Here is a 57,245-nt window from a genome sequence, read left to right as displayed (position 1 = left end):
GTGGACAACAACACCAGCTCATTCGGCACCGGTTTTACCGTGACCATCGAAGCCGCACAGGGTGTGACGACGGGTGTTTCCGCCAAAGACCGTATCACCACCATCCGTACTGCTATCGCTGATAATGCGAAACCGAGCGACCTGAACCGTCCTGGCCATGTTTTCCCGCTGCGCGCCCGTGAAGGCGGCGTGCTGGCACGCGGTGGTCACACTGAAGCGACCATCGATCTGGTCACCCTGGCGGGTTTCAAACCTGCCGGCGTACTGTGCGAACTGACTAATGATGACGGCAGCATGGCGCATGCGCCGGAAGCGATTGTGTTTGCTAAACAGCATGATATGCCTGTGGTGACGATTGAAGATCTGGTGGCGTATCGCCGTCAGCATGAAACACGTCACGCCAGCTAAGCTGCGTGGACTGAGAAAAAGGCTGGATCGATGATCCGGCCTTTTTTTTCATTCAAATTCTCTGATAAAGATCATCATGGTTATCAGCGTTAATCCTGACGTAAATCAGCGTATCGTAATGATTAATAAATCGGCACTTTTGTCAGAGGATTAATCATGAGCAACACCCGCATGCCAGCCCTGTTTCTTGGTCACGGCAGCCCGATGAACGTACTGGAAGATAACCGCTATACCCAAGCCTGGCAGAAACTGGGGGCGACTTTGCCGCGCCCACGCGCCATCCTGGCGGTTTCGGCGCATTGGTACACCCGCGGCACTGCGGTGACGGCGATGAGCAATCCACGCACCATCCACGATTTCGGTGGCTTTCCGCAGGCGCTGTTTGATGTGCGTTACCCGGCCCCCGGGTCACCAGAGCTGGCACAGGAAGTCGCGGAACTGCTGTCACCAGTGATGGTGCATCTCGATAAGGAATGGGGATTTGATCACGGGTCCTGGGGTGTGCTGGCAAAAATGTACCCGGAGGCGGATATCCCGGTGGTACAGCTGAGTGTCGATGGGACTAAACCTCCCGCCTGGCATTTTGAGTTGGGCCGCAAGTTGGCCGCATTGCGTGAGAGTGGCGTGATGATTGTTGCCAGCGGTAACGTGGTACATAACCTGCGTATGTTGCGTTGGGAAGGCGCTACCGAAGCCTACCCGTGGGCGGAAAGTTTCAACCAATATGTGCTGGATAACCTGAATTATCAGGGTGATATTACGTCACATCCGCTGGTTAATTACCTGCAACACGAAGGCGCGAAACTATCGAACCCAACACCGGATCATTATCTGCCGCTGTTGTATGTGCTGGGCGCACGTCACGAAGATGAAAGCGTTTCTATTCCGGTGGAAGGAATGGAGATGGGTGCCATCAGCATGTTATCGGTGCAGGTGGGATAAAAGTCGTGTTGCATCGCGGCGCGAGACATGGCGCCGCGATGAAGTTACTCAATAAAGGTATGCGGATAGAAGCGTGACAGATCCTGGGTGATCAGCGCGCGATCCTCGCGGATACCGATCCCGGCGGGTTGATCGTCAATCAACCAGCTACCAATCAACGTGTAGCTATCACCAAATTTCGGTAACGGGTGGAACTGCTGCACAATCATACCCTCTTCACCGTAAGGCCCATCAGCTCGCGCGATTTCCTGTCCGTGCTCGATGATACGGATATTAGCCCCTTCGCGTGAAAACAGCGGTTTCACCACATATTTATCCATCTGCGGCACATTGTCGGCATCGGCGAAATAGGCAGGCAACAAATTAGGATGGTTAGGGAACATCTCCCACAGCAAAGGCAGCAACGCTTTGTTGGATATGATGCTTTTCCATGCCGGTTCCAGCCAGCGCACACCGGCATCTGCCAGTTTGGTGGAGAACATCTCGCGCAGCATAAATTCCCACGGGTACAGCTTGAACAGGTTGCTGATCACCTGATCATTGACGTCAGTAAACTGCCCCTTTTCACCCAGGCCAATCTCGTCGATGTAGAGGAATTCACTCGGCAGCCCGGCTTCGGTCGCACAATCCTGCAAATATTGCACGGTGGCGCGATCCTCTTCGGTATCACGACAGCAGGCAAAGTGCAGCCAGTTAAAACCATGCTGTTGATGCAGCGCGGCAAAGCGCTCAATCAACTTCTCTTGCAGGCTATTAAACTGATCGCTACCTTGCGGCAGGTTGCCTGCATTGAGCTGATCTTCCAGCCAGATCCATTGGAAAAAAGCGGCTTCATACAGCGAGGTTGGCGTATCGGCATTATTTTCCAACAGCTTGGCATCACCTTTGCCATCCCAGGCAAGATCGAGACGTGAATAGAGCGACGGCTGGCGTAATTTCCACGAATCACGCACAAAATCCCAGGTGTGTTTAGGAATGCAGAAGCGGGTGAGCAGCGCTTCGCTGTTCACCACTTTTTCTACCACTTGCAGGCACATTTGATGCAGTTCTGCGGTGGTGTCTTCCAGTTGCTCAACCTGCGCCAGCGTGAACTGGTAATACGCTTCTTCACACCAGTATGGCTCGCCGTGCATGGTATGAAACTGAAAACCATACTCGGTGGCTTTTGCGCGCCAGTCCGGGCGTTCGGTAATGGCAATACGTTGCATGGTGCGGCTTAGCCTCCCAGCGAGCGAGAGCTGGTACCGGTGGCACTGCTACGCTGCATGGTATTTTGCTTCGCTACGGTTTCACCAAAGCCGCCACGGGTGATGGTCGAAGTCGTCGCGGGTTTGGGAGCCAGGGCGGTTTTCGGCACGGTCATGGTGCGGCCAGAGGTGGCGGAACCGTAGTTTTTGCCAGACGCATCAACAAACTGGCCGTTAGCCGGGCTATTGGGGGTTTTGGGCGAGAACAGCGGCTGTTGCGCAAATCCGGCACCACCACCCATCATACGGCCCATCATATAACCTGCCATCAGCGGCATCCAGAAGCTGCCACTTTGTTGGGCCTCGGCATTGGTGCCTGCCTGCGCCGGGGTTTGCTGACATTGGTTTTCACCAAACTCCGCCACACAATCTTCACGCGTCGCATATTTTGGCGCGGTGCGTTCCGCTTCTTTCAATGCGTTGTTGTAGGCAGTGGTACATTGCGCGCTCTGGCTCGGATTAGCCTTGCTGCAATCATCCGCATTCTGGTACAGCGAAACTGTTTCATCGCTCTGTTCGCAGCCAGCCAGCATAAACACTGCGGTTACCGCGAGTGCAACGGGCGTCAAATGGCGCGCCTGCCAGCTTTTGCGAAAAGCGGCATGTCTAATGTTTTTAGTCCGTTTCATTTGTTTTCATCCTGTGCCCAAAGGTGACGCTTAGGATAGGGGATGAGTGGTGGAAATTGAAGCGACAGGCCGGGCAGTAAGGGGATCTTTACGTAGCTATACGTTTGAATGAGAAAGGGGCCGCTTGCGGCCCCGGAATGGCTTAGTTACTGAAAGGATTGCTGGTGCTACGTGCCGCTGCCGGACGCGCTTTAGCGGCGGCAGATGCAGAAGACGCTTTAGGACCATTATCCACGCTGGCTGCTTGCTGCGAGTTTTCCGGTGCTACCGTTTCCGGCGAGGTGGATGTCTCTTTACCAAGCTGGCCGTTCAGCAGTTGCAGATCCTGTTCGTTGAGCGTGCCCAGCGCATATTTAATATTGAGCTGGTTGATCATGTAGTTATAACGCGCATCCGCTAACTGCTGCTTCGCGTTATACAGCGTCGTGGTGGCATCTAACACATCAACAATGGTACGCGTACCCACCTGATAACCGGCTTCCATCGCATCCAGAGAACTTTGTGAAGACACGACAGCCTGTTTGTAGGCATCGATGCTACTGATCGAAGCGTTCACGTTGTTAAAGGAGGAACGCACGGTCTGAATGGCGCTGCGATGGGCGCTTTCCAGCTGCTCGCTGGCGCTGACAAAACTGTACTGCGCCTGTTTCACCTGCGAAGTCACCGAACCACCGCTATACAGCGGCAGGGAGAAGCTCAGACCCACCTGGTTAGAACCGGTGATGGAGTCAGAGGTGCTGGAGCTTTGATTCGCACGGCTACCGCCGTATTTGCTGTTCGACATACCGGTCGAGGCAGTCAGATCCAGTGTCGGCATATGGCCGGTTTCCGCAGAGCGGATTTGCTCACGCGCCAGATCCTGACTCAGGCGTGCAGACAACAGGCTGAGGTTGCGGCTTTCAGCCTCTTTTAACAGCGAACTAACGGCATCCGGACGTTTTGTTTTGAAGCGGTCAATATTCAGCTCCGCCAGCGACAGGTAATCCATGCCGGTGATCTGGCGCAACGCTTCGACAGCGTTATCGAGGGTGTTACGGGCGGTCACTTCGCTCGCCAGTACGCTGTCGTACTGTGCGCGGGCGTTCTGCACGTCGGTGATAGCAACCAGACCGACATTAAAGCGTTGTGTTGTCTGATCCAGTTCACGATAAATCGACTGTTTCTGCGCTTCGGTATAAGAAAGGGTATCAATGGCGTTCAGCACATTAAAGTAGGCGGTAGCGGTGTTCAGAATCAGATCCTGTTGGGCGATCTGATAAGTGACATCCTGAATACCGGCAGTTTTTTCCTGCAACGTCAGAGCACGCCATTTCGACATATCGAAAATCGTTTGCGTTAATTGCAGTGATGCGCTGGTCGTGTTGGAATGAAGGCCGCTGCTGTCGCGGAAACCATTGTTATAGGTATAATCTGCACCCAAGCCTAATTGCGGCAGTAACGGGCTGCGCGCTTCATTAATTTTCTCAAAAGCTGCATCGCGATCGGCGGCAGCAGAACGCAGTGTCGGGTTACTTAAACGCGCCTGCTGATAAACCTGCAGCAGGTTCTCTGCCTGGCTGGCAAGGCTGAAACCGCCCAGGCTCAGTCCAATAAAAAGTGGGAGCAGTTTTTTCATTTGCATTCCTTTTGTTGCAGCAAATTGCACTGGTAGCGCTGCAGGTAAGCCAAAAAATAATCGCCGATTCTAGCAGAGACGGCGCGACAGATAAGTTGGCTGAACGTGCCTTCTTCCTCTAATTTACGTAAATAATTCAGAAAGAACCACTCGGACGGAGCACAAGGGTTGGCTTTTCTTCGCTCCATCCCAATCTGCATAAGGAGCCAGAAGATGGCGGATAAAAAAAAATCCCCTGTGACTTTCACAAAAAACGATGTAGAAATTATTGCACGCGAAACACTTTACGACGGTTTTTTTTCCATTGTTCGCTATCGTTTCCGTCACCGTCTTTTTAATGGCGAAATGAGTGGTGAAGTGCAACGCGAAGTTTTTGAGCGCGGCCATGCTGCCGTACTGCTACCCTATGATCCCCTGCGTGATGAAGTTGTGCTGATCGAACAGATCCGCATCCCGGCGCTTGACTCCAGTGCAACGCCCTGGCTGCTGGAGATGGTGGCTGGCATCATTGAACCGGGTGAAACCACGGAGCAGGTGGCGCGTCGCGAAGCCGTTGAAGAAGCGGGCCTCAAGGTTGGGCGCACCAAACCGATAGTGAGTTACCTTGCCAGTCCGGGCGGCACTTCAGAACGCCTGTCGATCCTGGTGGGAGAAGTGGATGCCAGCCAGGCAGAGGGAAATCACGGGCTGGAGGAAGAGAATGAGGATATTCTTGTCCATGTGGTGAGCCGCGAACAGGCTTATCGCTGGGTGGAAGAGGGGATTATCGATAACGCAGCGTCTGTCATCGCCTTGCAATGGCTGGCGTTGCACCATGAAAAACTAAGAGAAGAGTGGAAGCCAAAATGAGACAGCGCTATACCCCTGACTTTCCCGAAATGATGCGCCTGTGCGAAACCAATTTCGCCCAGTTACGCCGCCTGCTGCCAAAAAGCGATGAGGCAGGTGCTTCGGTGACCTATCAGGTGAATGGCGCCAGTTATCAGCTGACCATCGAGGAATCCACCCGTTACACTACGTTGGTGGAAATCCGCCAGGTCGCACCGGCGGTGAGTTACTGGAGTCTGCCGTCGATGTCGGTACGGCTCTACCATGATGCGATGGTCGCTGAAGTGTGTTCCACTCAGCAGATCTATCGTTTTAAAGCGCGCTATGATTACCCTAATAAAAAACTGCATCAGCGCGATGAAAAACATCAGATAAACCAGTTCCTTGCGGATTGGTTACGCTATTGTCTGGCGCACGGTGCTGTGGCACTGCCCGTTTGCTGATAGCGTATAATGCGCGCAATGGCGTGGAGATTAAGGAAACGCTTTGGATAGCCTGCTAACTCTTTCTGCGGCGAGTGGGGCCGATATCAGGATTTTACAAATCACGGATACCCATCTTTTCGCGGGAAAACACCAATCGCTGCTTGGGGTGAACACCTGGTCGAGTTTTGATGCGGTGCTGGATGCCATAGAGGCCCAGCAACGCGATTACGACCTGATTATCGCCACGGGTGATCTTGCTCAGGACCATTCGGTCGAAGCTTATCAGCATTTCGTGGCGGGCATTGCGCGCCTGCCTAAACCCTGCGTCTGGTTGCCGGGCAACCACGATTTCCAACCTGCGATGGTCAACACGCTGGCCGATGCAGGAATTGCAGCAGATAAACATGTACTGCTGGGGGATCACTGGCAACTGGTGCTGCTGGATAGTCAGGTGTTTGGGGTGCCGCATGGCATGTTGAGCGAATATCAGCTGGAATGGCTGGAAAAAACGCTGGCAAAATTCCCGGAACGGCATACGTTGGTGTTGTTGCACCACCATCCATTGGCCTCAGGATGTACCTGGTTGGATCAACACAGCCTGCGCAATCCTCACCAACTGGAAGCGGTGCTACAGAACTTTCCGCGCGCGCGGAATCTGGTGTGTGGTCACATTCATCAGGAGCTGGATCTCGACTGGCATGGCCGCCGGGTGCTGGCGACACCTTCTACTTGCGTGCAGTTCAAACCGCATTGTACTAACTTCACCATAGATACCGTGGCGCCAGGCTGGCGTTGGTTTACGCTCAAGTCGGATGGCACTTTGCACACCGAAGTGAACCGTTTGCAAAGTGAGGAATTCCGGCCTGATCTTGACTCTGAGGGCTACTAAACGATGGCGGCACTGATTTATCTGCACGGATTCAACAGTTCACCGCTCTCAGCAAAAGCCACGCAGCTACAGCTTTGGATGCAGCAACACCATCCGGCGGTTGAGGTGATTGTGCCGCAACTGCCACCGTTCCCGGCAGATGCCGCCCTGATGCTTGAAGATATGGTTTTACAGCACTCGGGTGAAACGCTGGGTCTGGTCGGATCTTCGCTTGGCGGTTATCTCGCCACCTGGTTATCACAATGTTTTATGCTGCCAGCGGTGGTGGTCAATCCCGCCGTTCGGCCCTTTGAACTGCTGGTGGATTATCTCGGTGAGAACCGGAATCCCTACACCGGTCAGCAATATGTGTTAGAGTCACGCCACATTTACGATCTGAAAGTAATGCAGATTGACCCTCTGGAAGCGCCCGATCTAATCTGGCTGCTGCAACAGACCGGCGATGAAGTGCTCGACTACCGTCAGGCGCTGGATTATTACAGCGCGTGCCGTCAGACGGTCGAAGAGGGCGGCAATCATGCTTTTATCGGATTCGAACGCCATTTTGCGCAGATTGTTGATTTTCTTGGGCTAAACCACCCTTGAGAACTGCGTAGTGTGCCAATATTCATATTGCTAATCAGACAGTTACGATGAGCCAATCAAGTTATAATGCCGATGCCATTGAGGTCCTGACCGGCCTTGAACCTGTACGTCGTCGTCCTGGCATGTACACCGACACCACGCGCCCAAACCATCTGGGCCAGGAAGTGATCGATAACAGCGTCGATGAAGCGCTGGCTGGCCACGCCAAACGGGTTGAAGTGATTTTGCATGCTGACCAGTCACTGGAAGTCATTGATGACGGCCGTGGTATGCCGGTTGATATCCACCCGGAAGAAGGGGTGCCGGCGGTTGAGCTGATCCTTTGCCGTCTGCATGCGGGCGGTAAATTCTCCAACAAAAACTACCAGTTCTCCGGTGGCCTGCATGGCGTGGGGATCTCAGTGGTTAACGCCCTGTCAAAACGTGTTGAAGTCACGGTGCGCCGCAACGGCGAAATCTACAACATCGCGTTTGAGAATGGTGACAAAGTACAGGATTTGCACGTTACCGGTACGGTAGCGAAGCGCAACACCGGGACCAGCGTACATTTCTGGCCGGATGAAAGTTTCTTCGACAGCCCCCGCTTTTCCGTTTCCCGCCTGAGCCATCTGCTGAAAGCCAAAGCAGTGCTTTGCCCGGGCGTGGAGATTGTGTTTAAAGATCAGGTCAACAACACTGAGCAGAGCTGGTGCTATCAGGATGGTCTGACCGACTACCTGTGTGAGGCGGTAAACGGCCTGCCGACGCTGCCGGAAAAACCCTTTGTCGGCAGCTTTGCCGGTGATGTGGAAGCGGTTGACTGGGCGCTGCTGTGGCTGCCGGAAGGCGGTGAGCTGCTGACGGAAAGCTACGTAAACCTGATCCCGACCATGCAGGGCGGTACGCATGTCAACGGCCTGCGTCAGGGGCTGCTGGATGCAATGCGTGAATTCTGCGAATTTCGCAATATCCTGCCGCGCGGCGTGAAACTCTCAGCGGAAGATATCTGGGATCGCTGTGCCTATGTGTTGTCGGTGAAAATGCAGGACCCGCAATTCGCCGGGCAGACCAAAGAACGTTTGTCTTCGCGCCAGTGTGCGGCCTTTGTGTCGGCGGTGGTGAAAGATGCCTTCAGCCTGTGGCTGAACCAGAACGTGCAGGCCGCAGAACAGCTGGCGGAGCTGGCGATCTCCAGCGCCCAGCGTCGTATGCGTGCGGCGAAAAAAGTGGTGCGTAAAAAACTCACCAGCGGTCCGGCACTGCCGGGTAAGCTGGCAGACTGTACCGCCCAGGATCTGAATAAAACCGAACTGTTCCTGGTCGAAGGTGACTCCGCAGGCGGATCGGCCAAGCAGGCGCGCGATCGTGAATATCAGGCGATCATGCCGCTGAAAGGTAAGATCCTGAACACCTGGGAAGTGTCTTCTGATGAAGTGCTGGCCTCGCAGGAAGTGCATGATATCTCGGTGGCGATCGGTATCGATCCTGACAGCGACGATCTCAGCCAACTGCGTTACGGCAAGATCTGTATCCTCGCCGATGCGGATTCCGATGGTTTGCACATCGCCACCCTGCTGTGTGCGCTGTTTGTGAAGCATTTCCGCACTCTGGTCCAGAATGGCCACGTCTATGTCGCGATGCCGCCGCTGTACCGTATCGATCTCGGCAAAGAAGTGTATTACGCACTGGATGAAGACGAGAAAGAAGGTGTGCTGGAGCAGCTGAAGCGCAAGAAAGGCAAGCCAAACGTTCAGCGCTTTAAAGGTCTGGGTGAGATGAACCCGCTGCAACTGCGCGAAACCACGCTTGATCCTAACACCCGCCGTCTGGTACAGCTCACCGTCAGCGATGACGATGTGGAGCAGACGCTGCGCGTGATGGACATGTTGCTGGCGAAGAAACGTTCCGAGGACCGCCGTAACTGGCTGCAAGAAAAAGGCGATTTAGCCGACATCGAAGTTTAAGAAATCAGGGCGCTGCGGCGCCCTTTTTTATCGGCAACGCTGAAAGGAAGTAACGTGTGAAGATCACGCTGGAAGAACTACGCGCCTGGGTTACGGTGGTGGATACCGGGTCAATTACCAGCGCCGCTGAGCAACTGCAACAGACCAGTTCCGGTATCAGCCGGGCACTGAGTCGTCTTGAGAGCAAGCTCGAAACCACGCTGCTGCATCGTACCACGCGTCGTCTGGCGTTGACGGAAGAGGGGCAAATCTTCCTCGAACATGCGCGCCAGATCCTCGCCTCCGTGGAGCTGGCGGAGGAACAAATCGCCCAACGACGTGATGTTCCCGCCGGGCGTTTGCGCGTCAACGCGGCCGCTCCCTTTATGTTGCATGTGATTGTGCCGCTGGTGGACGCCTTTCGTCAGCGTTTCCCGCAGATTCAGCTGGAACTGAATACCGACGATATCGTGATTGATCTGCTGGAGCAGCAAACCGATATCGCGATTCGTGTCGGCGAATTACGTGATTCCTCGCTACGTGCGCGGGTACTGGGCAGCAGCGCGATCCGCCTGCTGGCCAGCCCGGCTTATCTGGCAAAACACGGCATGCCGGAGACGGTAGCCAGTCTGCACGATCATCAACTGCTGGGGTTCAGCCAGTTGGAGGCGCACAACGTCTGGCCGGTGTGGCAACATGAAGGCGAATTTCTGCGCGTCAAACCCACGCTGTCGGCATCGAGCGGTGAAACCCTGCGTCAACTGGCGCTCGCCGGTCAGGGCATCGTGCGATTATCCGATTTTGTCAGTCGCGGCGACCGCGTCAGTGGCAGGCTGGTACAGGTGCTGGAAGCGGAAACGCGTGAACTGCGGCTACCGATTCACGCGGTGTACTATCGCAATCAGTCGCTGGCTTCACGGATTAGCTGTTTTCTGGATTTTTTGCGCGAACAAATCGAAGAGAAAGGCTTACTGTAGCGGCGCGATTTATCGCGCGGGGTTGGTGCGGTTTGACTCCCTCATCCCGGCCTTCTCCCGCAAGCGGGAGAAGGAGATGCTCAGCACCGGATGCTGTTACTTTTTTGCCGCTTCCAGCACCAAAATCTTCACATCCACCACATCATCTTTGATGGTGGCGCGGTGCGCATCCATGTGCGGCATCTGTTGATGTTGCTCCAGATGACGCAGCGAATCCCACTGCTCCAGCATAAAGATCGAATCGGGTGAATTGTGCTTCCACGGTACCTGCGCCTGATGATCCACCAGCGCGTCATATTGGTGGCAACCCTCTTCCTGCAACACGGTGGGGATCAGGCGATGAATCGCCTCCAGTACCGTGGCACGACGTCCTGGCTTGATACAAATTTCTGCAACGACAGTCAGCATGAGATGTCCTTTTTTCCTGTGGTGTTTACAGTTAAGCAAAAATTTGGCTGAGATGAGTCCGATAACGTGCGATGTCGCGTGGCACATCTGGTTGTTTAATCACGTCATTACAAATAAAGGTCGGCAGCCCGGTCATACCGAGGAACTGATTGGCCTTATGGAAATGCAGATACACACCATCAACGCCAACCCCTTCGAAGAACTGCTCAGGATCGGTAAAGGCTTCCAGTGGCGCATTCCAGGTCAGCGACAGCATATATTTTTTACCCTGGATCAAACCGCCGGAGCCGTATTTTTTGCTGTCGTCTGAGCGGCTACGGCCATCGCTGGCGTAGAGTGAGCCATGACCTTCGGTAAACACGTCATCGATATATTTTTTCACCGTCCAGGGTTCACCCATCCACCAGCCCGGCATTTGATAAATCACCACATCGCTGGCGAGATATTTTTGGACTTCATCGGCCACTACGTAGTGGCTATCCGCTACCGTGATATCGACCTCATGGCCCAAATCGCGCAGCAGGCTGGCTGCCACCTCGGTTAGCGTATGGTTCAGTTCCCCTTTCGAATGGGCGAAGGTTTTACCACCGTCGATAATCAAAATTTTGCTCATGCTGCATGCGCTCCTTATGAGAAATTAACGCTCACTCTACGCGCGCGGACCAGGCAGAAAAATGCGTGTCAGATCACAAGACTTTTGCTTTTAACGCAATAATGCGCCAGCGTGTGGAACAATTGGAATGCAAACACAAAACAGAGAAGAAAAATGAAAACCATGTTATTCAGTGCGTTACTTCTGGTCAGTGGCGTCGCTCAGGCGCAATCTCACCTTGATCAGGTACGCGAAAGCAAAACGCTCAAAGTCTGTACCACCGGGGATTACAAACCGTATAGCTATTTGCGCAGTGACGGGCAGTATGAAGGGTTGGATATCAGCATGGCGCAGTCGCTGGCGGAAAGTCTCGGTGCCAAAGTGCAATGGGTACCCACTACATGGAAAACCCTCAGCGAAGATTTTGTCGCGCAGCATTGCGATATCGCGCTGGGTGGCGTGTCAGTCACTCTGAAGCGCCAGCAAATTGCCTGGTTCGCTCAACCGTTGGGGGTGGATGGCAAAATCCCGTTGGTGCGTTGCGCTGATAAAGCGAAGTATCAAACCATTGAACAAATCAACCAGCCGCAGGTGCGGGTGATTGAACCGGCAGGTGGCACTAACGAAGCCTTTGTGCACAGTCATCTGCCGAACGCTTCGCTGACGCTGTTCCACGATAACGTCACCATTTTTCAGCAACTGGTGGATAACAAAGCGGATGTAATGATCACTGATGCGTCGGAAGCCTTATTCCAGCAGAAACACTATCCGCAGCTCTGTGCACTTAATCCGGATCAACCGATGCAGTATGGCGAGAAGGCGTACATGATCCCGCGTGATGATATGAGCTGGAAACAGTACGTTGATCAGTGGCTGCATCTCAGTACCGCCACCGGTGATTATGCGCGTATCGCGGAGCAGTGGTTGGGTGTGATCAAATAACCAAACCGCACGATAAATCGCGCCGCTACCATACCCTGCAAAATCCGTAGCGGCGCAATTTATTGCGCAATTAACGATACAAACTGGCTTTACCCAATCCGCCAAAAAGGTTCATTTTGTAGCGAATCACCTCTTTTGCCGCCGCAATCGCATCCGGGTAGATCACATTCGGATCCCACCAGGTTTCGCGCGCCAGAATTTCGCGTACTTTCTGGAAGTAGGCGAACTTCATATCGCTGGAGATATTGATTTTGCCTACCCCCAGCGTCACTGCTTCGGCAATTTCCGCATCCGGGTTGGCGGAGCCGCCATGCAGCACCAGCGGAATGCTCAGACGCTGTGAAATGTCGCGCAGAATATGCATCTGCAACTCCGGCTTCATATCCTTCGGATAGATGCCGTGCGCGGTGCCAATCGCGACCGCCAGGGTATCGACACCGGTACGCTGGACAAAATCCTCGGCCTGGGCTGGTTCGGTGTAGATCACCTTACTCACGCCGCCTTCTACCGTAGTGCCGGTATCGCCAATGGTGCCCAGTTCGCCCTCAACGGAAACGCCCACGGCATGCGCCAGTTTCACTACCTCTTTGGTCAGCGCCACGTTCTCTTCATAGGGTAACAGCGAGCCGTCGATCATCACTGAGGTAAAGCCGCACTGGATAGCGCGCAGCACCTGAGCGATGGAAGCCCCGTGGTCAAGGTGCAGGGTGAAGGGGACGGTGCTTTTCAGCGTGCGCTCACGGACGTAGCCAAAAAATGCATCAGTAACGAATTCCAGTTCGCTGGGATGGATGGAGATGATCGCCGGGGTTTGAGTCGCCTCAGCTTCCTCGACCACAGCGCGAATAAAGCAGCTATCCGCCACATTAAATGCGCCAATGGCGAAACGATTTTCACGGGTAGGTGCCAACATCTCTTTCATAGAAATCAACATGTTATGTTTTCCTTAAGGTGATGTTTAGTCAGGGCCGACGGCAACGCCGACCCGATGATGAATAAAATTGGGAAGAAATCTGTCTTCCGTAAACCTGCGCGATAAATCGCGCCGCTACGATGCTGTGCCCGGTAATCAGACCTTACCGGCCGACCCCGACCAGCTCAGATACTCGGCCACCACTTCGCGGCAGGCGGATTCCATCAGCCCGAGCAAATCTGCCAGCTCGGCGTGGGGATGTTGTTTAAGTGCCTGTTGCAAGGCGTTCTTACCGGCATCAAATACCGCTGCGCCAACATTGATCTTGGCGACGCCAAACTGGCTGACGCGGCGCAGATCCTCAGCCGGCGTGCCCGATCCGCCATGCAACGCCAGTGGCAAGGGCGACACGGCGTTCAACTCCTGCAAACGCTGGAAGTCAATCTTCGGTTTGACGCCAGCCGGGTATAGCCCATGTGCCGTACCTACCGACACCGCCAGCAGGTCAATGTGCGTCTGCTCCACGAACGGCAGCACGTCGGCCACCTGGGTCATCTTCACCGCGGCATCCGCCAGTTCATAGGTTGGGGCATCGGCGATATGGCCCAGCTCACCCTCGACGCACACCCCAGCGGTATGCGCCATCTTCACCACCTGGCTGGTCTGCCGAATGTTCTCCGCCAGCGGTTCAGATGAGGCATCGATCATCAGGCCGGTAAACCCGGCACGAAACGCCTGGCCAATCAGCGGGAAGGCTTTACCGTGGTCGAGTGCTAACGCCACCGGCACCGTGGCGTTTTCCGCCAAAGCCCGCACCAGCGGCACCGCAATCGGAGGGGGGAAATGCGTGCTATGCCCCTGATAAACATTGAGGATCAGCGGTGCGCGCTGTTGTTCGGCGGCCTGAATCGCCGCCCGTGTGGTTTCCAGGTTGAAGCAGTTAATCGCCAGCACCGCGTATTGCTGTTTCGCTGCTGCCTGAATCAGGTCATTCATCATGGCAAACATGGTGGCTCCTTATTCCAGTGTGAATTTGATCTCTTCATCGCGGACGCCGGGGGCTTCCACATCGTCGAACTCTTCATCCGCCTGGGTCACGGTTTTCTTCATCAGCGACAGCATCACGCCACACACCACGGTGCCAATGCCGAGCGCCAGACAGAACAGCCAGGGTTTGGTAAACAGCGGCACCACAAACATCCCGCCATGCGGCACCGGCGCTTCCACGCCCCACACCATAATCAGCCCGCCAGCAATCGCCGAGGCGACAACACAGCTGGCAACCACGCGCAACAGGTCACGGGCCGCAATCGGGATCACCCCTTCGGTAATCATGCAGATACCCATCGGGAAAGCGGCTTTCAGCGCCTCTTTCTCCGCTTTGGTGTACTTATGCCGTGTCAGCAGGAAGGAGAGGGTGATGCCGAAGGGAGGGATGATGGAGCCGACAAATTTCACCGCCTCTGGACCGTAAATGCCATCCACCAGCATGCCGTCGGCAAACAGCGACATGGTTTTATTGATCGGACCGCCAAAGTCGAAGGTCGCCATCGCACCGAGAATCGCCCCCATGACAAACTTCGAGCCACCCTGCATCGATTCCAGCAGATGAATCAGCGCCTTCTGCAACCAGACAATCGGCTGGCCGATAAAGGTCATCATCAGCAGCCCGGCGATGATGGTACTCAGCAACGGCAGCACCATGATCGGCATCAGTCCCTGCATTGATTGCGGCAGTTTGATGGTGCGGCGCAGCAGCAACACGGTATAACCGACGAGGAAGCCACCGAGAATGCCACCAATAAATCCGGTGCCGATCTGGCCGCAAATAAACCCGACGATCAAACCTGGGGCAAAACCGGGACGATCGGCAATCGAGTAAGCGATAGCCGCGCTGATCAGCGGCACGATCAGCCCCATCCCCCAGCCACCGATCTGGTTCAACATCCAGGCGATGGTGCCGGTTTGCTTACCGACATCCGGCCCGCCGATCACCTGGCCCAGGGCGATACAGATCCCGGCAGCGACGATCAGCGGGATCATCCAGGAGATACCGGTAAGCAGATGGCCTTTGATCTCCTGACCGTACTGACGTTTGTTGTCACTCATGATGGATCTCCTCAGGCACGCGCCAGCGAATCCGCCACTTTTTCGAGGAATTTCACCGGTGACTTGATCACCACTTCGGTTTTGACCCTCACGATAGGTTTGCCCTGAAAGCGCTCTTCGCCTTTGATCTTGACGTCAACGGCGAGGATCACCACATCGGCTGCGGCGATCGCTTCACGCGTCAGTTCCGTCTCGGTGCCGATGGTGCCCTGAGTTTCGACGTGGATGGTGTGGCCCAGTGCATGGGCGCCCTTAATCAGTTTTTCGCGCGCGATATAGGTATGCGCGATGCCTGCCGTGCAGGCCGCTACACAGACAATATTCATGTGTCACCTCAGAGGAGTTGGGTTAACAGAGGTCGGTTTCGGCGTACTGACTAAACAGCCGGATGATATTGCTGGGGTCGTTTTCCGCCAGCAGTTGGGCAATCACCTCATCATCGGCCAGCGCGCTGGCCACCTGCGACAACAGGCGAATGTGGGTGGTGTTCTGATCTTCCAGTCGCACCGCGAACAGGATGATGCAGCGCACCTGGCTGCCATCGAGCGTTTCCCAGGGAATATCCTGCTGGGTGCGGCCAATGGCTAAGGTGGTTTGCCGCACGGCGGCAGACTTGCCGTGCGGGATGGCGATATGGTTTTCAAATCCGGTCGAGCCTTCCGTTTCGCGCAGCCAGACATCGGCGATAAACGCTTCGCGATCGCTGATGGCGCCGTCCTGATACAGCAGCTCGGTCAGCTCGTTGATCACTTCTTCTTTGCTGGTGGCAGTCAGGGCCAGATTGACGCGGCGCGGCGTCAGAATGCGAGAAATATCCATCAGTCAGACCTCATTCAATTAATGTTCAGCCAGGACGCAGCGCGTCCCCTGTGGCAGCTGGCTGCCAATCATGGCGTCGGTAACCCGCCGGATATCGTCATCGTTAAAAAATGCACTGACATACACGCTGGGGATGGCACCGCTGTTGAGGTGAATCGTGGTAATCACCAAATCCACCATTTCGCGCTGACAAAATGCCGCGTGGTTGCTGGCTGATACCACGCCTGCGATTTCCCAGTCCGGGAAGGCGCGCAGGATGCGACTTTTCAGCAAATGCGACGTACCCACTCCGCTGGAGCACACCACCAGAATGCGTTTATGGGCAATTTGCCGTTCCAGCGCGGCCTGAAAATGGACGCAAAGGTAACCAATTTCGTCATCGGCGACTGGCGAGAGATCGAACGTGCGCGCGGTCAGTTGCATGGCCTGTTGTGTCAGTGAAAATATTTCTTTCATTTCCTGCTGAATATCATCCAGCAATGGATTACGAATATGGATGTGATATTTAAGGCGATTTAATAAAGGCTTAATATGCACCAGTAACCCGTCAAATAATAAACGGTCCTGAGATAAATCCTGCTGAATAAAGGCCGAGAAGCGATCAATTAATTCACAGGTTATTTTAACCGACTCCGCCGTGGAAAATTGGTTATGCATTGGCGCATGGTCGCCACGTTCCTCCACCACAATGCCGGATGAGACGATATATTGATAAATAAAACCGACTTCATCGGCGGGTAGCGCACAACCGATACGTGCCTCAATCTGCGTAACCATCTGTCGGGCGATGGTCAGGATACGCTTATCGAGATCCTGCGCCGCCAGCATGGTCTGCAACGCCAGTACGTTCCCCTGCGCCATACGGTGCATCATGATCAAAATGTGGGTGCACAGATTGAGATACCAGGCATCGCCCAGCGGGTAACTCAGTTGCTGCTCCATCTGTTGCAGCAGCGCCTGGACAAAGGCCACATCCTCATCGCCAAAATAATGGACCAGTGCCTGCTGGCTGCCGGGATCAAGCCGTGGCAGCAAGGGCGTCCCGGCGACGTTTTGCTGCATCACATCATTAATCAGCGACACCATCGCCTGACGCAGCGTCTGTTCGTTGCCCTCGATATGGGTGCCGCCTGGGCCGCGCGCCAGCGTCAATCCCAACGGTTGCAGCCACTCTTCAATCACCTTCAGGTCATTAACAATGGAGGCATGGCTGATAAAATAACGTTCGGACAACTTACTGATTGAGGTTTCGCGTGGTGCATCACTCAGCAACTGGGAGGCAATTTTTACCCGACGGCTGTTGTGGCTCAGCGCTTCGCTGTTGTCATCGCCATTCAGTTGTTGTTCCAGTTGCAGGCGCTGCTGAACATCATCAACCCGCAAGCGTACGCCGCGGCCAGGGGTTTTCTCCAACACCATCGCCCAGTTGTTCAGCCAGTTTTCCAGCCATTGCAGGTCACGGTAGATGGTTTTTTCGGATACGCCGAGCTGTTGCGCCAGTTGCTTCAGGGGTTGCGGCGCGGCCTGCTGCAACAGCAGTTTCACTAATCGGTGTTGTCGCGAAGTCAGTATTTGCATTCGTTCACCTTTATTTTGGCAAAACAGTTTCCCGTCAGGTTGTTTTTTATATTTTCCAGATGCCAGAAATCAGGAGCGCAAAAAATCTTTCTTATGGAGTATGAATTTAGAAAAGGACGGGGAAAGCAACAATACTAAATGTTGTCCTCCGAAGAGGACAGGATTAATACGAATTGGATTATCTGAAAATTAATTGAGATCGTGATCACAGCGCGTTGGAATTATTCATTGTGATCCTGATCGCATTCTATTTTGTTTTTTTAATCTGCCTCACATTTATTTTCCAACCATGATTCCTGATGTCAGAGATGGCTTCCCCTGTGACTAAGCCACGGGAATAAGGTACTATCCTCGCCAAACGACCGCCGGATGTCCCGCCGCCGTGGGCCACGAAGTGAGGATGCAAGCTTAATGAGTGAATTGACGCAGGATGGTGCAGAGCGTCTTGCCCTGCACAAATTTACAGAGAACGCGTACCTGAACTATTCCATGTACGTGATCATGGACCGTGCGCTGCCCTATATCGGTGACGGCCTCAAGCCGGTACAGCGCCGTATTGTGTACGCGATGTCTGAGCTGGGTCTGAACGCCAGCGCCAAATTTAAGAAATCAGCACGTACCGTGGGTGACGTGTTGGGTAAATACCATCCGCACGGTGACAGCGCCTGTTATGAAGCGATGGTGCTGATGGCACAGCCGTTCTCTTACCGCTATCCGCTGGTGGACGGTCAGGGCAACTGGGGTGCGCCGGATGATCCGAAATCGTTCGCCGCGATGCGTTATACCGAATCGCGCCTGTCCAAATATGCCGAAATCCTGCTGAGTGAGCTGGGCCAGGGCACGTCGGATTTTATCCCCAACTTTGACGGCACCTTGCAGGAACCGAAGATGTTACCGGCGCGTCTGCCGAACATCCTGCTGAACGGCACCACCGGCATCGCCGTAGGTATGGCGACCGATATCCCGCCGCATAACATTCGCGAAGTGGCGCAGGCCGCGATCACCTTGATCGAGAAGCCAAACACCACGCTGGATGAACTGCTGGATATCGTGCACGGACCGGATTTCCCGACCGAAGCCGAGATCATCACCCCGCGTGATGAGATTCGTAAGATTTACCAGAACGGTCGCGGTTCCATCCGCCAGCGCGCGGTGTGGAAAAAAGAAGAGGGTGAAGTGGTCATCACCGCGCTGCCGCATCAGGTTTCGGGGGCGCGCGTGCTGGAGCAGATTGCTGCACAGATGCGCAATAAAAAGCTGCCAATGGTGGAGGATCTGCGTGACGAGTCCGATCACGAGAACCCGACCCGTCTGGTGATTGTGCCACGCTCTAACCGTGTCGATCTGGATCAGGTGATGAACCACCTGTTTGCCACCACCGATCTGGAAAAAAGCTACCGCGTTAACCTGAACATGATCGGGCTGGATAACCGTCCGGCGGTGAAAAACCTGCTGGAAATTATCTCGGAATGGCTGGTGTATCGTCGTGATACCGTCACCCGTCGTCTGAACTACCGCCTGGAACGCGTGTTGCGTCGCCTGCATATCCTTGAAGGTTTGTTGGTGGCGTTCCTCAATATTGATGAAGTGATCCACATCATCCGTACCGAGGACGAGCCGAAAGCGGTGCTGATGTCGCGCTTTGATATCAGCGAGACGCAGGCCGAAGCGATTCTGGAATTAAAACTGCGCCACCTCGCTAAACTCGAAGAGATGAAGATTCGCGGTGAGCAGGCAGAGCTGGAAAAAGAGCGCGATCAGTTGCAGGCGATCCTCGCCTCTGAGCGCAAGATGAGCAACCTGCTGAAGAAAGAGTTGCAGGCTGACAGCCAGACCTACGGCGACGATCGTCGTTCACCGCTGCGTGAGCGTGAAGAAGCCAAAGCGCTGAGCGAAACTGAGCTGGTGAGCGCCGAGCCGGTCACCATTGTGCTGTCGCAGATGGGGTGGGTACGTAGCGCCAAGGGCCACGATATCGACCCTGCCGGTCTGAGCTACAAAGCGGGGGACAGTTATCTGGCTGCCGCGCGAGGTAAGAGCAATCAACCGGTGGCGTTTATCGATTCCACCGGCCGCAGTTATACCCTTGATCCGACATCGCTGCCGTCGGCGCGTGGTCAGGGCGAGCCGTTAACCGGCAAACTGACGCCGCCACCGGGTGCGGTGATGGAGCAGGTGCTGATGGAGCCGGATGAGCAGAAACTGCTGATGGCTTCGGATGCGGGTTATGGCTTTATCTGTACCTTTGCCGATCTGGTGTCGCGCAACCGTTCGGGTAAAGCGCTGCTGACGCTGCCGGAAAACGCCAAAGTGATGACGCCGATGGCGGTGAATCACGAAGATGACATGCTGCTGGCGATCACTCAGGCCGGCCGCATGCTGATGTTCCCGGTGGGCGAGCTGCCACAAATGTCGAAAGGCAAGGGCAACAAAATCATCTCTATCCCATCCGCAGAAGCCGCAGCGGGTAGTGACAAGCTGGTGTGGTTGCTGATTCTGCCGACCGGCAGCGCGATTACCTTACATGTAGGCAAGCGCAAGCTGGTGCTGCGCAGCGAAGAGTTGCAGAAGTTCCGCGCCGATCGTGGTCGTCGTGGTACGTTGTTACCACGCGGTTTGCAACGTATCGACCGTGTTGAGCTGGATGCCCCAACGCGCCACAGCGAAGCGAGTGAAGAATAACCCTGCAAAATAATAAAGCAGGCAAGGGTATGCCATTATTGAGGAAGCTATGTTACTAATTTTACGGGCTATTTTTGTAATCATCTATTCGATTCTGGTCTGTGTGTTTGGTTGTATTTGGTGCCTGTTTTCACCGCGTAACCCGCGCCATGTGGCCACTTTTGGCCACATGTTTGGTCGCTTATCATCGGTGTTTGGTGTCAAAGTGGAACTGCGTAAACCGGCCGATGCCGCGAGCTATGGCAACGCCATTTATATCGCAAACCACCAGAACAACTTCGACATGATCACGGCAGCCAAAATTGTGCAGCCCACCACGGTGACCGTTGGCAAAAAAAGCCTGTTGTGGATCCCGTTTTTTGGTCAGTTGTACTGGCTGGCGGGCAACCTGTTGATTGACCGTGATAATCGAGCCAAGGCACATGGCACCATTGGTGAATTGATCGATCAGTTTAAAAAGAAACGCATTTCGTTCTGGATGTTCCCGGAAGGGACGCGCAGCCGCGGGCGTGGCCTGCTGCCGTTTAAAACAGGTGCGTTTCATGCCGCGATGGCAGCAGGGGTGCCCATCATCCCGGTGGTGGTGTCCAACACCCATGACAAAATCAAACTCAATCGCTGGAACAACGGTCTGGTGATTGTTGAGATGTTACCCCCGGTGGACACTGCCGCGTTTGCCGACAGTTCAGTACGTAAGCTGGCGACCCACTGCCGCGAATTAATGTCGGCAAAGCTGGAAGAATTGAACGCCGAAGTCGCCGAGCGTGAAAAAAACGGTAAAATCTGACCGTTCCCACGGGGCAGGCAATCTGCCCCGTGCCATCTCCCCGCTTGGGGGACAGCACAGCAATAGCAATTAGAAAAAATGGACGGCGTCCTCACGCCACGCTCAAAGGGTCTGAAGTTTTATGTCTTGCAGCAGACGTCAGTTTATTCAGCTTTCTGCCGGTGTTGCGCTTGCTACCAGCGCTATGCCATACACCGCGCGTGCCGCTTCCGCACCCGCTGGTGATACACCTCTTCCGGTCCCGCCGTTGATTGAATCACGCCGCGGTCAGCCACTCTTTCTCACGCTCCAGCGTAGCCACTGGTCATTCAATGGCGACAGCAACAAAGTGCCGGTTTGGGGCATCAATGGCATGTATCTTGGCCCGACGGTACGTGTGTACAGCGGCGACGACGTAAAACTGATTTACAGCAATCGTCTCAACGAGCCGGTGGCGATGACGGTGAGCGGTCTTCAGGTGCCAGGAGCCCTGATGGGCGGCGCGCCGCGTATGATGTCGGCGGGTGTTGACTGGGCACCTGTGCTGCCAATTCGTCAGGGAGCAGCGACCCTGTGGTACCACGCCAACACCCCCAACCGTATGGCCCCGCATGTCTACAACGGGCTGGCGGGAATGTGGCTGATTGAAGATGACATCAGCAAGACGCTGCCGCTGCCAAAGCATTACGGTGTGGATGATTTCCCGCTGGTGATTCAGGACAAGCGTCTCGACAACTTTGCCACCCCGGTGTACGACCCGCCGCAGGATGGCGGCTTTCTCGGCGACACCTTACTGGTCAATGGCGTGCAAAATCCCTATGTGGAGGTTTCACGCGGTTGGGTGCGTTTGCGCCTGTTGAACGCGTCTAACTCACGCCGTTACGATCTGGCTTTCTCCGATAATCGTCCGTTTACGGTGATCGCCAGCGATCAGGGCTTTTTGCCTGCGCCGGTCGCGGTGCAGCGTCTGTCGCTGGCTCCGGGTGAACGACGTGAAGTGCTGGTGGATATGTCGCAGGGCGATGTCGTGTCGATCACCGCAGGCACTGCGGCGGGTCTGATGGATCGCTTGCGCGGGCTGTTTGAACCTTCATCGATTCTTGCCAACACCCTGGTGTTGACGCTGCGGCCGACCGGTTTGCTGCCTTTGGTGACGGATAATCTGCCGATGCGTCTGCTGGCGGATCAGATTCTGGATGGTGCGGCGGTACGTACCCGTGAATTCCGCATTGGCGATGGCATGCCGGGCATCAATGGTGCGCTGTGGAATATGGGGCGTATTGATACCACCGCGCAGCAGGGCAGCTTTGAACGCTGGATCCTGCATGCCGACCGCCCGCAGTCACTGCATATTCAGGGCGTGATGTTCCTGATTAAAAGCGTCAATGGCGCGCAGCCGATGGGTGAAGATCGCGGCTGGAAGGATACGGTGTGGGTTGATGGTGATGTCGAATTGCTGGTGAGCTTTACGCAGAGTTCGTCGGATCACTTCCCGTTTGTTTATTACAGCCAAACGCTGGAGCTGGCGGATCGCGGTACAGCGGGGCAGTTATTGGTTAACCCATCGGCGTAATCTCTTTCCCTCACCCTCACCCTAACCCTCTCCCGCAAGCGGGAGAGGGGATTGAGAGGTGCACGGGTACTTCCTCCCTCTCCCGCTTGCGGGAGAGGGCCGGGGTGAGGGCAATAGCACGCACCTAACCGCCAAATTTCTCCGGATCCGGTCCCAACCGCTTACCAATATCCAGCGTGGTGATCTCACTGATCTCCGGTTTCTCCAACCGGAAATCAAACACCTTAAAGTTCTCCTCAATACGCGCCGGCGTCACAGACTTCGGAATCACCACTAACCCGCTGTCCAGATGCCAGCGAATAACGATTTGCGCCGGAGTTTTGCCATATTTCTTCGCAAGGCTTTTGATCACTTCCTGATCAAACACCCCCTGGCCGCCTTGCGCCAGCGGACTCCAGGACTCAGTCTGGATTTGGTGCAGGGCATTCCACGCGTGCAGGGTGCGCTGCTGCAACATCGGGTGCAGTTCTATCTGGTTTACCACCGGGGAAACCCCGGTCTCATCCATCAGACGTTTCAGATGCGCTTCGTTGAAATTACACACCCCAATACTTTTGGTCAGCCCCTGTTGCTGCAACTTAATCATCTGTTCCCAGGCACTCAGGTACAGATCTTTAAACGGACAGGGCCAATGCATCAGGTAAAGATCCACCTGATCCAGTTTGAGTTTTTCCAGGCTGGTTTCCAGCGCCTGCTGCGCATTTTTCTGGTCATCATTCCACAGCTTGGTGGTGACGAAAACCTGTTCGCGAGGCACGTCCGTTTCCTGCAACGCCTGACCAATCGCCTCCTCGTTTTTGTAGGCGGAAGCCGTATCGATAGAGCGATAGCCCACCTCCAGCGCTTTTAATACCGCTTTACGTGCTTCATCAATACTTGCCTGCCAGACACCCAGCCCGAGCTGCGGCATCATATTGCCGTCGTGCAGTTTAATCAGTGGTTGGTCTGCCATAGTTGCTCCTTATTTGTCGCAGTGACTCACCGGAAACACTGAGGTTAAGTCTAGTCAACAAACCTTAGCCTCGGGTTCATTGTGGCAACTCTGCGGCATTTTTGTGCTGTCTGTTTCTGCCGGAATCTTGCCTGATTCTCCAGCAAGCTGGAGCTTTCGCCCGAGGTGCGGCAAACTGCCTTTTTTGCTGCGAGAGACTATGCCATGCCTTATGACACGCTTTGCCGTCAGCTTGCCCGTCAGGTGATTGCGCTGATGAAGCCTGGTAGCCAGCCGCTATGTCAGCTGGATAACGTGCGATTGATCTACGCCGACGAGCCGTTGCCGCGCACGCCGATGATGTATCAGCCCGGCATTGTCATTCTGTTTCAGGGGCGTAAAACCGGCTATCTCGGCAGCACGGTGTTCCATTATGACGCCACCAAATACCTGATGCTCACCGTGCCACTGCCGGTGGAGTGTGAAACCGAAGCTACGCCAGAAGAGCCGCTGGCGGGGATGTGTCTGACGGTCGATAACGCCAGCCTACAGGATTTGTTGATGGAGATTGGCGACGATCAGGATTTTCAGCCGCAGCCGCAAACCTCTGGCATTCATTCCGCTTTTCTCAGTGAAGAGATGCTTTGCGCCGCTGAGCGTCTGCTGGATGTGATGCGTAAACCGCGTGACGCGCGTGTGCTCGGGCCGCAAATCGTGCGGGAAATTATCTACTACGTGCTGACCGGGCCTTGTGGCGGTGCGCTGTTATCATTGATCAGCCGCCAGACGCAATTTAGCCAGATCGCCCGTGCGTTGCGCCGTATCGAAAGTCATTTCAGTGAAAACCTTAGCGTGGAGACGCTGGCGGCAGAGGTGAACATGAGCGTATCGGCGTTCCACCACAACTTTAAAGCCGTAACGCAAACCTCACCGTTGCAGTATCTGAAACGTTATCGCCTGCATCAGGCGCGTCTGTTGATGTTACAAGACGGGATGCGCGCCAGTGCCGCGGCGGTACGCGTCGGGTATGAAAGCCCTTCGCAATTTTCACGCGAGTTTAAGCGCTATTTCGGCGTCACGCCGGGAGAGGAGGCAAGCCGCGTGCGTCAGACGGTGTTTGAGTCCACCGCCGACGCCGTGCAGCTTCTATGACGCCTTCGGGCGTCTTTTTTTCCAGATCACCAGAATGCTGCCCGCCAGGCCGACGAACAACAAAACCACCGGCAGCAGCATCAGAATCGCCATCACCTGATCTTCATGGCGTTTGATAAACGGCACCTGGCTGATGCCATAGCCGAACGCCACCACAATGCACACCCACAGCCAGCCGCTCAGCCAGTTAAAAAACTGAAAACGACCATTCTGCAAACCGGAAATGCCTGCCATGGTTGGCAGCAGGGTACGCACAAACGCCAGAAAGCGACCCACCAGCAGCGCCATCAACCCGTGGCGGTTAAACAACTGCCAGGCGCGTTGGTGATATTGGGCTGGCAGGTGCATCAGCCAGCTTTTGACAATTTTGGTGTTGCCCAGCCAGCGTCCCTGAAGATAGCTCAGCCAGCAGCCAAGGCTGGCCGCGGTGGTCAATATCAGCATGGTCGGGACAAAGTCCATCACACCTTTGGCAACCATCGCCCCAGCCAGCAGCAGCAAGCTGTCGCCCGGCAGAAAAGACGCTGGCAATAAACCGTTTTCCAGAAACAGCGTCACAAACATCACACCGTAGACAATCCACACCACATCCGGATTGGCCAGCGCGGCAAAATCCTGATGCCAGAGCGCCTGGACAATCTCATGTAAAACACCCATCTGCTATTCCATCAAGTCACAAGGATTTTATTTTAACGGCCTGCGTAGCAGCAGACGTTGATCTCTGCCACGCGGCATCAGGCTTGTTGAGGCTTTGTTGAAGATTTTAGCGTTTCAGGCGCTCAAACCCGGCTTGCAGATCCTCAATCAGGTCGGCAACGTGTTCCAGACCAATATGTAGCCGCACCAGCGTACCGGTAAAATCGACGCCACCTGCCGGGCGAATCTCAGCCAGTTCTTCCGGTTGATTGGCGAGGATCAGTGACTCATAACCGCCCCAGGAGTAGGCCATGCTGAAGTGGTGGAAACCGTCGAGATAGTGCGCCAGCTGCTCGCTGCTCAGCTTCTCATGCAGGATGAAGGAAAACAGGCCGCTACTGCCGGTAAAATCTCGCTGCCAGAATTCATGCCCCTTGCACTGCGCCAGCGCCGGATGGTTAACGCGCGCCACTTCCGGGCGAGCGGCCAGCCACTCCGCCACCTGTAAACCACTCTCTTCATGCTGGCGCAGACGCGTACCCAGCGTGCGCAGACCACGGCTCGCCATATAGGCGGTATCGGCGTCCACCATCTGACCCATCAGGTAGGAATTTTCACGCAGTTGATCCCAGCAGCGGGCGTTAGCGACGGCAGTGCCGATCATCGCATCGCTGTGACCGATCAGGTATTTGGTCCCGGCCTGGATCGAAATATCGACGCCATGCTCCAGAGCGTTAAACAAAACACCCGCCGCCCAGGTATTATCGAGCATGATGATGGCATCAGGGGCTTTGCTGCGCACTGCGGCGACAATCGCCGGAATGTCCTGCACTTCCATAGTGATGGATGCCGGGGATTCCAGAAACACCACGCGGGTATTGGGTTGCACCAACGCGCTGATTTCGCTGCCAATGCAGTGATCAAAAAAGGTGGTGGTGACCTGAAGTTTGCTGAGGATTTTGGTACAGAAGTCCTGAGTCGGTTCGTAGACCGCGCCACTCATCAGTACATGATCGCCAGCGGCGACGAACGAAAGAATAGCGTTGGCAACCGCAGCAGCACCACAAGGATAGAGCACGCAACCTGCACCGCCTTCCAGTTCGGTCATCGCATCCTGGAGGGAAAAGTGTGTCAGGGTGCCACGACGGCCATAAAACAGTTCGCCTTTCGCCCGCCCGGCGGTGGCGCGTTTTTTATCGGCGACGGTGTCAAACACCAGCGATGAGGCACGCTGAATCACGCTGTTGACTGAACCCTGAGTGTAACGTTTGCTGCGTCCCGCGCTGACCAGCGTGGTGTCTATTTTTTTCGTTGCCATCACTGCCTTTCCTGCCGCATTTCACAAAACCACCACGTTAACACGAATCGGTCCTGTGCGTTGCCCCTGATTACGGAATATCAGACAGTCACCTTCATTGGATGAAGCGCGATCCGTAGCGGCGCGATTTATCGCGCATTCCCGTGCGCAATGCAGGAAAAAACCGCAGGATAAATCGCACCGCTACGGGCCTGGTTTTACATCACTCCCATGATATGTGGCAGCCACAGCGACAGCGCCGGGATATACGTGATTAACATCAACACCAGAAACAGCATGCAGTAGAACGGCAGCATCGCGCCGACCACCTGTTCAATCTTCTGTTTACTGACAGCACTGGCAACGAACAACACGGTGCCGACAGGTGGCGTGATCAGGCCGATACCGAGATTGGTCATCATGATCATGCCGAAATGCACCGGATCCACGCCGAGTGAGGTAGCGACAGGCAGCAGCACAGGCGTCAGGATCAGGATGATCGGTGCCATATCCATCAGCGTACCGATCACCAGCAGCAGCACGTTAATACACATCAGGATCACGTACTTGTTGTCCGACAGGCTGGTAAAGGCTTCGGTAATGGCGGTGGGCAGTTGCATAAAGGTCATCACTGCGCCAAAACCGGCCGCGAAGGCAATCAATACCATCACGATGGTGACGGTTTTGATGGTGCGAAACAGCAGGATGTGCAACTGGCTCCACTTAAAGTCACGATAGATAAACATGGTGACGAAGAATGCCCACAGGCAGGCAATGGCCGCAGATTCCGAGGCGGTGAAAATCCCGGACAGAATGCCGCCGAGAATAATGACGATGGTGAACAATCCCCAGAAGGCATCAAAGAAGATCTTCAGCGCCTGGCGAAACGGGATCGCTTCACCTTTGGGATATCCTCGTTTGCGCGCAAATCCCAGACACATCACCATCAGGCAACCACCCAGCATCAGTCCCGGCAAAATACCGGCGACAAACAACGAGGAAATGGTCACCACGCCGCCCGTTGCCAGCGAATAAATCACCGAGTTATGGCTGGGTGGCGTCAGTACCGCTTGCACCGAGCCGCTGGCGGTCACCGCCGCCGCAAAATCGCGCGGATAACCTTTCTCCTCCATTTGCGGGATCATCACCGAGCCTATCGAGGCGGTATCTGCCACGGAAGAACCGGAAATCGCACCGAAAAACGTCGAGGCGACGATATTCACCAGCGATAAGCCGCCACGAATAAAGCCGACGAAGATATAGGCAAAATTCACCAGGCGTCGGGCGATCCCGCCTTCAGCCATGATCGCGCCCGCCAGAATAAAGAACGGGATGGTGAGTAACGAAAACTTATTGATGCCGTTGGTCACCTGAATCACCACCGCTTCCAGCGGCAGGTCAATCCACCAGGCACCGATAAAGGCGCTAAACCCGACCGCGAAAGCGACCGGAAAGCCGACCAACAGCAACAGAATCAGACTGCCAATCAGGATGAATGCGTCCATCACGATGCTCCGAGGTTAGTGGGTGCCGCCAAGCGTGACGATTGGGCGCTGGCTCTGGTCGCCATTCAGCAGACGTTCCAGGGCAAACAGCAGGGTAAAAATGGTGCCAATCGGGATCGGTAAATACATCTCGCCATAGGTGACATTGGGCAGTGAGGCCAGCGGCTGAATCCACATCGCGGCACACAGGTTGTAGCTGGCGCGGAACAGCACCACACATAAGGCGATTAACAGCAGGTTACACAGCAGCAGCGCCCATTTTTGCCCGCCAGGTGATAAGCGATCGGTCAACATAGAGACACAAATATGGGTGCCAGCTCGCAGGCCGACCGGCGCGCCGATAAAGGTAAAAATGATCATGCAGATAATGGCAACCGGCTCTGGCCATGAGAGCGCGCTGTTCAATACATAGCGCGCAAAGATGCCGACGGGAATGACCGCTACCATGATCATCAACGCTGCCGCCGCCACCCACATGCACAGCAGGTACAACCGATCCATCCACCGGGAATATGCGTTCATAATTGGATCCTGAGTGAAACGCCACGCCTGCGCGCGGCGTGGGGGGTTATTTCACCTCGGCGATCTGTGTCATCAGATCCTGATACTTGCCGCCAAACTGATCGCGTACCGGTTGGGTAGCTTTGACAAAGTAGTCGCGATCGATCTGTTGGAAGGTGACGCCTCCGGCCTTCATTTTCTCAATCGATTGCTGGGTGTAGCTGGCCCACAACTGACGTTCCTCATCCTGAGCTTCTTTGCCCAGCTTCTTCAGTAACGCCTGATCGTCAGCAGAAAGGCGGTCCCACGCCGGTTTGGAGAACAGGATCATCTCTGGCTGAATAAAGTGGCCGGTGAGGGTGTAGTACTTCGCTACGGGCAGGTAGTTATGGGCGACAAAGGTCGGTGGGTTATTCTCGGTGCCATCCACCACGCCGGTTTGCATGGCGCTGAACACTTCACTGACGCCCATCGCTACCGGGTTAGCGCCCATTGCTTTTAGCGTGGCGAGCGAGATGGCGCTGTTCTGCACGCGGATCTTCATGCCTTGCAGATCTTCCGGTTTGCTCAGTGGTTTCTTGGTGATCATGTTGCGCGTCCCGGCATCGGTCCAGCCGAGAAACACCATGCGGGTGTTGGGATCTTTATTGAATTTATCGACGATCTGCTCACCTACGCTGCCATCCAGCACTTTGTGCATATGATCTTCATCGCGGAAGATAAAGGGCAGGGTAAGCACGCTGGTTTCCGGCGCGATGGTGGTCACCGGGGCCAACGAAACGCGGATCATATCAATCGCGCCCAGTTGAACCTGTTGTAAGGTTTGATCTTCATCGCCGAGCACACCACCGGCATACACCTTCATTTCCAGACGACCCTCGGTGGCCTGTTTCAGTTTCTCCCCCATGTGCTCCAGCGCGACCACGGTGGGATAACCGGCGGGTTGTACTTCCGCCACCTTAAGGACTTTGGCCTGCGCATTACAGGCCAGCAGGGCGATCATGGAGGACAACGAAACTGCGAGTAGTCTTTTTTTCAGCGTCATTTTTTGCTCCAGCAACAGGTAGCGAAATCGGACAGTGCAACGGCACCGTTAAAAGGCAGGGCTGGCTCAGAATAATGAAAATCGCGTGGTGAAAAAGTGGGCAGATGTTGATTGAATGAAATGCATCACATTTTGAAACGATGTTTTAATAATTTTATACAGTACGTCACATTTATAAAACCTGCTCACAATCGAAAGAAACTGTGGTGGAAAAACGCACTTTTCGTTTGTAAATAGTAATGAGAACTACTATCAATTCGGCCCGCTAATTTGTTATGATCCGGCGCTCGATCGTGAACTATGCAATTGAAGTTGGAGATGCAGCGTGGTAGCCAGTGATTTGATGCAGACGGATCTCTCCGTTTGGGGCATGTATCATCATGCCGATATCGTGGTAAAGGTGGTCATGATTGGCCTGTTGATGGCCTCTGTGGTCACCTGGGCAATCTTCTTTGGTAAGTTTGCTGAGTTGAGTTCAGCCAAGCGCCGACTGAAACGCGAACATCTCGCCCTGAGTGATGCGCGTTCGTTAGATGACGCCTCCAGCACTGCCGCCAGCTTCAAGGGTAACAGCCACAGCGCCGTGTTACTTAACGATGCACAGAACGAGCTGGAACTTTCAGCCGGTGTCGAAGACACCGATGGTATTAAAGAGCGTACCAGCTTCCGTCTGGAACGCCGCGTTGCCGCTTTCAGCCGTCATGCTGGCCGCGGTAACGGTTTCCTCGCCACCATTGGTTCGGTTGCTCCGTTTATCGGCCTGTTCGGTACGGTATGGGGCATCATGAACAGCTTTATCGGCATCGCACAGACGCAAACCACCAACCTCGCGGTGGTCGCTCCTGGGATTGCGGAAGCGCTGCTGGCGACCGCGATTGGTCTGGTCGCTGCTATCCCTGCCGTGGTCATCTACAACGTATTTGCCCGTATGATTGCCAGCTACAAAGCGTCGCTCGGTGATGTGGCGGCGCAGGTGCTGCTGCTGCAAAGCCGTGACCTCGACCTGGGAAACGTGACTAACGAAGTGGCTCGTCCGGCTGCCGCACAGAAACTGCGCGTAGGGTAATTGCGATGGCGATGCGTTTAAACGACGACCTGGAAAGCGATGGCGAAATGCATGAAATCAACGTGACGCCGTTTATCGACGTGATGTTGGTTCTGCTGATCATCTTTATGGTGGCCGCGCCGCTGGCAACCGTGGATGTTCGCGTCAATCTGCCTGCTTCCACCAGTGCGCCGCAGCCGCGTCCGGAAAAACCGGTTTATTTGTCGATTAAAGAAGATAACCAGGTTTATATCGGCAACGATCAGGTCACCAAAGAGACGCTGGTCAATGCGCTGACGGCGCAGACGGAAGGCAATAAAGAAACCACTATCTTCTTCCAGGCTGACAAATCAGTAAGTTATGAAACCCTGATGTCGGTGATGGACCAACTTCGTGAAGCCGGATATCTGAAGATTGGCTTGATGGGTATGGAAACGGTGAAGAAGTAGTTTCACTGAAAGTTATGAGGGCGCCCTAATGGGCGCCCTTTTTGTTATGGGCGTAATCGACGACCAAAAAGGAAAACCACGAATCAGGCGGATTAACGGGCAATTATCCTGCGGATCAACTTTGTTAATGTTTGGTTACGTATAACCCTGCTTTTGTAAAGTGCAATGGTGAATTGGATCACATTCATCAGGGGGACGTCACGATAAAAGGGACATCCCCGCATGGAAGACACTGGAAAATCCTATGAGCTCACCTTCTTCTTTACAAAAGTCATCGCAGAGCGGTGCCAAAACTATCTTTAGCGTAACCAGCGGCAACTTCCTTGAAATGTACGATTTCATGGTGTTTGGTTATTACGCGACCGCGATTGCAAAAACCTTTTTCCCCGGTGATAACCCGTTTGCGTCATTAATGCTGACGCTGATGACCTTTGGCGCAGGCTTCCTGATGCGTCCGTTAGGGGCGATTGTGCTCGGTGCCTACATTGACCATCATGGCCGCCGCAAAGGCTTGCTGGTCACCCTCGGTATTATGGCGCTGGGTACGCTGACGATTGCCGTGGTGCCAGGCTATGCCACCCTCGGGGCGGCGGCACCGGTGTTGATTCTTATTGGTCGTTTGTTGCAGGGCTTTTCCGCCGGTGTTGAATTGGGCGGCGTGTCTGTGTATCTGGCTGAGGTGGCCCCGAAAGGGCGTAAAGGCTTCTACGTTAGCTGGCAATCTGGCAGCCAGCAGGTGGCGGTTATCTTCGCGGCGCTGCTGGGACTGGGCCTGAACCACCTGTTGGAAAAAGAGGCGGTGACTGACTGGGGCTGGCGTATTCCGTTCGTCATTGGCTGTCTGATCGTACCGTTTCTGTTCTGGATTCGCCGTATGCTGGAGGAGACTGAAGCCTTCAGTCAGCGTAAACATCATCCGACCATGCGTCAGATTATGCGCTCGGTGGGACAGAACTGGGCGCTGGTGTTAGCCGGTATGCTGATGGTGGTCACCACCACGGTGATGTTCTATATGATCACCGCATTTACCCCCACATTCGGCAAAACCGTGCTGATGATGAGCGATAAAGATAGCTTTCTGGTAACGCTGTTTGTCGGTCTTTCCAACCTGTTCTGGTTGCCGGTGATGGGCTCGTTGTCCGACCGGATTGGTCGCCGTCCGTTGCTGATAACCTTTACCATCCTGATGATCCTCACGGCCTGGCCGGTGCTGCACTGGCTGGTCGGATCGCCGACCTTCGCCCATCTGGTGGTGGCTGAACTCTGGTTATCCTTCCTCTACGCCAGCTACAACGGGGCGATGGTGGTGTATCTGGCGGAAATCATGCCAGCCGAGGTACGCGCATCCGGTTTCTCGCTGGCTTATAGCCTGGCAACCGCGCTGTTTGGCGGCTTTACCCCGGCTGTCTCCAGCTATTTGATTCACGCCACGGGTGACAAAGCGATGCCAGGCGTATGGCTGTCGTTCGCGGCGGTGTGCGGTTTGATCGGCACATTGCTGATAGGCCGGATGGTGAAGCAGTATCGCACGCGCCACAGCGCGACGGCGGTGAATGCCTGATTATTCGAGTCGTAGCGGCGCGATTTATCGCGCGTCTTTTTGCCAGAGGTTGCTTTTGCTAAAAAACAGCGCAATAAATTGCGCCGCTACGGAAAATCTAAAACGACAAATCCACCACCACATTATCCGTGTAATTACCCGCAGCCGGGGTATTTTGCGTGGTCAGAATCTGCGCGGTATAGGTATAGCCGCGTGTCAGGCCATCGGCGCTGACGGTCGTTGAGGTACTGCTGCTCCAGCGGTCCGTACCGGTGGGTCCCCAGCGTGTGGTGGTGGTGGTTCCCTGGTAGATGTCATAGCTTAACCGGTTGGTGCCACTCGCCATATTCCGCACGCCATTCGCCGCATAGCTGCCATTACTCAGGCCCACGGTATAGGTGCTGCCTTTGCTGCATACCACGCTAATGGTCTGCTGCACGGTGGAAAAGCTGCTGACCAGTGGCGCGCTGCCAAAGCTGACGTTAGGGGCAGTGATGGTGGTGCAATCATTCGATATCACCACCGTCACGGTAATCGGAATGGTGCCGGTTCCGGTCTGCGGTGTCAGACAAAGTCCACCCACGCCAAGGCTGGTGCAAATGTTATAGGTGACGTACAGGTTGAGCGTCGCCGTATAGGTGCCCGCCGCCACCGTCTGCCCCGTCACCGTTTTCAGATACACCGGCAAGGCAAAGTTCAGGCTGCCGAACAGACCGGCAAGGTTCGCCAGCACCGCTTGTGAAAAGGTATAGGTCGATCCCCCCACCGTCAGTTCAGTGGCGCAGGCGCTGTCCATACACAGGCGCAGCGGAATGTTATCACTGCCGGTATCGCCGCTGCGTTTCAGGGTACCACGCGTGCCATTGACGTTGGACGCGCTGGCAAGCTGAAAGGTAATTTGGTTGGTTCCTAATAAGGTCAGGGCTGAACCTGCGCCACAGTTCACGTTCGCGGTGGTTGAGGTGGAACTGAGGGTCGAATTGACCACAAAGGTGGTGACCGAGCCAAAACTGGCCGTTGATGCAGGCAGGCTACAGGCGGCTTGTACCAGACCTGGCAACAGTAACAACGTCAGCAGGAGCAGCATTTTTTTCATGGCGATATGCCTGTCGTAGAGTTTTCGCTATTGGGTAGCGCAGCGCCGGGTGGCGGCGGTGGCAACGCGCAGGTGAGCGGACCATAGGTTTTCAGCGCCAGCGGCTGACCATTGGCGATCGTGAGTTCAGTGCGACAACTACGACCATCCGGCGTGGTGACCTGGATAGGATTGTTGGCCTCCAGGTTCTCCATCCAGGTAATCCCATCCCAGCCGACATACTCGGTTGCCTGCCCGGCACGTAGCACCTGGCTGGAGACGGGGAGCGGTTTTCCGTTGCTGTCATGCAGAATGACGCTGGCAGAACGCAGTTTCTCCACCGGGAAATTAAGCAGATAGCCGCTCTGGCGCTTCACGGCGAAACGCTGTTCGACGCGCGGTGATGTCATATCCGCAGGCAGGTCCAGCGTATCGATATCGTATTTCGCGGCATAGTAGCTGCTAATCGACGGAACCAGCAGATAACCTTCTTTATCGGTGCGTCCCATCGACTGGTTTTCGTAGCGGATGTTGACGTCGGGATAGTTGGTTTTCACCAGCACAAAGGCGTCGTTGATCTGATTGGCGACAAACAGGCGGTTATCCATCAGCACCAGTGCACCGCTGAAATCTGCCCACTGGGTGATGTTATCGTCGTCGCCATAAAAGCCCGCCGACGTATCCACTTTGTTGTTGCGGTAGCGCAGGCTCCCCTGGCGATAATCGCCGCTGTTGCCGCCCTGATTAGCCCAGGAAGCATCCCACGAATAACCGCCGTCGCTCGGCATGGCGCGTGACAGGTAGATGCGTTGGTTGTTTTCTCCCTGCTGGTCGCGTTCCATACTGACCGAAGCACTGCCTTGTTCGCCAAACGGGATCACCAGCGAGATGGCTCCGCTCCATTCCCCTTGCTGTTGATCGCGGCTGGCGGAAATATACAGGCTGCTGTTACCCCAGAGATTTTTGCTCCACGACAGGTTCCACAGGCGTGTACGTTCGCCATCGCCGCTGTTGATATCGAGGTACGCCAGTCCGAGGCTCCCGTATTGATTCATCGACACGCTGGCGGTGTATTGCGCACTGCGACGTGCCAGCGAATAAGAGGTGTCCTCCGCGTCACTGCGATTGCCCACCAGCGCCAGATTGCCAAAATCCACGGTCCGCAGCGTGTGTTGTGTGCCAAGGCTGAGCCAACTGTTGTTGTACTGATAACCCCAGCTATATTGCGTGCCGGGTTTACCGCTCATCTGGCTCTGCGCCAGCGCGCCATTGATTACTCCCCAACTGCCGAGTTTCACCTGACCGCCAGCACCGCCCATCGCGACCTCATCACTGCCTTCGGCGTGAGTTTCCAGCGTCAGCCAGTCAGTCAGACCGTAGCGATATGAACCGCTGGCCGCGGCTGCACCGTAGTCGAAGTTTTTGATGCCGTAATTTTCACGCATCGCCCCGGCGGAAAATGAGTAGTCGGACAAGCCTTGTCTCAGCAGATTGCTGGAAACGTAAAATGGCAGCGTGGTGGTGACCTGACGGCCCACCGCGTCGGTGGTGGTGATCACCGCATCGCCAGCACCGTTGACAAAGGGGACATTGGTGAGTGACCAGGGGCCGGGTTGAACGTTGGCCTGGCTGGAACGATAGCCATTAATAAACAGATCAACGGTGGATGGCACCGCCGCCTGGCCGGAAAACTGTGGCAACGGGTAAGTGACCAGGTCCGGACGCACGCTGAAGTCACGGCCAATCTGCACGCCGCCGAGACGCACGCTGTTGCTCCAGGAGAGAGAATCGGTGATGAGATCCCCGGCGCGCCAGCTGACTATCGCTTCCTCGTTTTCGTTACTCCACCAGGTGTCATAACGGATATAACCCTCCTGCTGCTGCGGAGCGCTGCCCTCCAGTTGCTGCTGCCACACGCCGTTGCTGGAGAATTGTCCGGCAGCACCAAATAAGCGCAACTCATTCCAGGTCGCGAGACGCGTGCCGCTATGATCGGTGCGGGTGGCGTAGAAGTCGTAATTGAGCAGCGCTCCCGTGCTGCTACGACCGGGATAGCGCGGGCCATTGTGCGACTGACCAATCACCTGGCCCGGTAACCAGGCCGGGGGAACGGTCAGCAGCAGGCGCTGACGTTGGTTGTCATAATCCACTTTGACGCTGTTCAGCTGGTTAACATTGATCTGCTGGCCCTGCAACTTGTCTGCCGGGATCCCGGCGCGTTCCAAATCGCCGCGCCGCAGCCAAAAATCCCCGTTCTTTTGTTCAACCGGGACGATATTGCCTTGTTCTCCCTGATTGATGATCAGCTCCAGCATGTATTGCTGTCCCGCCGCGTTATTTTGCAGGGCAGGAGGAGGCGGCAGCTCGGAGAACGTCTCCGCGCTACTTATCAGGGGGATCAGACAGCACAGGGCGCTGGTCACCGCCAGCGCGCAGGGATGTGGCGAAAATCGCATTAGCGCAGAGCAGCGCTACGCCAGTGGCCTTTATTCATCTCGGCCTCCAGTTCTCCGCTCACGCTGCTGTTAAGCGGCCAGCGGTTGCTGCTGTTTGCCAGAACGTAGCCGAACAGACCGTCACCCAGCTTGCGCCCGCCAATGGTGACATTGCTCAGGCGCGCATGGCCGTTGCCGTGATTGGTCAACAGCAGCCAGCGCCTGCCCCCGCTGTTCTCCACCTGCCAGCTCAGGTCGGGTTTGGCACTTTCGACAGTCAGACCGCTGCCATACACAAACAGAGGCACCGAGTAGCGCATCTGGAAAGTGAGCCCAGCCTGATTGGCACCGGGACTCCGTGGCGTAGGGATTTCATCCAGTACCACGCGATAGGCCATCTCCTGACCGGCAGCAGGCGGGGTTTGCTTGATTAAGCGCACCAGCTGTTTCTGCCCCGGCTCGACGCGGACCAGTGGCGGGCTGGCGACCACCTCAGTTTGGGTCTGATATTGTTCACGTTGATTTACCTGCTGCCAGGCGAAAATCCGCACCTGCATTAAGGTGGTCGCATCGCCACGGTTCTCCAGCCAAAGCTCACTGGCTTTGTCGTTGGGATTGATGGCGGGATCAATCGGCCAGATCATCAGCGAGTTAGCAGCATGGCTGAGAGCGCTGAACGTGAGCAGCCATATCAGCAGCAGGTTTTTCATGTGTTATTCCTTCTTTGTTGTTCCTTCACCAACTCAGGGTGACGGTTAGCGTATCGGTGTAAACCCCGGCGCGCGTCGGCCCGGGTAACTGCAACACGCCGTAAATCGGCAACGTGATGTTGTTGGCGTTGCTGTAACTCAGCGTGATGGGTGAATTCACCCCAATCGCGGTGGTGTGGCTGGCGTTGCTGTATAAGCTGTAGGCCACGGTATTGGTGAAACTGGCCAGTTTCAGGTTGCGGGTGGTGGTGTAGTTGCTGCCGCCATTGATCGACATGCTGACCGTGGTGCCTGGTGTGCAGGCAAGGCTGATGGTAGAACTCTGGACAAAAGTGGCACTGACGCTGTTGCTGGCGACGCCAGACTGGGTGCCAAAATTGAGCGTGCCAAAAACGCCGGGATTAGTACCGGAAACCACGCAGCCAGCCACCACTGAGGCAGAGACCTGAAAGGTTGCGCTCGGCAACCCCCAGGCGTTGACACTCCCTATCAGCAGGGCCAGACCGCCAACAATGCGCGTCCACCCATTGACCACTCTCACCCTGTTTAACCGAAGTTTCTGCCTCAGTAATTCACAGCAACGTTAATGGTATCGGTGTAAGTTCCCGCCGGAATCAACGGGTTGAAACCACCACCGACTACGCGACCATAAATGGCGTAGTTGGTCCCCAGGGTTGGATCGGTGGTTCCGCTCGGCGCGATATTGGTGTTATTGGCGATAGCGGTGGTGAAGGCTGCATCGCTGTACAGGGTGTAGGCGATGCCTTGTGTGTTGTTGGAACCGAGGATTAAATAGCGTGGTTGTCCACTCACGGTGCCATAAATGGTGGCTGGCGCGGCATTGCTGCTGGTGACCTGCACGTTAAAGGTTTGACCGGTGGTGCAGCGAACATAGATACCATTGCCAGATGCCCCAACCAGGGTGGCATTCAATGTATCAAAAGTGGCAGCGCTGCTACCGAAGTTCAATGTACCGAAGTTCACCCCGGTCGTGGCTGATTGACCATTCACCAGGCAACCGGTAGTCAGGGTGAGCGTCGCGTTAATGGTTCCCGTTGTGGTGGCGGCGAAAGCAGCGTACGGCGGGAAGGTGGCGCTCAGGCTGGCGGCCAAAAGAAAAAGCTTGAGTTTCATAATCATTCCTTACTGATTATCCAGGGTCAGTGCTTTTTCACCTGATGATGTATTTATGAAATCAACCGAAAAATAACAAGAAGCCATGTTTGGCGGTACAGCAAAACCCTGCTGTCTAAGAAAGTTCTTATGCGGCAGGGAAATGATTTATATCAGTTTTATTTACTATAGTTCAGCAAAGCGAAGCCTGTCAGGTCCACCAATAATTTTTCCCTAATCAATTTATTCAATTCGCCGATAATTCAGTGATAGCAAGGGATCCCGGCAGGTCAAAAAAACTAAACAAGGAATTATTTCTCCCTCTACCGCGATGCAAGGTTCAGTGTTATGTTCATGCATTAATCAGACATAATAACGATTCTCCACTTAGCGATAGATAATGAACATAAAAAAGCCCCAGCGCGCTAATCCCCAGATTCTCCAGGCTCGATTAGCGGCTGAATCGCTTTAAAAGTTAACTGACCGTTTATGCATGCTTTTTAATCTTTGTTCCTGTTCGATGATTCAGCACCTGCTCGCTGGCGGGTTAGTGAGGAGCGCTCATGTTGCTGATTACCTGGGATAGCGTTCTGGTGACGAGCTCATTAATCGTCGCTTTTATCGCCTCATTTACGGCACTGGATACTGCCGGACGCGTTGCAGTGTCGCGTGGCTGCATCGCTCGTTTGTGGTTGGTGGCGGGTGGCACCGCGATGGGTATTGGTGTCTGGGCGATGCATTTCATCGGTATGCTGGCGATGATGCTACCGATGACCATGCGTTACGATGTTCCGCTCACCTCATGGTCACTGGCGGTAGCGATCGTCGCAGCCATCTTTTCGTTTGCCCAGGTGGTACGCGGTAGCCAACTGACATGGCGTCGGTTGGTGCGCGGTACGTTAATCCTCGGCAGCGGGGTGGTGGCGATGCACTATCTCGGCATGAACGCGCTGATGATCGAACCGGCTATTCACTGGAATATCGAGCTGGTTGCGTTGTCGGTGGGGATTGCTTATGCCGCATCCGGCGCTGCGCTCTGGCTGGCATTTCATCTGCGTCAGGGCGATGGCCTGTTATTGATGCGGGGTTGTGCCTCCCTGGTTATGGGGGCTGCTGTTGCCGGGATGCATTATGTCGGAATGGCCGCTGCGCAATTCAACAACACCAGCAGTATGATGGAACACGGTGTCAGCGATCAGGGGCTGGCAGTATGGGTGACCGTCATCACCTTGACCATCCTTGGCATCACGTTGTTGCTGTCGATGCTGGATGCGCAGCTACGCGCGGCGCGACTGGCAGCGAAGCTGAAGCATGCCAACAATGAATTACGCCAACTGGCGATGCACGACAATCTCACGACCTTACCTAACCGGGTGTTGCTGGAGCAGCAACTGGACGCCGCCGTCAAACATGCCACGCTCAACGATCAAACCTTCGCATTGATGTTTATGGATCTGGATGGCTTTAAGGCGGTCAACGATACCTGGGGACATCACGTTGGTGATCGCTTACTTGTCGCGGTGGCAGCACGCCTGCGTAATCAACTGCGTGAGGATGTCATTCTGGCGCGTCTCGGGGGTGATGAATTTGTGCTACTCAGCCCCGACAGTGACGGTTTACAGGCTGCGACCATCGCCCAACGCCTGGTGGATACCATCGATGCCCCTTTTGAACTCGACCGTTATTCGCTGCGGGTGTCGCTCAGTGTTGGCATTGTCATCTTCCCGCTGCATGGCCGCAGCAAGCAGGAGATGATGTTTAACGCCGATTCCGCGATGTATCACACCAAACACAGCGGGCGAAACGGCTGGTGCCTGTTTGAACCGGCGATGAGTACGGTCGCACAACACCAACTGGCGCTGGCCAATGATCTATGGCATGCGCTGGAACATCAGGAGATGCATTTGTTCTATCAGCCGAAGTTCCGTGCTGGTGGGACATTGCTGATGGGTTTTGAGGCCCTGCTGCGCTGGCAGCATCCGCGCCGTGGCTTGTTGATGCCAGATATGTTTCTGCCGCGAGCGGAAAAAACCGGGCAGATCATCGCGCTGGGTAATTGGGTGATCAACGAAGCCTGTCGCCAGCTACGTCAATGGCATGAAGAGGGAAACAGCCACTGGAGCGTCTCCGTCAATCTGTCGGCATTGCAATTCCATCAGCGCGACCTGATCGACAGCATCAGTGAAATTCTGCAACGGCATGCTTTACCGGAAGGGGCACTGATGCTGGAGATTACTGAAACTATCGCCATGCGTGACCCGCAATTCAGTCAGCAACGTATTGCCGAACTGCACCAGTTGGGGGTGATGGTCGCGATTGATAATTTTGGTATTGGTTATGCCAATCTGCTGCATCTGAAACATCTTGAAGCGACCGAGCTGAAAATTGATCGTAGTTTTATCAATAGCCTGCGTGCCGACAGCGAAGACGCCACCGTCGTCAGTGCGATGATTACCCTGGCACAGAGCCTGAATTTGCGCATGGTCGCCGAGGGTGTGGAGACGGAAGAACAGCAACGCTTATTAACCGGGTTGGGTTTTGATACGTTGCAAGGTTATTTACTGGGCAAGCCTACCCCGGCAGATCGTATCGGCGAGTTCACGATAACAATGGCCGCACCGCTGGTTATTCCTGAAAATATCGCCCCCCTGGCGGGTGCGTGACGAGCAATTTTGATTTTCTGAATCGTAATCTTTCATCGTTCAACGACCAATAACGGCAGCATGACTGCCGATAAATAATACAATAATGTTTATATATTTTACGTTTTATTAACAACACCACAGCTGTTAATCCAGCTATGACTTGGGAACTCACTATGTTAGTGACTTCGTACGATTGGTATACCGTCATCGTCTCGGTGTTGGTGGCGATGCTGGCCTCCTTCACGGCACTGGATATGGCGGGAAGAGTAGCGACTGCCAGTGGCAAATCAGCGCTGGTATGGCTACTGGGTGGCGGCTTTGCCATGGGGGTGGGCATCTGGGCGATGCACTTTATCGGCATGTTGTCGATGAGCCTCGATATGGTGATGAGTTACGACCCATTGCTCACCGCGGCATCGATGGTGATTGCGGTGTTGGCATCGATCTTTGCATTGTGGTTGGTGTGCTCGGGCGAACTGCCCTGGCCGCGACTGTGCGGTGGCGCATTGGTGCTGGGTTTTGGCGTGGTGGCAATGCACTACACCGGCATGGCGGCGCTGATGTTCTCGCCTGGCATCGTCTGGAATGGTTACTGGGTTGCGGCATCTGTCGCGATTGCCCTGGTGGCTTCTGGCGTGGCGCTATGGCTGGCGTTTACCCTGCGTGAAGGCACTGGCCGCGTCACCCTGTTGCGTCTTGGCGCGTCGGTGGTAATGGGCTGTGCCATTGCCGGTATGCACTACACGGGTATGGCGGCGGCGAATTTCCCGATGCAGAGCCACGCTACCCATATGGGGGTTAACAGCAACTGGCTGGCAATGTTGGTGACGGTAGTGACGCTCGCGATCCTCGGCATCACCCTGCTGGTTTCAATGCTCGATGCTCGCATGCAGGCGCGCACCTCGATCCTGGCCCGTTCACTGGCGGAGGCGAACCGGGAACTGGCGCAGTTGGCGCTGCATGACAATCTGACGCGCCTGCCGAACCGCATTTTGCTGGAAGACCGCCTCGATCAGGCGATCAACAAAGCTGACCGCGAACAGTCTCACTTCGCGTTGATGTTTATGGACCTGGATGGCTTCAAAGCGGTCAATGATGCTTTTGGTCATCATGTCGGAGACAACCTGCTGATTGCCGTGACCGAGCGCATGACCGGGCAGATGAAAGGGCATTACACCCTGGCGCGCATGGGAGGCGATGAGTTTGTCCTGCTGATTGAGATTGATGATCCTAATGATGCGGCGGCGGCGGCTGATGCGCTGGTGAAAGCGATCGAGAAGCCGTTCAGCATCTCGCGTTACGAGTTAGTGGTGTCGTTGAGTATCGGTATCGCTGTGTACCCTGGCGATGGTGTGGATGAGCGCGAGCTAATGTTTAATGCGGATGCAGCGATGTATCACACCAAAAACAACGGACGCAACGGCTACAACTTCTTCCAGCCCTCGATGAACACCCTGGCGCAAAGCCAACTGCAACTGAACAACGATCTGTGGCAGGCGCAGGATAATAACGAGCTGAGGTTGTTCTACCAGCCGAAATATTGCGCACCGCGTGGACCTATTATTGGTTTTGAAGCCTTACTGCGCTGGCAGCATCCCACGCGCGGCTTGCTGACGCCGGACAAATTCCTGCCGATGGCGGAAAAGACCGGGATGATCGTCAATATTGGTAACTGGGTGATTAACGAAGCCTGCCGTCAGCTGCATAGCTGGCATTTGCAGGGCCATCCTCACTGGTCGGTGGCGGTGAACCTGTCGGCGTTACAGTTTGAGCAGTGCAATCTGGTGGAAACCGTCACCACCGCCTTAACTCAGCACCAGATTCCGGCAGAGCTGCTGACGCTGGAGGTCACCGAAACCACGGCGATGCGCGATCCTGAAGAGAGCGTGCGTATTCTCACGGAACTGACCAATATGGGGGTGAAAGCCTCGATTGACGATTTTGGTACCGGCTATTCCAGCCTGTTGTATCTCAAACGTTTACCGGCCAGTGAGTTGAAAATTGACCGTGCTTTCGTCAATGAACTGCAAGCGAAATCGGAAGATGCCACCATCGTCTCCGCGATTGTGGCGCTGGCGCAATCGCTGGATTTAAAAGTGGTGGCTGAAGGGGTAGAAACCGAGGAACAACAGGCGTTTCTCACCGGGCTGGGATGTAATTCATTGCAGGGTTATTTGCTGGGGCGGCCCCTGCCGCCAGACCGCATCGGCGAACTGCCGGAGTTTGTTGGCGTGTTGGAAGAGACTGCGAAATAAGCATTTTGCATAGAGTAGCGGCGCGATTTATCGCGCAGTTTTTTCCCGCAACGCGCAAGGTATGGCGCGATAAATCGTGCCACTACAATCGCTTGCGGGAGAGGGTCAGGGTGAGGGAAAATCACCACATTACATTCTGACGGAGATTCAGGTGGCGAAATACCAGCAGCTGGTCGATCAACTGCGCGAACAAATCGAAGCCAATATCTGGCAACCCGGAGAAAAATTGCCTTCGCTGCGTCAGCAGGCCGATCAATCCGGCCTCAGCCTGATGACGGTGATGCACGCCTACGAAGTGCTGGAGAGTCAGGGCTGGATTTTGTCAAAACCACAATCCGGTTATTACATTGCGCCGCGCGCTGCGGCGCTGCGACCGCGTCTGGCGACGCAAACGGTCGAGCGCCCGGAGCAGACCGATACCAACAGCTTTGTATTTGATGTCCTCCAGGCGACACGCGATCCGGCGATTATGCCGTTTGGTTCCGCCTTCCCCGATCCGGAGTTGTTTCCTCAGCGCCAGTTGATGCGTTCGCTGGTCAAAGTCTCGCATAACCTGAAACCGACGGACGCGCTCAACAATTTGCCGCCCGGTAACCCTGAGCTGCGCAAAATCCTGGCGCAACGCTACGCACAGCAGGGGATCACCATTTCACCGGACGACATCGTGATCACCAACGGGGCGATGGAAGCCCTCAACCTGAGTTTGCAGGCGGTAACCGAGCCGGGGGATTGGGTGGTGATCGAGAATCCCTCATTCTATGGTGCATTGCAGGCGATTGAACGCCTGAAGCTGAACGCCATCGCCATAGCCAGTGATGTCGAGCAGGGCATTGATTTTGACGAACTGGAACAGGCGCTGCAACGCTGGCCGGTCAAAGCCTGCTGGCTGATGACCAACCGGCAAAATCCGCTGGGTTTTACTCTCAGCAACACGCGCAAGGAACAACTGGTGGCGCTGCTGGCGCGCTATGGCGTGACGCTGATTGAAGACGATGTTTACAGTGAGCTATGGATTGGCGAGGAGAAACCATTACCGGCGAAAGCTTTTGATCGCCTTGGTGATGTCATGCATTGCGGCAGCTTCTCGAAAAATCTGGTGGCGGGCTTTCGCATCGGCTGGGTGGCGGCGGGCCGACATGCGCAACGTGTCCAGCGTATTCAGTTGATGAGTACGCTCTCCACCAGCGCGCCGATGCAACTGGCGCTGGCGGATTTTCTCTCCACCCGCAGTTATGACAGCCATCTGAAACGGCTGCGTCAGACCTTAGCAAAACGTAAACAGCTGGCACGCACTGCGCTGCGTCAGGTACTGCCAGCGGATGCCCGCATCAGCGATACGCCGGGCGGCTACTTTTTATGGGTAGCCTTACCCGAGGGCATCAATACCACGCAGCTTTATCATCTGGCGTTAGAGCAGGGGATCAGTATCGCGCCGGGGCAGCTATTTTCCAGCAGTGAAGATTTCCGTCACTGCTTCCGCTTCAATACTGCCTGGCCGTGGGATGCGCGCGCCGAAGCGGCGGTGGAAAAATTAGGTCAGTTAATCAAACAACTGCACCCGTAGCGCCGCGATTTATCGCGCAGTCTTCTGCGGCCAGACTCCCTCATCCCGACCTTCTCCCGCTAGCGGGAGAAGGAGAGGTGCAGTATGCCGGTCAGGTTGAATTTAAACCTGCGCCGCCTGCCGATGTCCCCAGGTCAGGTAATACACATCGTAAAAATCCACTTCGCCTTTCTGCTGCATCAGGCGATGAATACCGCTACGCACGCGGTCCGGCGTGCCGGGGTTATCCAGAATCTTGTTGATGCCCTGGGAGGATACCGGCTGAATGTAATACCACTCGCCGTTGTAACAAACGCGCAGATCCAGCGCATCAATGTCCTCAAAGCGGTATTTCGGATTGATATCCAGCAGCATTAAAAAGCTCATCACCAGCACGAAAACCGTGGCAAACCAGAATGCGGGCCAGCCGAGCATGTCGGTGGAAAAAATCAGCGCTACGCACAGTCCGTAGCACAGGTACATCACCGCCCACAGGCCAGGGTGCGTTTTCAGAAACGAAAAGCTAAAACGTGGCAAATTGTCGCGACGTTCTTCGCGATTCAGTGTGGCGATTTCATCAAGCAGGATTTGTTTTATGGCGTCCATTGTTCACCTCTCTTTCACTGCCTGCCAGTAAAGCACGTAACAGTGAAGGGCGGCAGACACAGATCAGTGAAGAATTTTTATAACAGTTGCGCACAAAATCGCAGGGCAAGGTCATTACGCCCAAAATGTTAAAGAGGTTAATCATTAATTTGGCTTTAGTTAGCAAAATCATGCTTTTATGTGAATTTTGCGGGCCTGAGCACATTGTATTGTCATCCGTTTTTGCCACACTTAAGCAACGTGGCTAACCGGAGAAAGAGTATGACTGTCTACCCATCCAGCCTGCTGTTACTGATGTCTTTCGCCGCTGGCACCTTTTCCGCAGGGGCTTCCAGTAACCCGCAGCATCTGATGTTATCTATCCCGTCTGGCGGGGTGCCGAATAATCCGTTGCCGCTGATCATCTGGCCGGGGGTTGCCCCCGACAACGACAGCGAAGACGAGGAAAATCAGGACACCGCCATCTGGTTTGAAGAAACCTTTACCCGCAACGGCTGGCCCGCTGCGTGGCGTTCTCCCATCTTTCCGTATACCCATTACCACCCGAATACGCATGAAATAATCGGTGTCGGCGCGGGCTGGGCAGAAGTGTTATTTGGTGGTGACAGTGGTCGCATGGTGACGTTGCGCGAGGGGGATGCGGTGCTGATCCCGGCGGGTGTCGGTCATAAACAGATCCACGCCAGTGAGGATTTCTTCACCGTTGGCGCCTATCCTGAAGGTATATCGCCGGAAACGCTGCGCGATGAACCGCGTTTTCTGAGAACCTCTCAGGCGCAGATTCAGCACGTACCCATGCCGAATCGCGATCCTTTCACCGGCGGGGAGGGAGCAATGACGGAAATCTGGTTACCGGTCGCGCAGCAGCTTCTGCACCAATAAGGTGCATTGCACCCATTTCCGGCGTTAACTCACTGATAAGGTGCGCGTGCGGTGCAGCACGCACGCGCCTGGCACAGTTTGTGCAGCAGTGAAATCAGGTCCTCTGATAAGCGCCGGGTAAATCATGAAAGAAAGCTACCAGATAGCATCACACTTCTATGATGAGATGTTGCTGAGCGACGGCCAACACCGCGCTCACTATCAGCACTACTGGGAATGGTTGCAAGCGGCGGACAAAGAGGCAGTGGCGCGTAAACGTGAGGAAGCGGAACTTTTGTTTCATCGCGTTGGCATCACCTTCAACGTCTATGGCGAGGACGGTGGTGCAGAGCGCCTGATTCCGTTCGACAGCGTGCCGCGTATTATTCCTGCCAGCGAATGGGCAATGCTCGATCGCGGTATCCGACAACGGGTACAAGCCCTCAACGCCTTCCTGCACGATATCTACCATCAACAGCACATCCTGAAGGCGGGCATCATTCCTGCCGAGCAGGTGCTGGTCAACGATCAGTACCAGCCTTGCATGCAAGGTGTTGATCTTCATCGCAATATCTATGCACATATCGTCGGCGTGGATATGGTGCGCAACAACGATGGCGAATATTACGTGCTGGAAGATAACCTGCGCACCCCGTCTGGCGTCTCCTATATGCTGGAGAACCGCAAGATGATGATGCGCCTCTACCCGGAGTTATTTGCCGAGCAGCATGTGGCCCCGGTCGAGCGTTATCCGTCGCATCTGTTGCAGACGCTGCGTGAAAGCTCGCCGGTGAACGATCCGGTGGTGGTGGTGCTGACGCCGGGCCGCTTCAACAGCGCCTATTTTGAGCACAGCTTCCTCGCTCAGCAGATGGGCGTCGAGTTGGTGGAAAGCGCCGATCTGTTTGTTAAAGATGGGGCGGTGATGATGCGTACCACCGCCGGACCTTGCAAGGTGGATGTGATCTATCGACGCGTGGATGATGCCTTCCTCGATCCGCTGGCGTTCCGCCCGGACTCGATGCTCGGCGTACCCGGATTACTGTCGGTGTACCGTGCCGGGAATGTGGTGCTGGCGAATGCCATCGGCACCGGGGTTGCGGATGACAAATCGATCTACCCCTATGTGCCGGATATGATCCGTTTCTACCTCGACGAAGATCCGATCCTCAATAACGTGCCAACCTGGCAATGCCGCAACCCGAAAGATCTTTCCTACGTTCTGGCCAACCTCGATCAGATGGTGGTGAAGGAAGTGCACGGCGCAGGTGGCTACGGCATGTTGATTGGTCCGGTGGCGAGTCAGCAGGAGCTGAGCGACTTCCGGGCGCGTCTCCAGGCAAGGCCGGATAACTATATCGCGCAGAATACCCTGTCGCTTTCGACCTGCCCGACCTTTATCGACAACGGCCTCGCACCACGGCATATCGACCTGCGTCCGTTTGCGCTGTGCGGGGCGGATATCCGTCTGGTACCGGGCGGTTTAACTCGCGTGGCGCTAACCGAAGGTTCGCTGGTGGTGAACTCATCGCAAGGCGGTGGCACCAAGGATACCTGGGTTCTGGAGGATGACGCATCATGCTAAGCCGCACGGCCAGTGGCCTCTATTGGATGGCGCGCTATCTGGAGCGCGCGGAACAACTTGCCAGGGTATTGGATGTGACTAACCGGCTGTCGCTGATGCCGGTGCGTAACAGCCACGGTGATGAGCTGCTGTTGCCGCTCAATCTTACTGGCACGCGTCAGCTGTTTGAAACGCTCAACGGGCGTTTCACCATGCCGCAGTTGTTCAACTTCTTTGCTCTCGACGATCGCAATCCCAGCAGCATTTTTTGCTGCTGGCAATCGGCATGGAACAACGCCCATGCGGTGCGCGGTAGCCTCTCGTCGGAAGTGTGGGAAAGCATCAACTCCACCTGGATTGAGATGCGTAGCATGCGCCGTCGTGGCATTTCCAGTGCCAATGCCGACAGCTTTTTTGACTGGGTCAAGGAGCGTTGCCATCTGTTTCGTGGTGCGATGTTTGGCACCCTGTTGCGTGGCGATGCCATGAGTTTTATTCGCCTCGGCACCCTGATGGAGCGTGCTGACGGCAGTACGCGTCTGTTGAGCGTCAATCAACAATTGCTGGAGCAGCATCCTGATTCGGTACGCGAATATTATTGCCTCGACACCCTGTTGCGTGCGGTATCCGCCCGCGAGGCCTATAACGCCATCTTCAAACAACAGCTGATGCCGGATCTGGTCAATGAAATGCTAATCCTGCGCAGCGAAAGCCCGCGATCCTTGCACTCCTGCATTGAAGAGATCGCTAACCAACTGGAGCAGATCGGCAGCAGCGGTGAAGATCGCCCGCGCTATCTTGCCACTGTACTGCTGGCTGAGATGCGGTTCAGCACCTGGGAAAGCCTGACGCGTGACGGCCTGAATAACTGGCTGAACCATTTCCTGGCAGACATTAACGCATTGGCTGACAGCATCAATCACACCTATCTGGAGGCGAAATGAGACTGAACATCGAGCATAAAACCTGGTATGCCTGGGAGCATCCGGTCAAACTCAGCACCCAGTATCTGCGCCTGACACCGCAAAACTCGGTGCATCAAAAAATTCTGTCGTGGGAGCTGGCGCTGCCCTGCGATGCGACCCGTACCGTCGATGCTTACGGCAACGTGATGCATGTGCTGACGCTGGACACGCCGCATCAGATGCTGGAAATCGCCGCGCGCGGTGTGGTGGATATTCTTGATGAAGGCGAACTGGCGGCCGATCCGGAGTCAACGCTGTCACCGCTGATTTTCCTGCGCGGCACGCCACTGACGCAACCGGATAGCGCCATCCGCGATTTTGCCCTGCGTTACTGGCGACCCGAAGCACCGCTCGCCAGCCTGGAAAAATTGATGGGAGAACTGCTGCTGAAAATGCCTTATCGTCCCGGCAGCACCCAGGTGAGTGATACCGCCGCGAAAGTATTTGCCGCCGGCTCTGGTGTTTGCCAGGATCACAGCCATGTGTTTCTCGCCTGCTGTCGCAGTCTGGGGATTCCGGCGCGGTATGTCAGCGGTTATCTCTATACTGACAATGTCGAACACGTTGCCACCCATGCCTGGGTTGAAGCCTGGTTGGATGGCAGTTGGCACAGCTTTGATATCACCAATAATACCCGCAGCACCCGGCAACACTTACGGCTGGCGGTGGGCGTGGATTATCTCGACGCCTGTCCGGTTCGCGGCATGCGCCTGGGCGGCGGGGGTGAAGATATGCTGGCGGTGGCTGCGGTGCAACAGGTGCACTCGCAGCAGTAATTCTCTTTGCAGGCGTGACTATGACTTATTGTGTGGCAATGCGTTTATCATCAGGGATGATTTTTGTTTCCGACTCACGCACCAACGCGGGCGTCGACCATATTTCGTCGTTTCGTAAGTTGCATGTGTTTCAGGTGGATGATGAACGCACGTTGGTGCTGCAAAGCGCTGGCAACCTCGCCACCACGCAAAGCGTGATGAGCCTGCTGCGACGCGGTAATGATGACAGCGACCAGCCCAATCTGCTCAACGGGAAATCGTTGTATGACATTGCGTTACTGGTGGGCGAAACGCTGCGCGAAGTGATCAAGCGCGATGGTGAAGAGTTTGGCGGCACGTTGCTGCTGGGTGGACAGATCCGTGGCGAAGAGCCGCGGCTGTTCCAAATCTATCCGCAGGGGAATTTTATTGAAGCCAGCGTCGATACCCCGTATTTCCAGATTGGCGAAAGCAAATACGGCAAACCGATCATTGACCGTGTGCTGCGCTACGAAACGCCGCTCAGCCAGGCGATGCAGTGCGCGCTGATTTCGATGGATTCGACCCTGGCGAGTAATATCTCGGTCGGGTTGCCGCTGGATGTGATGATCTATCACAGCGACAGTTTCAGCGACAACGAGCAGTACCATATCACCGATCAGCACCCCTATTTTTCACAGATCCGCCAGCTATGGAGCAAGGGGCTGCTCAGCGTGTTCTCGCAGCTCCCGCCGCTGAAATTGTAGTTCCTGCCAACAAGCGCGATAAATCGGTGCTGTAGCGGCGCGATTTATCGCGCGTCTGTTAAACCTGATAACGACGTTCATAAATCTGAAAACAAGCCGTTTTACCTTCGGGGCGATAACCGCTCCCTATAAGAAGGTGAACAATGTTTTCTGTTGATCAGGTTCTCAATACTTACTGGCCGGGCTTCCAGGCGGCGGGATGGCAAAAACGCCTGCTGAAATGGGCGCTGCGTGAACACGAATTCCAACAATTTGCCGCTCGCTATCGCCACCTGCAAGGGGTGGACATGGTGGAGCAGGTGCTGGAGCACCTTGATGTGCGCTGCGAGTTAAGCGAGCGCGATCTGGAGCAAATTCCTTCTCATGGCCCGGTGGTGATTATGGCTAACCACCCCCTGGGCGCGCTGGATGGTCTGGCGCTGCTGGCGGCGGTATCGCAGGTCAGGCGCGATGTGAAAATTGTCGCTAACCGCATGCTGATGATGCTGGAACCGCTGAATAACCTGATGCTGCCGGTGGATAACATGGGCAACCGCACCAGCCGTGAGCAGCTGACGCGTATGCAGCAGCATCTCGACAATCAGGGCGTACTGATTGTTTTCCCGGCAGGGGAAGTTTCACGTCTGACCACCCGTGGCGTGCGCGATCGCCGCTGGCATCACAGTTTCCTGCGCCTTGCCGCCCGCGCCCGTGCGCCGCTGGTGCCGGTGCATGTGGTGGGGCGTAACAGCGCGGCTTTTTATGCCGTCAGCCAGATTGCCCTGCCGCTGGCCTTGCTGATGCTGGTGCGTGAGATGTTTCGCCAGCGCGGTTCGCGTATCAAGCTGCATATCGGTGAGCAGATCCCCTTTGCGCACTGGCACGACGGCCACACGCCAGGTAAAGAGCTGGCGAAGCGGCTGCGCAAGCATCTGTACCGTATCAGTCAGGGGCGACGTGGCCTGTTTCAGACCGAGGCAGCCATCGCTCGCCCGGAAGATCGTGCTGAGCTGAGAAAAGCGTTGCTGGAGAGCGAGCGGCTCGGCACCTTGCCGGATGGCAAGCAGATCTACCTGTGGCGACGCAACGGCGCAAGTTGGGTGCCGCTGTTGCGAGAACTGGGCCGCCTGCGTGAAATTGCTTTCCGCGCGGTAGGCGAGGGCAGCGGCCGACGACGTGACCTGGATAAGTACGATGATGATTACTATCACCTGATTTTATGGGATGACGCCGAGTTGGAGATTGTGGGCGCGTACCGTTTTATTCCGGGGCGAGAGCAGCTGGAGCGGCGCGGCCTGGAAGGGATCTACAGCGATAGCCTGTTTCATTATGACGAACGTATGCTGCCGATAATTCGCCAGGGACTGGAGCTGGGACGCAGCTTTATCCAACCCGCTTACTGGGGCAAACGGGGTCTGGATTACCTGTGGATGGGGATTGGTGCCTATATCGCCCGCTACCCGGAAACCCGTTATCTGTTTGGCCCGGTCTCGATCTCCGGCGGGATGCCGCTGGCGGCCCGCGACCTGCTGGTGGCGTTTTATCGCCTCTATTTCCCGACCGAGCTGCCGCTGGCAACATCGCGTCGTCCCTATCCGGCTTCGCTACCGGAAGTGCTGGCGCAGTTTACTGGCGACAATTACCAGGAAGATTTACGCCGCCTGAAGCATCTGCTTGCCAACCTCGGTACCGCTATTCCGACGCTGTACAAGCAATACTCGGAACTGTGCGAACCGGGTGGAGTGCAGTTTATTGATTTCGGTAGCGACCCCGATTTTAACCATTGCATCGATGGCCTGGTGTTGGTCGACCTGACGCGCGTCAAAGCCGCACGTTATGAGCGCTATATCGCGATGCATCTGGTCCCGTAGCTGCGCGATTTATCACGCAGGTTTTTCCCACATCACGCACGTATGGCGCGATAATTCGCGCCACTACCAATTTGTGTCGTTTTCAGTGGATATCACGGTGCTGTCATCTGAATGCCGTCAACACAACGTAATTAATTGCGTATCCCACTGAACAATTTCTCGCCACTGCCGATAACCAAACAACCAACTTTCGCCTGTAAGCTGATAGCGCTTGTCAACGCTGCGTATTTGCTATTAAGTCTGCAGAGCAATTAAGAATTTTCCTGGGTTACCAGGTGACATCAGGCCAGCAATAGGCAAATAACAATGGATAATAATTCTGACGTCATGTACCGCTTGCTTGTGCAAAGCGTGCTTGATTACGCCATTTACATGCTCAAACCGGACGGTACGGTAGCGAGCTGGAACGCCGGCGCACAACGCGCCAAGGGCTACACCGCTGAAGAAATTATCGGCAAGAATTTCGCGCTGTTTTACAGTGAAGACGATCGTAAAAATGGTGCACCGCTGCGTGGCTTAGCCAATGCCACCGCCACCGGACGTTTTGAGACTGAAGGCTGGCGTTACCGCAAAGATGGCAGCGCCTTTTGGGCGCATGTGATTATTGATGCGATCCGCGATCAATATGGCGAGCTGCTCGGCTTTGCCAAAATCACCCGTGATTGTACCCAGCAACAGGAGCAACAACGCAGGCAGCGTGAGCAGGAAGAACGGTTCCGCCTGCTGGTGGAGGGTGTCACCGATTACGCCATCTATATGCTGGATCTGGACGGCAACGTCGAAAATTGGAATGCCGGTGCGCAACGCGCCAAAGGGTATGTCGCGGAAGAGATCGTCGGACAGCATTTTTCACGCTTTTACAGCGCACAGGATCGCCTCAACCATATCCCGGAGAAGAACCTCGGTATCGCGTTTAAAACCGGGCGCTTTGAAGATGAAGGCTGGCGTTATCGTAAGGATGGCAGTGCCTTTTGGGCGCATGTGATTATCGATGCCATCCGTGATGATGCCGGCAAGTTGATCGGTTACGCCAAAATTACCCGTGACTGCACCGAACAGCAGGCGTTACTGCGCGCCCAGCGTGAGCAGGAAAAAACCTTTCGGCTGCTGGTCAGCGGGGTGCGGGATTACGCCATTTACATGCTGGATGTACAGGGGCGGGTGGTGAACTGGAATGCCGGGGCGCAACGGGCGAAAGGCTATCGTTCCGAAGAGATTGTCGGCCAGCATTTTTCGGTGTTCTACGGTGCACAGGAGCGCCAGTCGAAAGCGCCGGATGCCAACCTGGGTATCGCGCTGAAAACCGGCCGCTTTGAGGATGAGGGCTGGCGTTATCGTAAGGACGGCTCCGCCTTCTGGGCGCATGTGGTGATCGATGCGATCCACAATGAAGAAGGCCGACTGATTGGCTTTGCAAAAATCACCCGTGATGTGACTGAACGTCGTGAACATGAGCAGCAGTTGCTGCGTGCACGGGATTTGGCCGAAGCGCAGAGCGCCAAAGCCTCTGAGCTGTCGAAATTCCTCGACACCATCATTACCCATATCCCGTCGTGTGTGATTGTTGAAGACGCCATCACCCGTGAAATTCTGATGGTTAACGACAAAGCCGAGCAGTTGTTCGGCATCAACAAGTTATTGATCATGCATAAACGGCCGCATGAATGTATGTCGGCAGAGCTGAGTGATTACTTCAACAGCCTGGCGGATATTGCCCTGCGCAGTGAAGGTATCCATACACGCGAGCAACTGTTGCTGACGGCGGGCGGCGAGCGCATTCTGCATACCCGCGCCACCACTATCGCCGGAAAAGATCTGCGGCAGAACTTCGTGATGCTGATTGTGGAGGACGTGACCGACCAGCGTGAAGCGGATGCGCGTATTCACCATATGGCGCACCACGACAACCTGACCAGCCTGCCCAACCGCATTCTGTTCCGCCAGAAACTGAGTGAGGCACTGCGCGCGGATACACAGGGCGGGTATATCACCGCAACGCTGTGTCTCGATCTCGATAACTTCAAAAACGTCAACGATGCGCTGGGCCATCAGATTGGTGATGACCTGTTGCGTACGGTGGCGAAGCGTTTGCGGAATGTATTGCGCGATCACGACACCCTGGCGCGTATTGGCGGTGATGAGTTTGCGATTGTGCTGCCTGGCATTCGTAACGCCGATGAAGGCGCCGTGGTAGCGCAGCGACTGATTGAAGCGATTCGTCCTCCGGTCAATCTGGAGGGACATAATCTGTCAGTCGGGTTGAGCGTCGGGATTGCGCTGAGTTCACAGGCCGCTAACACGCCGGAACATATGCTGCGCTGTGCTGATATGGCGCTGTACGAAGCCAAACGTAATGGCCGAAATCGTTATGAGCATTTCACGCTGGAGATGGATGACCTGGCGCGGAGTCGCCGGGTGATCGAGAACGATCTGCGCGATGCGATTAGCGGACGTCAGCTCAAGCTCTACTATCAGCCGATCACCGATGGTGATGAGAAAGGGATCATTGGCTATGAAGCGCTGATGCGCTGGCATCACCCGATCAAAGGGTTGATCATGCCGAACGATTTTATCCCGATCGCCGAAGAAACCGGTCTGATCCATCTGCTGGGGGCGTACGCGCTTTATGAAGCCTGTCGTGAAGCAGCAAGCTGGGAAGGGGAGCAATCGGTGTCAGTTAACCTGTCGCCGTTGCAGTTCAAAAACAGCTCGTTGGTATCGGTGGTAGAAGGCGCGTTGCGTGAGTCCGGACTGGCGCCGCATCGTCTTGAGGTGGAGATCACCGAATCGGTGTTACTGGATGATACCCTCGGTAATATTCGTACTCTGCAAAGTCTGAAAGCGCTGGGCGTGCAAATTGCGCTGGATGATTTTGGCACGGGTTATTCATCTCTCAGCTACCTGCGATCCTTCCCGTTCGACAAAATCAAAATCGACAAGTCGTTTATCAACGATATGGGTGACAGTCGTGAAGCGCTGGCGATTATCCGGGCTATCACCGGGATGAGCCGGAGTCTGGATATCCAGATCACCGCAGAAGGGGTGGAGAGCAGCGAGCAGTTTGCCCGGTTGCGTGAAGAGGGTTGTACCCTGTTCCAGGGCTACCTGTTTGGTCGGCCGCAGCCTTCAGAGCTACGCTTAAAAACGCTGGAATAAAACAAATCGGCCCGCAATGCGGGCCGTTTTATCTTATGCGCCGTGGCTTTCGGTATTCATACGGCCCAGATCTTTGTCGATCAGGAACAGGCCTTCACCTTTGCTGCCCACCAACGCCAGTTTATCCAGCACGGTTTTGAACAGCTTCTCTTCTTCATGCTGCTCCGCCACGTACCATTGCAGGAAGTTGAAGGTGGAATAATCCTGCGTGGTCATCGCCGCATGAGCCAGTTCATTGATTTTGCTGGTGATCAGCTTTTCATGATTTAACGTTTCTTCGAACAGTTCAGCCAGGGAGTTCCAGCTGACCGGCGGCGCTGCGATGCTGCCCAGTACCGGCAGCGAACCGGCATCGCTCAGGTAATCAAACAGGCGCTGCATATGTTCCATCTCTTCGCGAGAGTGCATTTTCAGGAAGGAGGCAGCCCCTTCAAAACCTTTGTCACTGCACCAGGCACTCATTTGCAGGTAGAGGTTGGCAGAGAAGAATTCCAGATTCAGTTGGTCATTCAGACGAGCAGTCATTTCAGCAGTTAACATGGCTGATTCCTTTTTTAAATTTTTCAGGTGAGTGCGGTGAATTATGCATCAACCTATACTTTTTTGTGAAGTGATTTTCGTCAAAAAGTTGAATTTATCTTATTGATTATAAATGGAATTATTCAGGTTTTTGAATGCGACCGATTCTCATTTTTGTCTTCTTTTCATTCGGATTTATTGCACCATGATGGTGCGTCGAGGTTGCCTGTTTAGCGTGCACTCACTGCGTTATTGATTTTATTTTCAGCGATCTGATTACCTGACGAAAATATTGATGTGAGAAATAAAGGCATCTGCGCTGAATTTCTTCAGTCAGAAAGATTGATATTTCGGTCATTTAATTGTTACTGAACAAAATTAGCGCTTTCGCAATTAAAGAAAATACCAGCTGGCATAAATCCTGCTTAGAACTTAGTTCCATATATTGCAACTGTCTGGTTAAAAAATAACGCCAGCAGGAGGGTTTTATGTCTGAAGAAAAAATCATTGCTACCCATGAACGGGTGTCGGCGGGTATCGGCGGTTACGTCGCGTTGATATTGGCCATTCTGTTTTTCTCCGGCTTATTTTATAAGGTGGACGGATTTAGCTGGTTAGGGGCGTTTGATTTCACCACGCTGGGCGGCAGTTTCGGCACCATGAAAGAATCGACCAATACCTTCCTCGGTGCCGGTGGCCTGAGCGCCAAAGCAGGCTTTCTGTTTGCGTTGTCGCTGGCCCCAACGGTGATGCTGGCGTTGGGCGTACTGGAGATCTTTACCCATTACGGTGCGATTCGCGCCGCGCACAAGTTGTTGACGCCGCTGCTGAAACCGTTGATGGGCTTGCCGGGTCGCTGTGGCCTGGCATTAATTACCGATCTGCAAAGTACCGATGCTGGCGCTGCATTAACCAAAGAGATGTACGACCAGCAACAGGTCAGCAAAAAAGACATCGTGGTGATGTCCGCCTGGCAATATTCCGGTGCCGGTTTGATCAATAACTATTTTGCTATCGGCTCGGCGTTGTTTGCTTCAATGACGGCTCCGATCATTATTCCGCTGGTGTTAATGTTTGTTCTCAAATTCGTCGGTGCGGCTTTTGTCCGTTTCATGTTAAATAGTGTTTATAAAAAGGATTTTGCCGATGTCAAATAATGCTCCGTCACGGGTGAATAATAACCCGTTCGATATTTTTATCGTGGGTGCGCGTAAAGGCTTCCATATCGCTATCCATAATCTGATGCCAAATGTGGTGATGGCTTATGTGCTGGCGGAAGTGCTGAATCTGCTGGGCATTATGCAATTCCTCGGGCATCTCTTTGCCCCGGTGATGGGGCTGTTTGGCCTACCGGGTGAAGCCATTACTGTGCTGCTGACGGCCTGGTTATCCTCCTCGGCAGCGGTGGGGGTGGCAGTCAGTCTGCTGACCAAAGGGACTCTGAGCGGAGCGGATATCACTATCCTGGCCCCGGCAATTTTCCTGATGGGATCACAG

52 protein-coding genes (2 of these 52 cut by a window edge) are annotated in these 57,245 nt (G+C 54.9%); 28 read left to right on the top strand and 24 right to left on the bottom strand.

Going from position 1 to position 57,245, the window contains the following annotated elements:
- Together ribB and ygiD are read left to right on the top strand one after the other, a co-directional pair.
- Window positions 1-408, top strand: partial view of a 3,4-dihydroxy-2-butanone-4-phosphate synthase gene (gene ribB, locus AC6I8R_RS17630; RefSeq protein WP_021183459.1) — the 3' portion only. 249 nt of this gene lie to the left of the window's left edge; only the last 408 of its 657 coding nucleotides appear in the window; its start codon lies beyond the left edge, outside the window; the stop codon is at window positions 406-408.
- Window positions 409-564: 156 nt separating this feature from the next.
- Entirely contained in the window at window positions 565-1,350 is a 786-nt protein-coding gene (gene ygiD, locus AC6I8R_RS17625; protein ID WP_497832640.1) for a 4,5-DOPA-extradiol-dioxygenase, read from the top strand.
- Between the two features lie 44 nt (window positions 1,351-1,394).
- On the opposite strand, the gene AC6I8R_RS17620 is transcribed toward ygiD, so the two are convergent.
- The 3 genes from AC6I8R_RS17620 to tolC all read right to left on the bottom strand — a co-directional run bounded on the left by AC6I8R_RS17620 (window position 1,395) and on the right by tolC (window position 4,841).
- A complete protein-coding gene (locus AC6I8R_RS17620) occupies window positions 1,395-2,558 on the bottom strand; it encodes a glutathionylspermidine synthase family protein (protein WP_415173178.1) in 1,164 nt (387 codons plus the stop codon).
- A gap of 8 nt (window positions 2,559-2,566) precedes the next feature.
- Complete coding sequence (locus AC6I8R_RS17615) at window positions 2,567-3,226, bottom strand: DUF1190 family protein (RefSeq protein WP_021183456.1); 660 nt, start codon at window positions 3,224-3,226, stop codon at window positions 2,567-2,569.
- 142 nt (window positions 3,227-3,368) lie between these two features.
- Window positions 3,369-4,841 (bottom strand): outer membrane channel protein TolC, encoded by a 1,473-nt coding sequence (gene tolC, locus AC6I8R_RS17610; RefSeq protein ID WP_021183455.1) that lies wholly within the window; start codon window positions 4,839-4,841, stop codon window positions 3,369-3,371.
- 213 nt (window positions 4,842-5,054) lie between these two features.
- Between tolC and nudF the strand changes: the two genes are divergently transcribed.
- Genes nudF through AC6I8R_RS17580 form a run of 6 tightly spaced genes read left to right on the top strand, consistent with a single transcriptional unit; the run spans window position 5,055 to window position 10,467 of the window.
- Entirely contained in the window at window positions 5,055-5,690 is a 636-nt protein-coding gene (gene nudF / locus AC6I8R_RS17605; RefSeq protein ID WP_021183454.1) for an ADP-ribose diphosphatase, read from the top strand.
- The gene (locus AC6I8R_RS17600) at window positions 5,687-6,112 is read left to right on the top strand and encodes a DUF1249 family protein (RefSeq protein WP_013510528.1); all 426 of its coding nucleotides are present in this window, start codon (window positions 5,687-5,689) and stop codon (window positions 6,110-6,112) included. Before nudF ends, AC6I8R_RS17600 begins: the two co-directional genes overlap by 4 nt.
- A gap of 43 nt (window positions 6,113-6,155) precedes the next feature.
- The gene (gene cpdA, locus AC6I8R_RS17595) at window positions 6,156-6,983 is read left to right on the top strand and encodes a 3',5'-cyclic-AMP phosphodiesterase (RefSeq protein ID WP_208723591.1); all 828 of its coding nucleotides are present in this window, start codon (window positions 6,156-6,158) and stop codon (window positions 6,981-6,983) included.
- A 3-nt stretch (window positions 6,984-6,986) separates the two neighbouring features.
- Window positions 6,987-7,568 (top strand): esterase YqiA, encoded by a 582-nt coding sequence (gene yqiA, locus AC6I8R_RS17590; RefSeq protein WP_021183452.1) that lies wholly within the window; start codon window positions 6,987-6,989, stop codon window positions 7,566-7,568.
- A gap of 47 nt (window positions 7,569-7,615) precedes the next feature.
- Window positions 7,616-9,511 carry a DNA topoisomerase IV subunit B gene (gene parE, locus AC6I8R_RS17585; protein ID WP_021183451.1) on the top strand — a complete coding sequence of 632 codons (1,896 nt, stop codon included), beginning with the start codon at window positions 7,616-7,618 and terminating at the stop codon, window positions 9,509-9,511.
- Window positions 9,512-9,567: 56 nt separating this feature from the next.
- Complete coding sequence (locus AC6I8R_RS17580; protein ID WP_497832639.1) at window positions 9,568-10,467, top strand: LysR substrate-binding domain-containing protein; 900 nt, start codon at window positions 9,568-9,570, stop codon at window positions 10,465-10,467.
- Between the two features lie 96 nt (window positions 10,468-10,563).
- On the opposite strand, the gene AC6I8R_RS17575 is transcribed toward AC6I8R_RS17580, so the two are convergent.
- Both AC6I8R_RS17575 and AC6I8R_RS17570 read right to left on the bottom strand, forming a co-directional pair.
- Complete coding sequence (locus tag AC6I8R_RS17575) at window positions 10,564-10,875, bottom strand: putative quinol monooxygenase (RefSeq protein WP_497832638.1); 312 nt, start codon at window positions 10,873-10,875, stop codon at window positions 10,564-10,566.
- Window positions 10,876-10,906: 31 nt separating this feature from the next.
- On the bottom strand, window positions 10,907-11,488 hold the full coding sequence (locus AC6I8R_RS17570; RefSeq protein WP_021183448.1) for an NAD(P)H-dependent oxidoreductase: 582 nt from the start codon (window positions 11,486-11,488) through the stop codon (window positions 10,907-10,909).
- 153 nt (window positions 11,489-11,641) lie between these two features.
- Between AC6I8R_RS17570 and AC6I8R_RS17565 the strand changes: the two genes are divergently transcribed.
- Complete coding sequence (locus AC6I8R_RS17565; RefSeq protein WP_021183447.1) at window positions 11,642-12,409, top strand: transporter substrate-binding domain-containing protein; 768 nt, start codon at window positions 11,642-11,644, stop codon at window positions 12,407-12,409.
- 70 nt (window positions 12,410-12,479) lie between these two features.
- On the opposite strand, the gene AC6I8R_RS17560 is transcribed toward AC6I8R_RS17565, so the two are convergent.
- The 6 genes from AC6I8R_RS17560 to AC6I8R_RS17535 form a co-directional block, all read right to left on the bottom strand.
- Entirely contained in the window at window positions 12,480-13,343 is an 864-nt protein-coding gene (locus tag AC6I8R_RS17560) for a ketose-bisphosphate aldolase (protein ID WP_021183446.1), read from the bottom strand.
- 135 nt (window positions 13,344-13,478) lie between these two features.
- Window positions 13,479-14,330: a class II fructose-bisphosphate aldolase gene (locus AC6I8R_RS17555; protein ID WP_415173180.1), complete on the bottom strand. Its 852-nt coding sequence runs from the start codon at window positions 14,328-14,330 to the stop codon at window positions 13,479-13,481.
- Between the two features lie 9 nt (window positions 14,331-14,339).
- Complete coding sequence (locus tag AC6I8R_RS17550; RefSeq protein ID WP_021183444.1) at window positions 14,340-15,431, bottom strand: PTS fructose transporter subunit IIC; 1,092 nt, start codon at window positions 15,429-15,431, stop codon at window positions 14,340-14,342.
- A gap of 11 nt (window positions 15,432-15,442) precedes the next feature.
- Window positions 15,443-15,757: a PTS fructose transporter subunit IIB gene (locus tag AC6I8R_RS17545; RefSeq protein ID WP_013510517.1), complete on the bottom strand. Its 315-nt coding sequence runs from the start codon at window positions 15,755-15,757 to the stop codon at window positions 15,443-15,445.
- A 22-nt stretch (window positions 15,758-15,779) separates the two neighbouring features.
- Complete coding sequence (locus AC6I8R_RS17540) at window positions 15,780-16,250, bottom strand: PTS sugar transporter subunit IIA (protein WP_497832637.1); 471 nt, start codon at window positions 16,248-16,250, stop codon at window positions 15,780-15,782.
- Between the two features lie 18 nt (window positions 16,251-16,268).
- On the bottom strand, window positions 16,269-17,828 hold the full coding sequence (locus AC6I8R_RS17535; RefSeq protein WP_415173181.1) for a BglG family transcription antiterminator: 1,560 nt from the start codon (window positions 17,826-17,828) through the stop codon (window positions 16,269-16,271).
- Window positions 17,829-18,239: 411 nt separating this feature from the next.
- On the opposite strand from AC6I8R_RS17535, the gene parC reads away from it, so the two are divergent.
- The 3 genes from parC (at window position 18,240) to ftsP (ending at window position 22,849) form a co-directional block, all read left to right on the top strand.
- On the top strand, window positions 18,240-20,510 hold the full coding sequence (gene parC, locus AC6I8R_RS17530) for a DNA topoisomerase IV subunit A (protein WP_021183440.1): 2,271 nt from the start codon (window positions 18,240-18,242) through the stop codon (window positions 20,508-20,510).
- A gap of 49 nt (window positions 20,511-20,559) precedes the next feature.
- Window positions 20,560-21,297, top strand: coding sequence for a 1-acylglycerol-3-phosphate O-acyltransferase (locus tag AC6I8R_RS17525; protein ID WP_021183439.1), 738 nt, complete (start codon window positions 20,560-20,562; stop codon window positions 21,295-21,297).
- A 121-nt stretch (window positions 21,298-21,418) separates the two neighbouring features.
- Window positions 21,419-22,849 carry a cell division protein FtsP gene (ftsP, locus tag AC6I8R_RS17520; RefSeq protein ID WP_497832636.1) on the top strand — a complete coding sequence of 477 codons (1,431 nt, stop codon included), beginning with the start codon at window positions 21,419-21,421 and terminating at the stop codon, window positions 22,847-22,849.
- A gap of 124 nt (window positions 22,850-22,973) precedes the next feature.
- Here the strand turns inward: ftsP and dkgA are convergent, their stop codons facing one another.
- Complete coding sequence (gene dkgA, locus AC6I8R_RS17515; RefSeq protein WP_021183437.1) at window positions 22,974-23,801, bottom strand: 2,5-didehydrogluconate reductase DkgA; 828 nt, start codon at window positions 23,799-23,801, stop codon at window positions 22,974-22,976.
- 204 nt (window positions 23,802-24,005) lie between these two features.
- Here dkgA and AC6I8R_RS17510 point away from each other — a divergent pair, with 204 nt between their 5' ends.
- Window positions 24,006-24,932, top strand: coding sequence for an AraC family transcriptional regulator (locus AC6I8R_RS17510; protein ID WP_497832635.1), 927 nt, complete (start codon window positions 24,006-24,008; stop codon window positions 24,930-24,932).
- Here the strand turns inward: AC6I8R_RS17510 and AC6I8R_RS17505 are convergent.
- The 5 genes from AC6I8R_RS17505 to AC6I8R_RS17485 all read right to left on the bottom strand — a co-directional run bounded on the left by AC6I8R_RS17505 (window position 24,927) and on the right by AC6I8R_RS17485 (window position 29,916).
- On the bottom strand, window positions 24,927-25,589 hold the full coding sequence (locus AC6I8R_RS17505) for a DedA family protein (RefSeq protein WP_013510509.1): 663 nt from the start codon (window positions 25,587-25,589) through the stop codon (window positions 24,927-24,929). The two genes, AC6I8R_RS17510 and AC6I8R_RS17505, sit on opposite strands and share 6 nt — an antisense overlap.
- 106 nt (window positions 25,590-25,695) lie before the next feature.
- The gene (metC, locus tag AC6I8R_RS17500) at window positions 25,696-26,886 is read right to left on the bottom strand and encodes a cystathionine beta-lyase (protein WP_208723597.1); all 1,191 of its coding nucleotides are present in this window, start codon (window positions 26,884-26,886) and stop codon (window positions 25,696-25,698) included.
- A 197-nt stretch (window positions 26,887-27,083) separates the two neighbouring features.
- On the bottom strand, window positions 27,084-28,370 hold the full coding sequence (locus AC6I8R_RS17495; RefSeq protein WP_415173185.1) for a TRAP transporter large permease: 1,287 nt from the start codon (window positions 28,368-28,370) through the stop codon (window positions 27,084-27,086).
- Window positions 28,371-28,385: 15 nt separating this feature from the next.
- On the bottom strand, window positions 28,386-28,892 hold the full coding sequence (locus AC6I8R_RS17490; protein WP_497832634.1) for a TRAP transporter small permease: 507 nt from the start codon (window positions 28,890-28,892) through the stop codon (window positions 28,386-28,388).
- A gap of 46 nt (window positions 28,893-28,938) precedes the next feature.
- Window positions 28,939-29,916 (bottom strand): TRAP transporter substrate-binding protein, encoded by a 978-nt coding sequence (locus AC6I8R_RS17485; RefSeq protein ID WP_021183431.1) that lies wholly within the window; start codon window positions 29,914-29,916, stop codon window positions 28,939-28,941.
- A 343-nt stretch (window positions 29,917-30,259) separates the two neighbouring features.
- Between AC6I8R_RS17485 and exbB the strand changes: the two genes are divergently transcribed.
- From exbB to AC6I8R_RS17470, 3 genes are all read left to right on the top strand, one after another.
- Entirely contained in the window at window positions 30,260-30,982 is a 723-nt protein-coding gene (gene exbB, locus AC6I8R_RS17480) for a tol-pal system-associated acyl-CoA thioesterase (protein ID WP_208725544.1), read from the top strand.
- Between the two features lie 5 nt (window positions 30,983-30,987).
- Window positions 30,988-31,410, top strand: coding sequence for a TonB system transport protein ExbD (gene exbD / locus AC6I8R_RS17475; protein ID WP_021183429.1), 423 nt, complete (start codon window positions 30,988-30,990; stop codon window positions 31,408-31,410).
- A 244-nt stretch (window positions 31,411-31,654) separates the two neighbouring features.
- Window positions 31,655-32,971, top strand: coding sequence for an MFS transporter (locus AC6I8R_RS17470; RefSeq protein WP_497832633.1), 1,317 nt, complete (start codon window positions 31,655-31,657; stop codon window positions 32,969-32,971).
- Between the two features lie 97 nt (window positions 32,972-33,068).
- On the opposite strand, the gene AC6I8R_RS17465 is transcribed toward AC6I8R_RS17470, so the two are convergent.
- The 5 genes from AC6I8R_RS17465 to AC6I8R_RS17445 are packed head-to-tail and all read right to left on the bottom strand — an operon-like array spanning window position 33,069 to window position 38,304.
- Window positions 33,069-34,046 (bottom strand): Csu type fimbrial protein, encoded by a 978-nt coding sequence (locus AC6I8R_RS17465; RefSeq protein WP_497832632.1) that lies wholly within the window; start codon window positions 34,044-34,046, stop codon window positions 33,069-33,071.
- Window positions 34,043-36,481 (bottom strand): fimbria/pilus outer membrane usher protein, encoded by a 2,439-nt coding sequence (locus AC6I8R_RS17460; RefSeq protein ID WP_497832631.1) that lies wholly within the window; start codon window positions 36,479-36,481, stop codon window positions 34,043-34,045. Before AC6I8R_RS17460 ends, AC6I8R_RS17465 begins: the two co-directional genes overlap by 4 nt.
- Window positions 36,481-37,170: a fimbrial biogenesis chaperone gene (locus AC6I8R_RS17455; protein WP_497832630.1), complete on the bottom strand. Its 690-nt coding sequence runs from the start codon at window positions 37,168-37,170 to the stop codon at window positions 36,481-36,483. The genes AC6I8R_RS17460 and AC6I8R_RS17455 overlap by 1 nt, the downstream gene beginning before the upstream one ends.
- Before the next feature lie 25 nt (window positions 37,171-37,195).
- Entirely contained in the window at window positions 37,196-37,705 is a 510-nt protein-coding gene (locus tag AC6I8R_RS17450) for a Csu type fimbrial protein (protein WP_036625498.1), read from the bottom strand.
- 29 nt (window positions 37,706-37,734) lie between these two features.
- Entirely contained in the window at window positions 37,735-38,304 is a 570-nt protein-coding gene (locus AC6I8R_RS17445; protein ID WP_013510497.1) for a spore coat protein U domain-containing protein, read from the bottom strand.
- A gap of 542 nt (window positions 38,305-38,846) precedes the next feature.
- On the opposite strand from AC6I8R_RS17445, the gene AC6I8R_RS17440 reads away from it, so the two are divergent.
- From AC6I8R_RS17440 to AC6I8R_RS17430, 3 genes are all read left to right on the top strand, one after another.
- A complete protein-coding gene (locus AC6I8R_RS17440; protein WP_415173192.1) occupies window positions 38,847-40,946 on the top strand; it encodes a putative bifunctional diguanylate cyclase/phosphodiesterase in 2,100 nt (699 codons plus the stop codon).
- 155 nt (window positions 40,947-41,101) lie between these two features.
- Window positions 41,102-43,183 (top strand): putative bifunctional diguanylate cyclase/phosphodiesterase, encoded by a 2,082-nt coding sequence (locus AC6I8R_RS17435; RefSeq protein WP_497832629.1) that lies wholly within the window; start codon window positions 41,102-41,104, stop codon window positions 43,181-43,183.
- A 151-nt stretch (window positions 43,184-43,334) separates the two neighbouring features.
- Window positions 43,335-44,747 (top strand): aminotransferase-like domain-containing protein, encoded by a 1,413-nt coding sequence (locus AC6I8R_RS17430; protein ID WP_415173194.1) that lies wholly within the window; start codon window positions 43,335-43,337, stop codon window positions 44,745-44,747.
- A gap of 102 nt (window positions 44,748-44,849) precedes the next feature.
- Here the strand turns inward: AC6I8R_RS17430 and AC6I8R_RS17425 are convergent, their stop codons facing one another.
- Window positions 44,850-45,332 carry a YlaC family protein gene (locus AC6I8R_RS17425; RefSeq protein WP_021183419.1) on the bottom strand — a complete coding sequence of 161 codons (483 nt, stop codon included), beginning with the start codon at window positions 45,330-45,332 and terminating at the stop codon, window positions 44,850-44,852.
- A 261-nt stretch (window positions 45,333-45,593) separates the two neighbouring features.
- Between AC6I8R_RS17425 and AC6I8R_RS17420 the strand changes: the two genes are divergently transcribed.
- The 7 genes from AC6I8R_RS17420 to AC6I8R_RS17390 all read left to right on the top strand — a co-directional run bounded on the left by AC6I8R_RS17420 (window position 45,594) and on the right by AC6I8R_RS17390 (window position 55,229).
- Window positions 45,594-46,214, top strand: coding sequence for a cupin domain-containing protein (locus AC6I8R_RS17420; RefSeq protein WP_415173195.1), 621 nt, complete (start codon window positions 45,594-45,596; stop codon window positions 46,212-46,214).
- A gap of 124 nt (window positions 46,215-46,338) precedes the next feature.
- Window positions 46,339-47,778 carry a circularly permuted type 2 ATP-grasp protein gene (locus AC6I8R_RS17415; protein WP_013510490.1) on the top strand — a complete coding sequence of 480 codons (1,440 nt, stop codon included), beginning with the start codon at window positions 46,339-46,341 and terminating at the stop codon, window positions 47,776-47,778.
- Entirely contained in the window at window positions 47,772-48,701 is a 930-nt protein-coding gene (locus AC6I8R_RS17410; RefSeq protein WP_021183417.1) for an alpha-E domain-containing protein, read from the top strand. The genes AC6I8R_RS17415 and AC6I8R_RS17410 overlap by 7 nt, the downstream gene beginning before the upstream one ends.
- Window positions 48,698-49,498, top strand: coding sequence for a transglutaminase family protein (locus AC6I8R_RS17405; RefSeq protein ID WP_415173196.1), 801 nt, complete (start codon window positions 48,698-48,700; stop codon window positions 49,496-49,498). The genes AC6I8R_RS17410 and AC6I8R_RS17405 overlap by 4 nt, the downstream gene beginning before the upstream one ends.
- 20 nt (window positions 49,499-49,518) lie before the next feature.
- A complete protein-coding gene (locus tag AC6I8R_RS17400) occupies window positions 49,519-50,223 on the top strand; it encodes a proteasome-type protease (RefSeq protein ID WP_021183415.1) in 705 nt (234 codons plus the stop codon).
- 143 nt (window positions 50,224-50,366) lie between these two features.
- Window positions 50,367-52,073, top strand: a complete 1,707-nt coding sequence (gene olsF / locus AC6I8R_RS17395; RefSeq protein WP_497832628.1) for a bifunctional ornithine lipid synthase OlsF — start codon at window positions 50,367-50,369, stop codon at window positions 52,071-52,073.
- Between the two features lie 306 nt (window positions 52,074-52,379).
- A complete protein-coding gene (locus AC6I8R_RS17390) occupies window positions 52,380-55,229 on the top strand; it encodes a sensor domain-containing protein (protein WP_497832627.1) in 2,850 nt (949 codons plus the stop codon).
- Window positions 55,230-55,262: 33 nt separating this feature from the next.
- Here the strand turns inward: AC6I8R_RS17390 and ftnA are convergent, their stop codons facing one another.
- Window positions 55,263-55,769: a non-heme ferritin gene (gene ftnA / locus AC6I8R_RS17385; RefSeq protein WP_021183412.1), complete on the bottom strand. Its 507-nt coding sequence runs from the start codon at window positions 55,767-55,769 to the stop codon at window positions 55,263-55,265.
- Between the two features lie 467 nt (window positions 55,770-56,236).
- Here ftnA and AC6I8R_RS17380 point away from each other — a divergent pair, with 467 nt between their 5' ends.
- Both AC6I8R_RS17380 and AC6I8R_RS17375 read left to right on the top strand, forming a co-directional pair.
- On the top strand, window positions 56,237-56,905 hold the full coding sequence (locus tag AC6I8R_RS17380) for a nucleoside recognition domain-containing protein (protein WP_021183411.1): 669 nt from the start codon (window positions 56,237-56,239) through the stop codon (window positions 56,903-56,905).
- Window positions 56,895-57,245 carry the 5' portion of a YjiG family protein gene (locus AC6I8R_RS17375; protein WP_021183410.1) on the top strand. The gene runs 123 nt beyond the window's last position, so the window shows 351 of its 474 coding nt (coding positions 1-351); its start codon is at window positions 56,895-56,897; its stop codon lies off the right edge, out of view. Before AC6I8R_RS17380 ends, AC6I8R_RS17375 begins: the two co-directional genes overlap by 11 nt.

Source organism: Pantoea sp. X-Soil-OKNW-713, from assembly GCF_059730685.1.
Note: the sequence above shows the minus strand (reverse complement) of the source record. Positions and strands in the feature narration are given on the sequence as shown.

Excerpts from the sequence above, each read along its gene's own strand:
- ygiD (WP_497832640.1), top strand. The coding sequence starts at position 565 with ATGAGCAACACCCGCATGCCAGCCCTGTTTCTTGGTCACGGCAGCCCG.
- AC6I8R_RS17620 (WP_415173178.1), bottom strand. The coding sequence starts at position 2,558 with ATGCAACGTATTGCCATTACCGAACGCCCGGACTGGCGCGCAAAAGCC.
- AC6I8R_RS17615 (WP_021183456.1), bottom strand. The coding sequence starts at position 3,226 with ATGAAACGGACTAAAAACATTAGACATGCCGCTTTTCGCAAAAGCTGG.
- tolC (WP_021183455.1), bottom strand. The coding sequence starts at position 4,841 with ATGAAAAAACTGCTCCCACTTTTTATTGGACTGAGCCTGGGCGGTTTC.
- nudF (WP_021183454.1), top strand. The coding sequence starts at position 5,055 with ATGGCGGATAAAAAAAAATCCCCTGTGACTTTCACAAAAAACGATGTA.
- AC6I8R_RS17600 (WP_013510528.1), top strand. The coding sequence starts at position 5,687 with ATGAGACAGCGCTATACCCCTGACTTTCCCGAAATGATGCGCCTGTGC.
- yqiA (WP_021183452.1), top strand. The coding sequence starts at position 6,987 with ATGGCGGCACTGATTTATCTGCACGGATTCAACAGTTCACCGCTCTCA.
- parE (WP_021183451.1), top strand. The coding sequence starts at position 7,616 with ATGAGCCAATCAAGTTATAATGCCGATGCCATTGAGGTCCTGACCGGC.
- AC6I8R_RS17575 (WP_497832638.1), bottom strand. The coding sequence starts at position 10,875 with ATGCTGACTGTCGTTGCAGAAATTTGTATCAAGCCAGGACGTCGTGCC.
- AC6I8R_RS17570 (WP_021183448.1), bottom strand. The coding sequence starts at position 11,488 with ATGAGCAAAATTTTGATTATCGACGGTGGTAAAACCTTCGCCCATTCG.
- AC6I8R_RS17565 (WP_021183447.1), top strand. The coding sequence starts at position 11,642 with ATGAAAACCATGTTATTCAGTGCGTTACTTCTGGTCAGTGGCGTCGCT.
- AC6I8R_RS17560 (WP_021183446.1), bottom strand. The coding sequence starts at position 13,343 with ATGTTGATTTCTATGAAAGAGATGTTGGCACCTACCCGTGAAAATCGT.
- AC6I8R_RS17555 (WP_415173180.1), bottom strand. The coding sequence starts at position 14,330 with ATGTTTGCCATGATGAATGACCTGATTCAGGCAGCAGCGAAACAGCAA.
- AC6I8R_RS17550 (WP_021183444.1), bottom strand. The coding sequence starts at position 15,431 with ATGAGTGACAACAAACGTCAGTACGGTCAGGAGATCAAAGGCCATCTG.
- AC6I8R_RS17545 (WP_013510517.1), bottom strand. The coding sequence starts at position 15,757 with ATGAATATTGTCTGTGTAGCGGCCTGCACGGCAGGCATCGCGCATACC.
- AC6I8R_RS17540 (WP_497832637.1), bottom strand. The coding sequence starts at position 16,250 with ATGGATATTTCTCGCATTCTGACGCCGCGCCGCGTCAATCTGGCCCTG.
- AC6I8R_RS17535 (WP_415173181.1), bottom strand. The coding sequence starts at position 17,828 with ATGCAAATACTGACTTCGCGACAACACCGATTAGTGAAACTGCTGTTG.
- parC (WP_021183440.1), top strand. The coding sequence starts at position 18,240 with ATGAGTGAATTGACGCAGGATGGTGCAGAGCGTCTTGCCCTGCACAAA.
- AC6I8R_RS17525 (WP_021183439.1), top strand. The coding sequence starts at position 20,560 with ATGTTACTAATTTTACGGGCTATTTTTGTAATCATCTATTCGATTCTG.
- ftsP (WP_497832636.1), top strand. The coding sequence starts at position 21,419 with ATGTCTTGCAGCAGACGTCAGTTTATTCAGCTTTCTGCCGGTGTTGCG.
- dkgA (WP_021183437.1), bottom strand. The coding sequence starts at position 23,801 with ATGGCAGACCAACCACTGATTAAACTGCACGACGGCAATATGATGCCG.
- AC6I8R_RS17510 (WP_497832635.1), top strand. The coding sequence starts at position 24,006 with ATGCCTTATGACACGCTTTGCCGTCAGCTTGCCCGTCAGGTGATTGCG.
- AC6I8R_RS17505 (WP_013510509.1), bottom strand. The coding sequence starts at position 25,589 with ATGGGTGTTTTACATGAGATTGTCCAGGCGCTCTGGCATCAGGATTTT.
- metC (WP_208723597.1), bottom strand. The coding sequence starts at position 26,886 with ATGGCAACGAAAAAAATAGACACCACGCTGGTCAGCGCGGGACGCAGC.
- AC6I8R_RS17495 (WP_415173185.1), bottom strand. The coding sequence starts at position 28,370 with ATGGACGCATTCATCCTGATTGGCAGTCTGATTCTGTTGCTGTTGGTC.
- AC6I8R_RS17490 (WP_497832634.1), bottom strand. The coding sequence starts at position 28,892 with ATGAACGCATATTCCCGGTGGATGGATCGGTTGTACCTGCTGTGCATG.
- AC6I8R_RS17485 (WP_021183431.1), bottom strand. The coding sequence starts at position 29,916 with ATGACGCTGAAAAAAAGACTACTCGCAGTTTCGTTGTCCTCCATGATC.
- exbB (WP_208725544.1), top strand. The coding sequence starts at position 30,260 with ATGCAGACGGATCTCTCCGTTTGGGGCATGTATCATCATGCCGATATC.
- exbD (WP_021183429.1), top strand. The coding sequence starts at position 30,988 with ATGGCGATGCGTTTAAACGACGACCTGGAAAGCGATGGCGAAATGCAT.
- AC6I8R_RS17470 (WP_497832633.1), top strand. The coding sequence starts at position 31,655 with ATGAGCTCACCTTCTTCTTTACAAAAGTCATCGCAGAGCGGTGCCAAA.
- AC6I8R_RS17465 (WP_497832632.1), bottom strand. The coding sequence starts at position 34,046 with ATGAAAAAAATGCTGCTCCTGCTGACGTTGTTACTGTTGCCAGGTCTG.
- AC6I8R_RS17460 (WP_497832631.1), bottom strand. The coding sequence starts at position 36,481 with ATGCGATTTTCGCCACATCCCTGCGCGCTGGCGGTGACCAGCGCCCTG.
- AC6I8R_RS17455 (WP_497832630.1), bottom strand. The coding sequence starts at position 37,170 with ATGAAAAACCTGCTGCTGATATGGCTGCTCACGTTCAGCGCTCTCAGC.
- AC6I8R_RS17445 (WP_013510497.1), bottom strand. The coding sequence starts at position 38,304 with ATGAAACTCAAGCTTTTTCTTTTGGCCGCCAGCCTGAGCGCCACCTTC.
- AC6I8R_RS17440 (WP_415173192.1), top strand. The coding sequence starts at position 38,847 with ATGTTGCTGATTACCTGGGATAGCGTTCTGGTGACGAGCTCATTAATC.
- AC6I8R_RS17435 (WP_497832629.1), top strand. The coding sequence starts at position 41,102 with ATGTTAGTGACTTCGTACGATTGGTATACCGTCATCGTCTCGGTGTTG.
- AC6I8R_RS17425 (WP_021183419.1), bottom strand. The coding sequence starts at position 45,332 with ATGGACGCCATAAAACAAATCCTGCTTGATGAAATCGCCACACTGAAT.
- AC6I8R_RS17420 (WP_415173195.1), top strand. The coding sequence starts at position 45,594 with ATGACTGTCTACCCATCCAGCCTGCTGTTACTGATGTCTTTCGCCGCT.
- AC6I8R_RS17415 (WP_013510490.1), top strand. The coding sequence starts at position 46,339 with ATGAAAGAAAGCTACCAGATAGCATCACACTTCTATGATGAGATGTTG.
- AC6I8R_RS17410 (WP_021183417.1), top strand. The coding sequence starts at position 47,772 with ATGCTAAGCCGCACGGCCAGTGGCCTCTATTGGATGGCGCGCTATCTG.
- AC6I8R_RS17405 (WP_415173196.1), top strand. The coding sequence starts at position 48,698 with ATGAGACTGAACATCGAGCATAAAACCTGGTATGCCTGGGAGCATCCG.
- AC6I8R_RS17400 (WP_021183415.1), top strand. The coding sequence starts at position 49,519 with ATGACTTATTGTGTGGCAATGCGTTTATCATCAGGGATGATTTTTGTT.
- olsF (WP_497832628.1), top strand. The coding sequence starts at position 50,367 with ATGTTTTCTGTTGATCAGGTTCTCAATACTTACTGGCCGGGCTTCCAG.
- AC6I8R_RS17390 (WP_497832627.1), top strand. The coding sequence starts at position 52,380 with ATGGATAATAATTCTGACGTCATGTACCGCTTGCTTGTGCAAAGCGTG.
- ftnA (WP_021183412.1), bottom strand. The coding sequence starts at position 55,769 with ATGTTAACTGCTGAAATGACTGCTCGTCTGAATGACCAACTGAATCTG.
- AC6I8R_RS17380 (WP_021183411.1), top strand. The coding sequence starts at position 56,237 with ATGTCTGAAGAAAAAATCATTGCTACCCATGAACGGGTGTCGGCGGGT.